62 protein-coding genes (1 of these 62 running past the window's edge) are annotated in these 57,671 nt (G+C 30.7%); 14 read left to right on the forward strand and 48 right to left on the reverse strand.

What is annotated here, in order from left to right:
- Nucleotides 1-22: 22 nt before the first annotated feature.
- The 29 genes from B3792_RS07960 to B3792_RS08100 form a co-directional block, all read right to left on the reverse strand.
- Nucleotides 23-661 (reverse strand): HAD family hydrolase, encoded by a 639-nt coding sequence (locus B3792_RS07960; protein ID WP_291069312.1) that lies wholly within the window; start codon nucleotides 659-661, stop codon nucleotides 23-25.
- A complete protein-coding gene (locus B3792_RS07965) occupies nucleotides 651-1,622 on the reverse strand; it encodes an ATP-grasp domain-containing protein (RefSeq protein WP_291069314.1) in 972 nt (323 codons plus the stop codon). The genes B3792_RS07960 and B3792_RS07965 overlap by 11 nt, the downstream gene beginning before the upstream one ends.
- Nucleotides 1,623-1,626: 4 nt before the next feature.
- Nucleotides 1,627-2,736, reverse strand: a complete 1,110-nt coding sequence (locus B3792_RS07970; protein ID WP_280045894.1) for a glycosyltransferase family 4 protein — start codon at nucleotides 2,734-2,736, stop codon at nucleotides 1,627-1,629.
- A 3-nt stretch (nucleotides 2,737-2,739) separates the two neighbouring features.
- Nucleotides 2,740-3,345 (reverse strand): sugar transferase, encoded by a 606-nt coding sequence (locus B3792_RS07975; protein WP_280045895.1) that lies wholly within the window; start codon nucleotides 3,343-3,345, stop codon nucleotides 2,740-2,742.
- Between the two features lie 46 nt (nucleotides 3,346-3,391).
- Nucleotides 3,392-3,751 (reverse strand): four helix bundle protein, encoded by a 360-nt coding sequence (locus B3792_RS07980; RefSeq protein ID WP_291069317.1) that lies wholly within the window; start codon nucleotides 3,749-3,751, stop codon nucleotides 3,392-3,394.
- A 75-nt stretch (nucleotides 3,752-3,826) separates the two neighbouring features.
- On the reverse strand, nucleotides 3,827-5,083 hold the full coding sequence (locus B3792_RS07985; RefSeq protein WP_291069319.1) for a glycosyltransferase family 4 protein: 1,257 nt from the start codon (nucleotides 5,081-5,083) through the stop codon (nucleotides 3,827-3,829).
- The gene (locus B3792_RS07990) at nucleotides 5,073-6,146 is read right to left on the reverse strand and encodes a glycosyltransferase family 4 protein (protein WP_291069321.1); all 1,074 of its coding nucleotides are present in this window, start codon (nucleotides 6,144-6,146) and stop codon (nucleotides 5,073-5,075) included. Before B3792_RS07990 ends, B3792_RS07985 begins: the two co-directional genes overlap by 11 nt.
- Nucleotides 6,146-7,015 carry a glycosyltransferase family 2 protein gene (locus B3792_RS07995; protein ID WP_280045899.1) on the reverse strand — a complete coding sequence of 290 codons (870 nt, stop codon included), beginning with the start codon at nucleotides 7,013-7,015 and terminating at the stop codon, nucleotides 6,146-6,148. The genes B3792_RS07990 and B3792_RS07995 overlap by 1 nt, the downstream gene beginning before the upstream one ends.
- 63 nt (nucleotides 7,016-7,078) lie before the next feature.
- Nucleotides 7,079-8,167, reverse strand: a complete 1,089-nt coding sequence (locus B3792_RS08000) for an EpsG family protein (RefSeq protein ID WP_280045900.1) — start codon at nucleotides 8,165-8,167, stop codon at nucleotides 7,079-7,081.
- A 3-nt stretch (nucleotides 8,168-8,170) separates the two neighbouring features.
- Nucleotides 8,171-9,163, reverse strand: a complete 993-nt coding sequence (locus B3792_RS08005; protein ID WP_280045901.1) for a glycosyltransferase family 2 protein — start codon at nucleotides 9,161-9,163, stop codon at nucleotides 8,171-8,173.
- Nucleotides 9,153-10,067 carry a glycosyltransferase family 2 protein gene (locus B3792_RS08010; protein ID WP_280045902.1) on the reverse strand — a complete coding sequence of 305 codons (915 nt, stop codon included), beginning with the start codon at nucleotides 10,065-10,067 and terminating at the stop codon, nucleotides 9,153-9,155. The genes B3792_RS08005 and B3792_RS08010 overlap by 11 nt, the downstream gene beginning before the upstream one ends.
- The gene (locus B3792_RS08015; protein WP_280045903.1) at nucleotides 10,068-10,697 is read right to left on the reverse strand and encodes a DUF1919 domain-containing protein; all 630 of its coding nucleotides are present in this window, start codon (nucleotides 10,695-10,697) and stop codon (nucleotides 10,068-10,070) included.
- Nucleotides 10,698-10,702: 5 nt separating this feature from the next.
- Nucleotides 10,703-11,140 carry a beta-1,6-N-acetylglucosaminyltransferase gene (locus B3792_RS08020; RefSeq protein WP_280045904.1) on the reverse strand — a complete coding sequence of 146 codons (438 nt, stop codon included), beginning with the start codon at nucleotides 11,138-11,140 and terminating at the stop codon, nucleotides 10,703-10,705.
- Nucleotides 11,133-11,834 (reverse strand): glycosyltransferase, encoded by a 702-nt coding sequence (locus tag B3792_RS08025; RefSeq protein ID WP_280045905.1) that lies wholly within the window; start codon nucleotides 11,832-11,834, stop codon nucleotides 11,133-11,135. Before B3792_RS08025 ends, B3792_RS08020 begins: the two co-directional genes overlap by 8 nt.
- Nucleotides 11,831-13,093, reverse strand: a complete 1,263-nt coding sequence (locus tag B3792_RS08030) for an oligosaccharide flippase family protein (RefSeq protein WP_280045906.1) — start codon at nucleotides 13,091-13,093, stop codon at nucleotides 11,831-11,833. Before B3792_RS08030 ends, B3792_RS08025 begins: the two co-directional genes overlap by 4 nt.
- A gap of 3 nt (nucleotides 13,094-13,096) precedes the next feature.
- Nucleotides 13,097-13,957, reverse strand: a complete 861-nt coding sequence (gene rfbA, locus B3792_RS08035; RefSeq protein WP_291069327.1) for a glucose-1-phosphate thymidylyltransferase RfbA — start codon at nucleotides 13,955-13,957, stop codon at nucleotides 13,097-13,099.
- 357 nt (nucleotides 13,958-14,314) lie between these two features.
- Complete coding sequence (locus tag B3792_RS08040) at nucleotides 14,315-14,677, reverse strand: four helix bundle protein (RefSeq protein WP_038335987.1); 363 nt, start codon at nucleotides 14,675-14,677, stop codon at nucleotides 14,315-14,317.
- Between the two features lie 200 nt (nucleotides 14,678-14,877).
- Complete coding sequence (rfbC, locus tag B3792_RS08045) at nucleotides 14,878-15,429, reverse strand: dTDP-4-dehydrorhamnose 3,5-epimerase (RefSeq protein WP_291069329.1); 552 nt, start codon at nucleotides 15,427-15,429, stop codon at nucleotides 14,878-14,880.
- Nucleotides 15,430-15,483: 54 nt separating this feature from the next.
- The gene (locus B3792_RS08050; protein ID WP_114998499.1) at nucleotides 15,484-15,834 is read right to left on the reverse strand and encodes a four helix bundle protein; all 351 of its coding nucleotides are present in this window, start codon (nucleotides 15,832-15,834) and stop codon (nucleotides 15,484-15,486) included.
- Nucleotides 15,835-15,969: 135 nt separating this feature from the next.
- Nucleotides 15,970-17,016, reverse strand: a complete 1,047-nt coding sequence (gene rfbB, locus B3792_RS08055) for a dTDP-glucose 4,6-dehydratase (protein ID WP_291069332.1) — start codon at nucleotides 17,014-17,016, stop codon at nucleotides 15,970-15,972.
- 6 nt (nucleotides 17,017-17,022) lie between these two features.
- Nucleotides 17,023-18,366 (reverse strand): nucleotide sugar dehydrogenase, encoded by a 1,344-nt coding sequence (locus B3792_RS08060; RefSeq protein WP_291069333.1) that lies wholly within the window; start codon nucleotides 18,364-18,366, stop codon nucleotides 17,023-17,025.
- Entirely contained in the window at nucleotides 18,363-19,379 is a 1,017-nt protein-coding gene (locus tag B3792_RS08065) for an NAD-dependent epimerase/dehydratase family protein (RefSeq protein ID WP_291069335.1), read from the reverse strand. Before B3792_RS08065 ends, B3792_RS08060 begins: the two co-directional genes overlap by 4 nt.
- The gene (locus B3792_RS08070) at nucleotides 19,379-19,798 is read right to left on the reverse strand and encodes an adenylyltransferase/cytidyltransferase family protein (RefSeq protein ID WP_291059886.1); all 420 of its coding nucleotides are present in this window, start codon (nucleotides 19,796-19,798) and stop codon (nucleotides 19,379-19,381) included. The genes B3792_RS08065 and B3792_RS08070 overlap by 1 nt, the downstream gene beginning before the upstream one ends.
- A 101-nt stretch (nucleotides 19,799-19,899) precedes the next feature.
- Nucleotides 19,900-20,892 carry a mannose-1-phosphate guanylyltransferase gene (locus tag B3792_RS08075; RefSeq protein WP_291069337.1) on the reverse strand — a complete coding sequence of 331 codons (993 nt, stop codon included), beginning with the start codon at nucleotides 20,890-20,892 and terminating at the stop codon, nucleotides 19,900-19,902.
- A 129-nt stretch (nucleotides 20,893-21,021) separates the two neighbouring features.
- Nucleotides 21,022-22,464, reverse strand: coding sequence for a pyruvate kinase (pyk, locus tag B3792_RS08080; RefSeq protein WP_280062260.1), 1,443 nt, complete (start codon nucleotides 22,462-22,464; stop codon nucleotides 21,022-21,024).
- 32 nt (nucleotides 22,465-22,496) lie between these two features.
- Nucleotides 22,497-22,955 (reverse strand): IPExxxVDY family protein, encoded by a 459-nt coding sequence (locus B3792_RS08085; protein ID WP_291069340.1) that lies wholly within the window; start codon nucleotides 22,953-22,955, stop codon nucleotides 22,497-22,499.
- Nucleotides 22,956-22,959: 4 nt separating this feature from the next.
- A complete protein-coding gene (gene rnc, locus B3792_RS08090; protein WP_038336000.1) occupies nucleotides 22,960-23,712 on the reverse strand; it encodes a ribonuclease III in 753 nt (250 codons plus the stop codon).
- The gene (gene fabF / locus B3792_RS08095) at nucleotides 23,712-24,965 is read right to left on the reverse strand and encodes a beta-ketoacyl-ACP synthase II (RefSeq protein WP_135835585.1); all 1,254 of its coding nucleotides are present in this window, start codon (nucleotides 24,963-24,965) and stop codon (nucleotides 23,712-23,714) included. Before fabF ends, rnc begins: the two co-directional genes overlap by 1 nt.
- Nucleotides 24,966-24,978: 13 nt before the next feature.
- Nucleotides 24,979-25,215 (reverse strand): acyl carrier protein, encoded by a 237-nt coding sequence (locus tag B3792_RS08100; protein ID WP_038336002.1) that lies wholly within the window; start codon nucleotides 25,213-25,215, stop codon nucleotides 24,979-24,981.
- A gap of 228 nt (nucleotides 25,216-25,443) precedes the next feature.
- Between B3792_RS08100 and pckA the strand changes: the two genes are divergently transcribed.
- A complete protein-coding gene (pckA, locus tag B3792_RS08105) occupies nucleotides 25,444-27,015 on the forward strand; it encodes a phosphoenolpyruvate carboxykinase (ATP) (protein WP_291069344.1) in 1,572 nt (523 codons plus the stop codon).
- A gap of 193 nt (nucleotides 27,016-27,208) precedes the next feature.
- Here pckA and B3792_RS08110 read toward each other — a convergent pair whose 3' ends face one another.
- The 6 genes from B3792_RS08110 to B3792_RS08135 form a co-directional block, all read right to left on the reverse strand.
- Nucleotides 27,209-27,916, reverse strand: a complete 708-nt coding sequence (locus B3792_RS08110) for a tRNA1(Val) (adenine(37)-N6)-methyltransferase (protein WP_291069346.1) — start codon at nucleotides 27,914-27,916, stop codon at nucleotides 27,209-27,211.
- Nucleotides 27,909-29,357 (reverse strand): ATP-binding protein, encoded by a 1,449-nt coding sequence (locus B3792_RS08115; RefSeq protein ID WP_291069348.1) that lies wholly within the window; start codon nucleotides 29,355-29,357, stop codon nucleotides 27,909-27,911. Before B3792_RS08115 ends, B3792_RS08110 begins: the two co-directional genes overlap by 8 nt.
- Before the next feature lies 1 nt (nucleotide 29,358).
- The gene (locus B3792_RS08120) at nucleotides 29,359-29,946 is read right to left on the reverse strand and encodes a riboflavin synthase (protein ID WP_180905568.1); all 588 of its coding nucleotides are present in this window, start codon (nucleotides 29,944-29,946) and stop codon (nucleotides 29,359-29,361) included.
- A gap of 102 nt (nucleotides 29,947-30,048) precedes the next feature.
- Nucleotides 30,049-31,896 (reverse strand): glutamine--fructose-6-phosphate transaminase (isomerizing), encoded by a 1,848-nt coding sequence (gene glmS, locus B3792_RS08125; protein ID WP_291069350.1) that lies wholly within the window; start codon nucleotides 31,894-31,896, stop codon nucleotides 30,049-30,051.
- 45 nt (nucleotides 31,897-31,941) lie between these two features.
- A complete protein-coding gene (locus B3792_RS08130; protein WP_291069352.1) occupies nucleotides 31,942-33,558 on the reverse strand; it encodes a DUF4270 family protein in 1,617 nt (538 codons plus the stop codon).
- A 15-nt stretch (nucleotides 33,559-33,573) separates the two neighbouring features.
- A complete protein-coding gene (locus tag B3792_RS08135) occupies nucleotides 33,574-34,386 on the reverse strand; it encodes a glycogen/starch synthase (protein ID WP_038336009.1) in 813 nt (270 codons plus the stop codon).
- A 118-nt stretch (nucleotides 34,387-34,504) separates the two neighbouring features.
- On the opposite strand from B3792_RS08135, the gene panC reads away from it, so the two are divergent.
- The 3 genes from panC (at nucleotide 34,505) to B3792_RS08150 (ending at nucleotide 36,823) form a co-directional block, all read left to right on the forward strand.
- Nucleotides 34,505-35,347 carry a pantoate--beta-alanine ligase gene (gene panC / locus B3792_RS08140; RefSeq protein WP_291069354.1) on the forward strand — a complete coding sequence of 281 codons (843 nt, stop codon included), beginning with the start codon at nucleotides 34,505-34,507 and terminating at the stop codon, nucleotides 35,345-35,347.
- 85 nt (nucleotides 35,348-35,432) lie between these two features.
- Nucleotides 35,433-35,780 carry an aspartate 1-decarboxylase gene (gene panD, locus B3792_RS08145; RefSeq protein WP_291069356.1) on the forward strand — a complete coding sequence of 116 codons (348 nt, stop codon included), beginning with the start codon at nucleotides 35,433-35,435 and terminating at the stop codon, nucleotides 35,778-35,780.
- A gap of 23 nt (nucleotides 35,781-35,803) precedes the next feature.
- Entirely contained in the window at nucleotides 35,804-36,823 is a 1,020-nt protein-coding gene (locus B3792_RS08150) for a lysylphosphatidylglycerol synthase transmembrane domain-containing protein (RefSeq protein WP_219034118.1), read from the forward strand.
- A gap of 157 nt (nucleotides 36,824-36,980) precedes the next feature.
- On the opposite strand, the gene B3792_RS08155 is transcribed toward B3792_RS08150, so the two are convergent.
- From B3792_RS08155 to B3792_RS08170, 4 genes are all read right to left on the reverse strand, one after another.
- Entirely contained in the window at nucleotides 36,981-37,757 is a 777-nt protein-coding gene (locus tag B3792_RS08155; protein WP_291069357.1) for a hypothetical protein, read from the reverse strand.
- A complete protein-coding gene (locus B3792_RS08160; RefSeq protein WP_291069358.1) occupies nucleotides 37,750-38,538 on the reverse strand; it encodes a hypothetical protein in 789 nt (262 codons plus the stop codon). Before B3792_RS08160 ends, B3792_RS08155 begins: the two co-directional genes overlap by 8 nt.
- Nucleotides 38,531-39,076 carry a hypothetical protein gene (locus tag B3792_RS08165; RefSeq protein WP_291066174.1) on the reverse strand — a complete coding sequence of 182 codons (546 nt, stop codon included), beginning with the start codon at nucleotides 39,074-39,076 and terminating at the stop codon, nucleotides 38,531-38,533. Before B3792_RS08165 ends, B3792_RS08160 begins: the two co-directional genes overlap by 8 nt.
- A gap of 99 nt (nucleotides 39,077-39,175) precedes the next feature.
- Entirely contained in the window at nucleotides 39,176-39,340 is a 165-nt protein-coding gene (locus B3792_RS08170) for a hypothetical protein (protein WP_291066173.1), read from the reverse strand.
- Between the two features lie 198 nt (nucleotides 39,341-39,538).
- On the opposite strand from B3792_RS08170, the gene radA reads away from it, so the two are divergent.
- The 4 genes from radA (at nucleotide 39,539) to B3792_RS08190 (ending at nucleotide 42,307) form a co-directional block, all read left to right on the forward strand.
- A complete protein-coding gene (gene radA / locus B3792_RS08175; RefSeq protein ID WP_125349136.1) occupies nucleotides 39,539-40,903 on the forward strand; it encodes a DNA repair protein RadA in 1,365 nt (454 codons plus the stop codon).
- 76 nt (nucleotides 40,904-40,979) lie between these two features.
- Nucleotides 40,980-41,357: a CD225/dispanin family protein gene (locus tag B3792_RS08180; RefSeq protein WP_291069359.1), complete on the forward strand. Its 378-nt coding sequence runs from the start codon at nucleotides 40,980-40,982 to the stop codon at nucleotides 41,355-41,357.
- Nucleotides 41,358-41,361: 4 nt separating this feature from the next.
- Nucleotides 41,362-41,772 carry a DUF2752 domain-containing protein gene (locus tag B3792_RS08185; RefSeq protein ID WP_291069360.1) on the forward strand — a complete coding sequence of 137 codons (411 nt, stop codon included), beginning with the start codon at nucleotides 41,362-41,364 and terminating at the stop codon, nucleotides 41,770-41,772.
- A gap of 4 nt (nucleotides 41,773-41,776) precedes the next feature.
- Nucleotides 41,777-42,307 (forward strand): hypothetical protein, encoded by a 531-nt coding sequence (locus tag B3792_RS08190; protein ID WP_291069361.1) that lies wholly within the window; start codon nucleotides 41,777-41,779, stop codon nucleotides 42,305-42,307.
- Between the two features lie 17 nt (nucleotides 42,308-42,324).
- On the opposite strand, the gene B3792_RS08195 is transcribed toward B3792_RS08190, so the two are convergent.
- Nucleotides 42,325-44,082, reverse strand: coding sequence for an Ig-like domain-containing protein (locus tag B3792_RS08195; protein ID WP_291069362.1), 1,758 nt, complete (start codon nucleotides 44,080-44,082; stop codon nucleotides 42,325-42,327).
- A gap of 27 nt (nucleotides 44,083-44,109) precedes the next feature.
- Nucleotides 44,110-44,775, reverse strand: coding sequence for a ComF family protein (locus tag B3792_RS08200; protein WP_125349131.1), 666 nt, complete (start codon nucleotides 44,773-44,775; stop codon nucleotides 44,110-44,112).
- A gap of 34 nt (nucleotides 44,776-44,809) precedes the next feature.
- On the opposite strand from B3792_RS08200, the gene queD reads away from it, so the two are divergent.
- On the forward strand, nucleotides 44,810-45,262 hold the full coding sequence (queD, locus tag B3792_RS08205; RefSeq protein ID WP_221854031.1) for a 6-carboxytetrahydropterin synthase QueD: 453 nt from the start codon (nucleotides 44,810-44,812) through the stop codon (nucleotides 45,260-45,262).
- A complete protein-coding gene (locus B3792_RS08210; protein ID WP_221854030.1) occupies nucleotides 45,238-46,065 on the forward strand; it encodes a UDP-2,3-diacylglucosamine diphosphatase in 828 nt (275 codons plus the stop codon). The genes queD and B3792_RS08210 overlap by 25 nt, the downstream gene beginning before the upstream one ends.
- Here the strand turns inward: B3792_RS08210 and B3792_RS08215 are convergent.
- The gene (locus tag B3792_RS08215; RefSeq protein WP_286495685.1) at nucleotides 46,000-46,944 is read right to left on the reverse strand and encodes a DUF6427 family protein; all 945 of its coding nucleotides are present in this window, start codon (nucleotides 46,942-46,944) and stop codon (nucleotides 46,000-46,002) included. The genes B3792_RS08210 and B3792_RS08215 overlap by 66 nt on opposite strands.
- A gap of 39 nt (nucleotides 46,945-46,983) precedes the next feature.
- Between B3792_RS08215 and B3792_RS08220 the strand changes: the two genes are divergently transcribed.
- The gene (locus B3792_RS08220) at nucleotides 46,984-47,172 is read left to right on the forward strand and encodes a hypothetical protein (RefSeq protein ID WP_125349128.1); all 189 of its coding nucleotides are present in this window, start codon (nucleotides 46,984-46,986) and stop codon (nucleotides 47,170-47,172) included.
- Between the two features lie 81 nt (nucleotides 47,173-47,253).
- On the opposite strand, the gene B3792_RS08225 is transcribed toward B3792_RS08220, so the two are convergent.
- The 6 genes from B3792_RS08225 to B3792_RS08250 form a co-directional block, all read right to left on the reverse strand.
- Entirely contained in the window at nucleotides 47,254-48,588 is a 1,335-nt protein-coding gene (locus B3792_RS08225) for an exopolysaccharide biosynthesis polyprenyl glycosylphosphotransferase (protein ID WP_291069363.1), read from the reverse strand.
- A gap of 73 nt (nucleotides 48,589-48,661) precedes the next feature.
- Nucleotides 48,662-49,750 (reverse strand): glycosyltransferase, encoded by a 1,089-nt coding sequence (locus B3792_RS08230; RefSeq protein WP_125349126.1) that lies wholly within the window; start codon nucleotides 49,748-49,750, stop codon nucleotides 48,662-48,664.
- 3 nt (nucleotides 49,751-49,753) lie between these two features.
- Nucleotides 49,754-51,028: an O-antigen ligase family protein gene (locus B3792_RS14085; RefSeq protein WP_312068454.1), complete on the reverse strand. Its 1,275-nt coding sequence runs from the start codon at nucleotides 51,026-51,028 to the stop codon at nucleotides 49,754-49,756.
- Entirely contained in the window at nucleotides 51,003-52,064 is a 1,062-nt protein-coding gene (locus tag B3792_RS08240; protein WP_291069364.1) for a hypothetical protein, read from the reverse strand. The genes B3792_RS14085 and B3792_RS08240 overlap by 26 nt, the downstream gene beginning before the upstream one ends.
- Nucleotide 52,065: 1 nt before the next feature.
- Nucleotides 52,066-53,412 (reverse strand): MATE family efflux transporter, encoded by a 1,347-nt coding sequence (locus tag B3792_RS08245; RefSeq protein ID WP_312068455.1) that lies wholly within the window; start codon nucleotides 53,410-53,412, stop codon nucleotides 52,066-52,068.
- Nucleotides 53,363-54,334 carry a hypothetical protein gene (locus B3792_RS08250; protein WP_125349122.1) on the reverse strand — a complete coding sequence of 324 codons (972 nt, stop codon included), beginning with the start codon at nucleotides 54,332-54,334 and terminating at the stop codon, nucleotides 53,363-53,365. The genes B3792_RS08245 and B3792_RS08250 overlap by 50 nt, the downstream gene beginning before the upstream one ends.
- A gap of 151 nt (nucleotides 54,335-54,485) precedes the next feature.
- Here B3792_RS08250 and B3792_RS08255 point away from each other — a divergent pair, with 151 nt between their 5' ends.
- The 3 genes in view from B3792_RS08255 to B3792_RS08265 are tightly spaced (at most 57 nt apart) and all read left to right on the forward strand, a layout consistent with a single transcriptional unit that may run on beyond the window.
- Nucleotides 54,486-55,082: a thymidine kinase gene (locus B3792_RS08255; RefSeq protein WP_038336222.1), complete on the forward strand. Its 597-nt coding sequence runs from the start codon at nucleotides 54,486-54,488 to the stop codon at nucleotides 55,080-55,082.
- Nucleotides 55,069-57,534 carry a bifunctional UDP-N-acetylmuramoyl-tripeptide:D-alanyl-D-alanine ligase/alanine racemase gene (locus tag B3792_RS08260; RefSeq protein ID WP_291051321.1) on the forward strand — a complete coding sequence of 822 codons (2,466 nt, stop codon included), beginning with the start codon at nucleotides 55,069-55,071 and terminating at the stop codon, nucleotides 57,532-57,534. The genes B3792_RS08255 and B3792_RS08260 overlap by 14 nt, the downstream gene beginning before the upstream one ends.
- Nucleotides 57,535-57,591: 57 nt before the next feature.
- Nucleotides 57,592-57,671, forward strand: the beginning of a protein-coding gene (locus tag B3792_RS08265) for a DUF7683 domain-containing protein (RefSeq protein ID WP_221854021.1). Its footprint extends 199 nt past the window's final position; the window shows 80 of its 279 coding nt (coding positions 1-80); it begins with the start codon at nucleotides 57,592-57,594; the stop codon falls past the right edge of the window.

Here is a 57,671-nt window from a genome sequence, read left to right on the forward strand (position 1 = left end):
CACACTTCGTGGGATAGTGTCATTATAATTTTAATAATTCACTTAAACTATTTATTTTAATTTTTGGTAAAAAATCTTCTTCTATATTAAAATTTTGTGAATGTATATTACTTCCTTGATCTAAGAGACAAATACTTGTCCAGCCCAATTTATTTGGACTAACAAAATCTTTTTTAGGATTATCTGCTATATAAAAATAATCATCGATATCATTTTCATGGAATATTTTAAAGTTACGCTCATCAGGCTTTGTTGAACCAAACTCTTCTGAAACAATTATTTTATCAAATAAATCTTCAATCCCTAATGCCTTTAGTTTATTTCGTTGTGTTATAGATCTACCATCTGTTATCAAACCTAATTTATAATCTTTAGCTTTTATTTCTTTCAAAAGGTTATCTGCTCCCTCATTTAAATCAATAGTTGGAAAATGATTTCTATATACTTCCAACAATAACTCTTTGGAGAATTCTGGATAGTTATCAATCAAAAAATTAAAAACATTCTCTCCTTTTTGATATTTTGATAACATTACATTATATAATTCTTCTTGATTTTCTTTCTCAACTAAAGTTGAGATTTCTTTATATGCAGATTTGAGAAAATCAATTTCGTACATTAATGTATCATCAAGATCAAAAATGATATATTTAACCTTCATAATTACGAACTAAAACTTCATCATCATAACGAAGCATTAATAAATTATTCTCCCAATTTTCAGTATAATCAATCATTTTTCCTAAAATATATTCTTCAATCAAATATTTAGGATAATTAGCTCCTGCTAAATAACTCAGTGGATAACCTCCTCCAAAACGAGGGTTTATCTCAATTCCAATGATACGTTTTGTTTCTTGATTAAAGAAAAATTGCATTGTTAAACATCCTATAGCACCCTCTATATGAGAAAGTCGCTCTTTAACATAAGAAACAATTTCATTTTTGTGTGTAACTCCTTTATTAACTTCACCCGCACGAACAAAAATACGTTTACGAGGAACTATACATTTTAAATTACCATTTTTATCATAGTAGGTATCTACCGTATATTCATCATGTTTAGCATGATCAATATATTCCATAAACATCAACTTCGGATTTTCGAAATGATAATCTGTTAATTGAGATTCATTTTCAATCAAGAAAGTATCTTTACTCAACGAACCATCATAAGGTTTGATAAATAATGGAAATGAAAGGTTATTTTTATCTAAATCTTGTGGGATATCAATATTATTTTTTACAAAAAATTCATTGATAATTCGTTTATCTCTACAGGCTTGTACAAAATCAAGAGATGAAACAATAGGAGTTATACCTTCATTCAAAAATAAGTCTTTACTTTCTGCCAAAACCAATAATTCCGTATCAATTGTAGGAACGATTATTTTTATTTCTAATTCTTTACAAATTTGAATAAGTTCAGAAATGTAGTTAGCATCTGTTACTCTTTTCACAGTTCTATAACCATCAGAAATATGACATGCCGGTGCTAAAACAGGATTTAAATCAACAGTATAAACCTTATTCGCTTTATTTAATTCTTTTATCTCAGTTTGAAAAGCTTTGACTAAGGAAACTCTTTGTCCTGCTGATGTTATAAGTATGTTATTATTCATTACATTATTTTAAATCAATTACCTTTTGGTAAACTTTTAAAGTATTATCGGCCATTATATCAGAGGTAAAATTATTAAGTGCGAACTTCTTACCATTTAAGGCAACCCTTTCTCGTAGTGATTCATCTTTGATTAAATGCTCTATAATAGATTTTAGTTCTTCTATATTTTCATTTTTAAAGATAAATCCAGTTTCCCCATGAGAAATTTGATCGTATGCACCTTCAGTATCTGATCGCACAACACAACAATTTGATAACATTGCTTCGATTACGACTAAACCAAATCCTTCTAATCTTGAAGGTAATACAAATATATCCATCATATCATAAAAAGGCTTTGGATCTTGATAAGGAACAATACATACTTTGTCGATTAAATCTGTATTGTTAATTTCATTTTCGAGCCACCCTTCCTCATCTGAACTTTTATAGGACCCAACAAATACTAAAAAGATATTTTCATTTAATTCATTTAATCTTTTAATAGAGTTTAATAAAATATCATGACCTTTTCGTTTCTCAATACTAGATACTATTCCAATAATAATCTTATTCTTAGGAATATTATATTTAGTTTTTAAATTATCAATATGAGCATCAGGAGAACTTATAGAATATCTTTCTGATACACCATGATATACCATTTCTATTTGTGAAGGTTTATAATTAAAATGATTAATGGCATAATTATATGTCTCTTTACTTATTGCAATAACTTTATCTGCATTTTTATATTCTAATTTTTTAGGTAAATCTGCAACATGAATAGTTGAAACAAATTTTTTCCCTAAAATCCATGGAATAAAAGATAAATAAGGTGACTGCGCATGTATGATATCTGATTTTATAAATAAAAGTTTTTTTAAAATAAATAACGTAGATAATATTTTATCTTTCATTCCTGATTTGTAAACTTTATCAAACCAAATTATATTTGCTCCTGAATTTTCAAATCTTTTCTCTAAATATTTTAAACCTTCATTATAATGTTCCGATCTACCGATTAAAACTGTAACATCATGACCTTTTTTAACGAATGCCTCTGTTAAATCAAGAGTATTCGTTGTTAATCCTGTTTCATTTATTTTTGTTAATAATTTTACAATTTTCATTTACTAATTTTTTCCGTTAAAAACTTCCATGGTTGCTTGACCGTCTTGAGAAATTCCTTCCGATCGAAACACCTTCTTGAAGGTACTAAAAAACACCTTAACATCTGTAGCAAATGATACATTCTCTACATACCATACATCCAATTCAAATTTCTTTTTCCACGAAATGGCATTTCTTCCATTGACTTGAGCCCAACCCGTAATACCAGGTCGTACTAAGTGACGTTTCTTCTGTTCTTCATTGTATAGAGGCAAATACTGTGGCAATAAGGGTCTTGGACCTATTAAAGACATATCTCCTTTTAAAACATTGATCAACTGAGGAATTTCATCCAATGACGTTTTACGAACAAATGCACCAATTGGTGTTAATCGTTCGGCATCCGACAACAAATTTCCTTGTGCATCTTTTTTATCGTTCATGGTTTTGAACTTGATGATTTTAAATATTCGTTCATTTCGTCCAGGACGTGCTTGAAAGAAAAAAGGCTTGCCTTGGTTGGCAAAGTACAAGCCAATCATCACTACGATAAATAGTGGCGATAAAATAATCAACCCAACAAAAGCGATGATGAAATCGAAAAGTCTTTTAAAAAAGTTTTTGTACATAATTTTAGGGATTAGGGACTAGGGATTAGAGACTAGAGATTAGGGACTAAAGCTTTGATTTTCTGTAATTAATTAGACCGTTTAACATTTTTCCTATTTCTTCTAGTTTTGATATTAATTGAATAAATTCTTCTTCGTTAATATAGATTAAATTTCGTGCAATAATAAGTTGAGTATCTAATTCTACAACGCTACCTAATGCAATATATAAAAACTGGACTAACTCTTTATTTCCTTGACGTGCACTACCTTCAGCAATATTACTTGGAATCGAAACAGCTGCCCTTCTCATTTGTGATGTCAAGCCATAAAGTTCTCCTTTAGGAAAATCTTGAGTTACCTTGTATAAATCAGTAACAAAATCGACTGATTTTTTCCAAACATCTAAGTCCTTATGCGTTTTCATATCTTTTATTTTAGGGACTAGGAACTAGAGATTAGAAAGTCTAGTTTCTGATCACTGATTTCTAGTTTCTAATATCTAATTCTTGATATCCAATTTTTTAATCAACATATTATATTCATCTAACAAGGCGTTCCATACAAGTGATTGTTCATAACGTGATTGTATCATTGGGCGAGCATTATTCTTTAAACTTAAGTAATAGTCTTTATCTTCCATCAACTTTTGCATAGCTACTGTAATTGCTTCTGCATTTTTTACAGGAATAATCGTACCATTTTCTCCTTCAACTATAATTTCGTTACACCCATTAATATTGCTTACAATACTTGGTAATTCCATTGCTCCTGCCTGCATTACTACATTCGGGAATCCTTCACGATAACTTGGAAATACTAACGCATTCGAAATTGCGAAATAAGGACGAACATCTTTTTGAAAACCAACCGAAATGATATTTTTATTTAGCTCTATTTCTTTTAACGTTTCCTCCTTTAAAGGATCAAGTTCTGTTTCTAATGGACCTACTAATAAGAGTTTAGGAACTTTACTAGGGACTGGAGACTGGGGACTAGGGACTAGAGACTGGGGACTAGAGACTAGGGGGTTGGGATTAGAGACTAGAGTGCTAGATTCCTGATTTCTAGTTTCTAGTTCCTTAAAAGCTGCCACCAGCTCATTAATTCCTTTATCTCCCACTAATCGTCCTACAAAAACAAACACAAAATCATTGGGTTGAATACCTAATTCTTCTTTCAAGTCAAGCAACTGTTCTGTTGAAAAATGTTCTTTAGAAAAAAAATCCAAATCAATACCGTTCACATTTCCATTTGCAATCACTTTAAGAGGTTTAGACGTAATTTTATAAGAAATCAAATCATTCTTTACTCCATTACCTTCTGGATAAATATGGGTTGCTGACAAACATAATAATTGATCCATTTTAATTAACAACTTTTGCATAGCACCTGTACGCGTAGGAAAAATTAGTCCTGTAAACGTATGCATTCGTATAGGCACACCTGCTAATTTTCCAGCTAGCATCGTCAACAAACCTGCTTTAGGTGTAATTGAATGAACTACGGCTGGTTTTTCATTCTTAAAAACAATAAAAAGCTTAATTAAAGAAACAAAGTCTTTAATAGGACTAATTCCTCTTTTCATCTCTACCGAATGAGTTGGAATACCTTCTCTATTTTGTATTTCTATTAAATCTTTACCTGCAGAGGAGACACCTATTATATGAAATGTTTGATTTAAAAATTTAAGTTGACCTTTTAAAAGAATGTTTAATGAAATAGGTACAGTAGAAGTACGAATAATTTTAGTTTTCATCATAAAGATTTATTAATTCATCAACCATTAAATTAATATCATATTTTTTAGATTTTTCTAAACAATTGTTTATTGTCTGTTGATATAAAAATGGATCATTTAATTTTAAGATTTTAGAAATTAAATCCTCTACATTGCTTGGTTCAAAAAGTAGACCTCCACCATCTACCACTTGTGCTAAACCATTTACGTCAGATGCAATTAAAGGAATTCCACTTGCCATAGCTTCTACAGCTACCAATCCAAAACCTTCCCAATGAGAACTTAATATAGCAATGTCACACATTTTCATCAGCGCATACACGTCATTACGTATTCCTAAAAATGTTACCCGATCTTGTAACTGTAATGTTTCAACTAGATCTTCTAAAATTGGTCGTCTAGCCCCATCACCTATTAATAGTAACTTATAATCCTCGGGTAATAATTTTAAAGCTTTAATAACAGAATCTTGATCTTTTTGTTCTCTAAAACCAGCAACCATGATTAAAATCTTATCATTTACTGAATAATTGAATAATTCACGATTGTATTTAATACTCGTATTTACATTATTCAAATTCACTCCATTTTCAATGACTAAAAGTTTATTATTGCTTAAATTCAGTTTTTCTTTTAACACAGATTTAACCTCTTCTGTAATACAAATTACGTTATCATAGCACGCATAAATTAACTTTTCTATTAATCGAAACTTCTTATTCTCCAAACGTCGATTCGATGTATTATGTTCCGTAAAAAATAATTTTACTTTTTTAAAACAAAACAAACGAGCAATAGCGGCAAAATATTGGGCAGGAAATAAATGCACATGAACAACATCATACTTATAAAAAAAAGGTATTAATTTTAAAATATAAATTGGGTTATAGTAAGATGTCCCCAATGTAAAAATGGTACAACAATTTAATGCTTCTAATTCTTTATATAAATGCGTTTTTTCTCCATTTAATAAGACCACATCAACCTGATTCCCTTTTGCAACTAAAAGTGGAACAGTCTCTACAATTAACTTTTCGGCACCACCTATAGCTAAGCTATCTATAATTTGCAAGATTCTCATTATTTATCTTTCAATAAAAAAATTAAACTTAAAGGAATACCAAAAACAGAATATATAAAATTCACATCTTTAAATTTTCTAAAAAATGATCTTTTAGAATATCTAGCAAACCTCCAATAATTAATATTTGCTCTTATTCTTTGAACAAAGGAAATAGGCATATTTTGCATTTCTTTATAAAAAAGTAGCGCACCTTCTGGAGATTGTTTACGAATTTCGAAATTTTTATCAGTAAGTCCTCCTTCTTGGTATTCTCCAATGTAAATAATTTCAGGCTTCCAAATCATTTTATACTTTAAACCAATACGGTTCCAAATTAATCCTTCTGTCAAAAATCTTTCATCACTGATTTTAGGAAAAGGGTACTTTTTTAAGACATCTGTACTCACAACCTCTGCCATGTCTCCCATAACTTTTCTTTTTAGTCTGAAATCGAAAACGTTTTCTGTAACCACCTTTGTGAAATTGAGTGATCCAATAGGTTTTTCAATAGAATATCCTCTTCGGTAGGAAATACCAGCCACATCATCTCCTATTGTTTTGAAGTTTTGATAATCTTTTAAAATTATTCCGACAGCTTCATCAATTAAATAATCATCGCTATCTACAATAAAAAACAATTCCCCCTTTGCTAAATTAACTCCCGTATTAATTGCAATATGTTTTCCTGCATTCGCTTGTTTAAAATAATTAATTTCTATATTATCCTCTTTTTTAAATGATTGCACAAGTTCTTGTGTGTTATCTATTGAACCATCATCAACAATAACCCATTCAAATCTTTTGTCAGATTGTTTTTTTAAACTTTTATAAAGTCTTGTTAATAATAAAGCTCTATTGTAGGTAGGGGTAAAAATTGTTAGTTTCATTTTAAATCAAAGCTATTGTTACTGTATTTTGCTGGACTAAAAAATTATATTAATATCACAAATTTATCTTAGTTTAAAAAAAAGAGAGATTAATGCAGTTAATAAAAATAATGTAGTAATATTCCATATTCCTACTTTTCTTCTAAATGATTTTAAAAAAGGAATTATTAATACAGGAATAATTATCCAACTCATTACTCCATATCTGTCACTATATACCTGACTAAACATTAAAAAGAAAAATGAAGACAACAAAATGTAAGTAAAAAAATAGGAAAGATTAGTTTCATAATCATCAAGAGATTTAAAATTAATCTTTCGAGAAACTTGCCAAAATATCACCATAAATAAAGTATTAAATAAATAAAAATCTGGTCTAAAACCTATTTTATAAATTATAGCACCATCTCCATTTCCAATTGCTCTTTCGCTAAAAACACTTCCTAAAAGAGGAATTTCCTTAAAAAAGTCAACAATATTTAAATTGGCAATTGCAATAATGGATGTTAATAAATAAATAAAAATATAAAAATTTAAATTTCTATAAAATACAGCTATTATAAAAAAAAGAACAGGAATGATAACAGAAATATGAAATAAACATCCTATAGTAAAAAGTAAGAACGCTTTTTTCCTTTCAGTTTCAAAAAAAGCTGTACCAATTAAAAAACAACTTAGTCCAATTCCTTGCCTAATAATGTTTCCGCCTAAGCTTTCAAAGAAAAAAGACATCACAAAAAAAGCGAAAAAAATAAAAGGATGCCTTAAATTTACTTTTTTTATAAATAACAATAAAGGACCTAAAAACAATACTACAATTGAGAAAAAGTAAAATCTATCATTATTAAAAATTTTTTTTGAAAGAAATGAATACAAATAAAAAAAGAAATCTTTGGATTGACTAAAGACAGAACGTAGGCTAGAAATCTCATTTCTGTATTGATTAATATAAACTTCAGTATCTGAGTATTTTAGAATAGGTCTATAAGTGAAGTATAAAGCATATATCATCCCGAAAATAATTACTAAAATCCATTCGAATTTATAATAAACTTTATTCTTAAATATATCTTCACATATTAATAATAAAGAAAACAATATTACTACGACCAAAAGACCTAATGATAAATTTTTGTAAATAATCTCTTCCATAATTTATTTTCTTTTAAATACAGAAAAATAAAACTTAAAAAGTTTAGAATTTAAAAATCTACCAAAAAGTTTCATTCTAAAATTCATATTTTCAAAATTATCAATTGGTAAAAAACCCTCCTCGAAATATTTGTTATAAAAAACACTTACTGTCTTAAATTTATATGGCCGTATAAACATACTGTAAAAAAAACCAATAACTGATTGATTTACAACCGTTCTAATTATTTTCAATCGATTACCATCTAAATTACGTGAAAATTCTTTAAGACTTTTGTGAACTATATAACTATCATTAGCTAACTTTAAAAGATGACTGTCTGAAATAAATCTTGAAGTAGAGTTTCCATTATCCACATAATTATAAAGAACTTTATCTATCTGCTTTACTTTATTGTAATAATAAAAATAACGCGTATTAAATTCTAAATCCTCAATATTTTTTATTCCTTTTATAAACCGTAAATTATATTGTTCTATAATACTACTTTTTAAAATTGTAGTCCATAAAAATGATGGGTTATGTCTTAATACAAACTCATAACCTTCAAAATATAAAGGAATTTCTCTTAAATGATTATACCTATTTTTTATTATTTTTTCATTATTTATCACATTATAATTAAATTTTAAGATATAATCAGAATCTGGCGATTCTAGATGATTCTCTATTGTAGATAATGAATCTTTTTCTATGTAATCATCTGCATCTATAAACCAAATATTTTCTCCTTTAGAATTATCTAACCCTTTATTTCTTGCCTCACTAGCCCCTCTATTTTCTTGAGAAATTAATTTCAGATTTTTATAATTAAATTCATTAATAAAATCGTGTATATGTTTTAAAGAATTATCTGTTGAACCGTCATTTATAAGAATTACCTCAAAAATCAAGTTATGCCCTCTATTTGAATATATTGATTTTAAGCAATTTACTATATATTTTTCTACATTATAAACTGGAATTATAATACTTAGTTCTATCTTATTTTCCATGTAATCCAAATTTATAGATGAAATATTTTATCTTTTGCTTTATTGAAAATTTATTAAAATTCTCACTTAAATATGTAGTATATTCATTGGGAAGCTGTTTGTAATTCATATTTTTCAAAACCTCTAAATAAGTATTTTGAATTTCTTTATCAATTAAAATAGCTACCTGATCAAGTCCTTTATTTTCAAAAAAGTCTTTCCTATTTTTTTTAGCATCAATTAAATGATTTTTACTCAATAAAAACTTATTTTTATCATTCATAATACTTCCTTCTCGCTGTCTATAATAATACAATTTACTATCAATGAAGTTTACTTTTTTACATTTATCTAATAGTTCATGGATTACAAATTCATCTTCATGAATCCTACCCTTTGGATATCTAACACTTTCCCATAGTTTCTTTTTATATAATTTATTCCAAGCTACTATTACTAGTGGATTTCTAAAATCAGTAATGTGTTCAAGCATAAAAATTTGGTCAAATTCTTTAACGTCCCCTTCAACACCAGCAATATTTAATTCACTCTCATCACTAAATTTCAATAAATCACAGAAAATCATATCAGCATCACCAATATTTTTGTGAAGAATTTCTATAAACTGTGGATGTACCAAATCATCACTATCTACAAAAGCTATATATTCTCCTTTTGATATATCTAAACCGGCGTTTCTTGCATCTGATAATCCTCCATTTTCTTTGCGAATTACTAAAATACGAGCATCCTGCTTTGCATAAGCATCGCAAATTTCGCCACAACGATCGGGAGAGCCGTCATCGACCAAAATAATCTCTAAATTCGGGTAAGTTTGTTGAATGATTGAATCTACACATTCTTGCAGATACTCCTCGACCTTGTAAATAGGGACAATAACAGATATTAGCGGATTTTCAGTCATCTATACTTTTTTAATTTCATTATCATTCAACCAATGGATAAGATCAACATATTTATTAGTAATATTATACAATAATATTCCATCTTGCACTGTTTTTCCATTTTCAGATTCATATATCTTAATATGATTTTCATTGTCGAATTCGTGAATAGAAAATGAAATTTTATTTTTATAAGGAAGTTGATGAAACTTATGAATGATTTCTTCTGTACAACCATCTCGATCATCAATCTTAAAGAAAAAATTATCACTGTTTTCTGAAAGTAATCGTTGAGTTCTTCTATTCCACTTATCCAATGCTTCCTCTTCACTTTGATAATGCATAAAATGGACTTCGATATCACCTAAAAGTCCAATAGGATAATGAACATTCTCTCTCCATTTGGACTTTTTACTAAACTTCAAGGGCAGATCTAAATAATAATTGAAATTCTCTAATAGTTTTATGTAATCTGGCGCATAAAAATAAAGTCCAATAAATGGTGTATTAAATGGCTTATCTAAGTCCTTATAAATTTCAGCACCCCAACAATTATTGCTGATGATAGAAAATGGTTTTTCATTATACTTTGTATCAGATAAATATTTAATTGGGGCTTTTTTTCGTTTAAAGTATTTAAAAATATTCATAAACCCTAATTTTTTAATTGTTCAACTAATGGTGCAAATTTACCTTTTAATAATTCGTTGTCGTAAACTGTGTAATTAGTAAGTGTAGTAAGTTGATTGAATGCGACCTTAGCTTCTTTTATATTATTAACAAACTTGATATATTCTAAATCCTTTATCCATTCGTAGGTTCCTAATACTTTATTATTATACTTACCATCGAAAGTGTTTTTTAATAAGTTCAATGTAGCTTTAACCTGAGAAAAATCTCCCCAAATACAATCTACCCTATCTTTAATAAAAAATACATTATCACTTTTAATAACTGAAGTAAACAAATTAAGATCAGATTTGATATCAATATGAATATAAAATACTACATCAGTATCTTGTAAACTATTTATCATTCTCAATAACTGATGTGGATATTGATGGGCCTGTATTAAATAAATTTTCTTAATCATTTTTTAAGCTTTTAAACAATACATCCCACTTATTCATTATCTTCTCCAATTGGTAATTTTTAGCTTTCAACTTTGCATTTATCCCCATCTCTATTCGTAAATCCTCATTTTCAATAAGCTTTAAGATATTATTTAAGTATGTTGTTTTATCATTCAAAGCAACTAAGAACCCTGTTTTTTTATTTTCTACTAATTCTGAAGGTCCGTATTTACAATCATAAGCAACTATAGGCAAACCAAGTTCCAATGCTTCCAACATTACTAGAGAAAACCCTTCAAATGTAGATGCCATCAGATAAATTGATGCGGTTTTGTAAAAATTAATCATATCATGAGAGGCGTCTTCAATGATCACATTGTTTTGTAAATGATATTTTGAGATTAAATCTAAATAGTTTTGCTTTTCGCTACCAGATCCTTTCAGCTTTAAAATCCAATCGGGATAACTTTTTACAACATCTTTCCACAAGTTTATAAGATGATCGAACTGTTTTTGAGGTTCAAATCTACCAACAGCAATTGCTACTTTAGATTGTAATGTAGAAACTTCGTCAAAAGCATCAAAAGTTTGAGGATTTGGTATAGAAATTACATTAGATGAATAATTACTCCATTCCTTTTTATCTCCTTTTGTTAGTACTATAAATTTTTCTACGCCGTATATTGGAACTAATATAGAGACTTTTGGTTTCATAATAATTTATTTCTTTTAGTAACATATATACAATAGATTATTTCAGTTATTCCAGATAAAGCCATTGTAGCACCAAAAACTAAAATATTTTGATATAACAATAAACCAATAGTTGTATATAAAGCAAAGCTAACTAAAGCTATTAATTGGTTTTTGGTAACCAAAAAATATTTATTGTTAGGAATAAAAACAAAACTAATATATGCTCCAACAACTAGCCAAGTCATTACAGTAACACTTAATAAAATTGATAACGGATAAGCTAATAACATATCTATCCCTCCCATAAATTGTACAATCCACTTTCCAAATAACCCAATAAAAACAATGACACTTAAAGAAATAAGTGTTTCTAGATTAATCAATTTTTTAATTTTATCTTTATCAATATTATTGATTAATTTTGGAAATATTGCTCCATTAATACTCATAAAAATGGTTCGAGGTACAATGATTATTTTACTGGCTAAATCATAAATTGCTACATCTTTCATTCCAAAAAAGGAACCTATGATAATTACGATACTTTGTTCTTTAAAAACACTTGCCGATGTGCTTAAAAAAAAGGGTAGAGCATCTTTAAACCAAACTTTAAGCTCTCTATAATTTACAAATGTAACTTTTAAATGCTGTTTAAATGTAATGATTAAATATGCGATTACTCCACCTAAAATACTACTTAACGAAACAATTAAAGCGTAAATATTTAAATCATCAGCATTCTTAATTATAAGAAAAATAGCAGGCAGAGATAAAAGTTTTAACCCTAACTGTATATAGGTTACTATTTTCATTTTTTGAATTGCCTGAAAATACCATTGTGGAAAAATTATAAATGAAATAATCTGCGTAAAACAAATTAATAACAATTGATAATTATTTCTAAATAATGGAATGAGAAAACATAAAAACATCAAAACTACACTTGCTAAAATAAATAAATAAAACTTAGCTGTTAAGACACAAGAAAGTGTTTTTTGCAATGATTTTTTATCATCAACATTTAATGCAATCGCTTTTGTTGCAGGTAGATCAAACCCAAAATTGACCAAAAATACAAAATAAGTAGTTATAGATGTTGCAAATACAAACAAACCATAACTTTCTAGGCCTAATGTTCTAATTAAAAAAGGATATATTAATAGATAGAAAAAAGAATTCAACACTTGTAAAATGGTCATAAAAAAATAGTTTTCAATTATTTCTTTATTATTCTTAGCAAGCATTATAATACTATTTATTTTAGCTTTTAAACCCATTTATTACTTACAAACTTTCATCAAATACTCTCCATACCCACTTTTGCGTAATGGTTCAGCAATCTCATTTAACTGTTCCTTGTTGATGTACCCCATACGATAAGCAACTTCTTCAATCGCACCAATTTTCAACCCTTGACGTTCTTCGATGACTTGAACAAACTGCCCGGCTTGCATCAACGAATTGATTGTTCCTGTATCTAACCAAGCGGTACCCCGGTTGAAGACACCTACTTTTAATTTCCCTCTTTTTAAATATTCGGCATTAATATCCGTAATCTCTAATTCACCTCGTGGAGAAGGTTGTATATTTTTTGCTATTTCAACCACATCATTATCATAGAAATATAATCCTGGAACCGCATAATTTGATTTTGGTTCTTTTGGTTTTTCTTCAATAGAGACAACTTCATTTTGCTCATTAAATTCAACCACACCATATCGTTCGGGATCGCTCACTTGGTAAGCAAAAACTACGCCACCATTTGGATCTGCAGAATCTTGTAATAATTTAGACATTCCAGAAGCATAAAAAATATTATCTCCTAAAATCAAAGCGACTTTATCAGTTCCAATGAATTCTTCGCCTAAAATAAAAGCTTGTGCTAAACCATCTGGACTCGGTTGTTCTTTATACGCAAATTTACATCCTATTTGAGAACCATCTCCTAATAATTTTTCAAAATGTGGCAAATCATGAGGAGTAGAAATAATCAATATTTCATTTATCCCTGCCAACATTAATGTCGACAACGGATAGTAAATCATTGGTTTGTCATAAACAGGCATCAATTGCTTGCTTACAGCCAATGTTAATGGATGTAATCTTGTTCCCGATCCTCCAGCTAAAATTATTCCTTTCATGTTTTTTTTTGTTGTTAAAACGGTTAGATGGTTAAAGGGTGAACTTGTGAACTTGTAAACGTGTGAACTTGTAACTCCTTCACTTTTTCACTTGTTCACTTGTTAACCTCTTCACTTCTTCACTTCTTCACTTGTTAACTTGTTCACTCCTTCACTTGTCAAATTGTGAACTTGTGAACTTGTAAACGTGTGAACTTGTGAACTTGTAACTCCTTCACCTCTTCACTTGTTAACTCTTTCACTTCTTCACTTGTCAAATTGTGAACTTGTCAAATTGTAAACGTGTGAACTTGTGAACTTGTAACTCCTTCACCTCTTCACTTGTTAACCTCTTTCACTTCTTCACTTCTTCACTTGTTAACCTTCTTCAATATCCCTTTTCAATGATTCGATTAATTTTAAGAGCATTCTTTTGATGTGTAAAAATTGTGTATCAAAATCATCTAAATTACTTATATAATTTAATCTTTTAGATATTTCTAATTGTGTTTCAATTTCATTCAATGAGCCTAAAGCGATGTACAAAAAATGAATAAATTCTTTTTTACTTTTTCTTCCAGCTCCTTCCGCAATATTAGAAGGGACAGATACTGATGCTCTTCTTAATTGGTTTGTCAAACCAAATTGCTCTTCTTTTGGGAAGCAATCTGTAATAGAATAAATATTTGTGACCAGATCTAATGATTTCTGATATACTAATAAATCCTTATGGCTCTTCATCTATTGTATTTTATGTGATTTTGTGAAACTTGTGAACTTGTAAACGTGTGATCATGTAAACTTGTAAACGTGTGAATTTGTAACTTCTTCACCTCTTCACTTGTTAACTTCTTCACTTGTCAAATTGTGAACTTGTAAACGTGTGAACGTGTGATCATGTAAACTTGTTAACTTGTTAACTCCTTCACCTCTTCACCTCTTCACTTTTTCACCTTAAACTCTCCAAACGACTGCGCTTCTTGATCTTTATCAGAGATAATCATTTTCTCTGAAGGAACTCCCCAATCAATTCCAATTTCTTTATCTAATGGATTCACTCCATCCTCAGAAGATTTATTATACCCGTTGTCACATTTATAAAAAAATGTAGCTGAATCAGAAATAACAGAAAATCCATGTAAAAATCCTCTCGGAATAAATAATTGTCTTTTATTATCTGCCGATAACTCAACTGCAACTGATTGACCATAGGTTTCAGAACCTGGACGAACATCAACTGCAACATCTATCACTGCTCCCTCTACAACACGAACTAACTTTGCTTGCGCATGTTCTCCCGCTTGCATATGTAAACCACGTACAACACCGTAAGATGAATTAGACTGATTATCTTGAACAAAAGTTGGTTTATAACCCAAAATTTCTTCTAATTTATTTTCATTATATGATTCAAAGAAATAACCTCTTGAATCTTCAAAAACTGTAGGTTCTAAAATAAAACAACCTTTTAATTTCGTTTCTGTTGCTTTCATTTAATTGTCAATATTGTTTTATAATGTTAATAAAGTTGATAAGGTTATAAAAGGTTAATCTATTCTCAATGATTTAATCAATTTAGAAAGCATACTTTTTATATAATTTATACTCTTTTGAAATTGTATTAAATTACCAATAAATCCTAATCGAAAAGCTATTTCCAATTGCGTTTCAAGTTCACTTACTGAACCTAGCGCAATATAAAGAAAACGTATAAACTCAGCTTGACTTTGTCGACCTGCTCCTTCTGCAATATTACTTGGGATAGAGACCGCACTCCGTTTCATTTGACTTGTCAATCCGTAAAGTTCTTCTTTAGGGAAAATTTTTACAGTTTCATAAATACAGACGACTAAATCCATAGATTCTTGCCAAACTTTTAATTCTTTATGACTAGCCATATTTTTTAAAGTTTTATATGTGTGGTGGTAAAAAAGGCTTAAGTTGAAATGAGAAAATAGAGAAATGGGGAGAACTAACTTTCTTAACTTTCTTAACTTTCTTAACCTTCTTAACTTTCTTAACCTTATTAACTATTAATTATACTGTTTTTCGTAATATTTTTGGTAATCGCCAGAGGTTACATTGTCTAGCCATTCTTTGTTGGATAAAAACCAATCAATTGTTAGACTCAAACCTTGCTCAAACGTCACACTTGGTTTCCAGCCTAATTCTTCGTTGATTTTTGTTGCATCGATGGCATAACGTAAATCGTGTCCTGGTCGATCTTTCACAAAGGTGATTAATTGTTCTAAAGTTCCTGCTTCTTTACCCAATTTTTCGTCCATTTGTTTACACAATTCTTTCACCAAATCGATGTTTTTCCATTCGTTGAAACCTCCTACATTGTAAGAACCTCTATTTTTTCCTTCGTGGAAAACTAAATCAATCGCCTTGGCATGATCAATTACAAACAACCAATCGCGCGTATATTTTCCATCTCCATAAATTGGAAGTGGATTATTATTTAAAATATTATGAATACATAATGGAATCAATTTTTCAGGAAAATGATTTGGTCCATAATTATTTGAACAGTTTGTCAAAACAATCGGTAAGCCGTATGTATCGTGGTATGCGCGCACAAAATGATCCGAAGATGCTTTGGATGCCGAATAAGGTGAATGTGGATCATAAGACGTTTCTTCTGTAAAAAACCCTTCGTCGCCTAATGCACCAAAAACCTCATCTGTCGAAACATGATGAAAACGTTTTCCTTCGAAATTATTGTTCCAAATTGTTTTTGCAGCATTCAAAAGATTAACCGTACCAATCACATTCGTCATCACAAAATCTAACGGATTTGTAATCGAACGATCGACATGAGATTCGGCAGCTAAATGGATTACTCCATCTGGTTGATGTTTTTCAAAAACCTCTAAAATATGTTTCGCATCCGTAATATCAGCTTTTACGAATTCGTAATTTGATTTACTTTCGATATCTTTCAAATTTTCTAAATTTCCTGCATAGGTCAACGCATCAAGGTTGATGATTTTCGTTTCAGGATAGTTTAAGACAAATTCTCTTACAACGTGAGAACCGATAAATCCAGCCCCACCTGTAATTAAAATAGTTTTCATAGTATTTTATAGTCGTTTATCAACTTCTTCTTTAGGCAAAGCTCCTTTTACATCATAAATCACTCCATTTTCTTTTAAATAATCAGTTAATTGAAGATTTAAAAATTCGTCGTGTGATACTGTTAGAATGATGGCGTCGAATTGGTGAACTGGTGAATTGGTGAACTGGAAAACCTGATCCCATGTATTACAAAAAGTTATTCCGTATTCATGGTTTACCTCATCTGGGTTAGCCCAAGGGTCTAACGTTGTCACCTCTATTCCATATTCTTCTAAAGCATGAATCACATCAATTGCTTTTGAATTTCGTATATCGGGGCAATTTTCTTTAAAGGTAATTCCTAAATTGAGAATTTTTGCGCCTTTTACTTTGATATCGTTGTGAATTAACAATTTAACAACCTGAGAAGCTACAAACGCTCCCATTGAATCGTTTAATCGTCTTGCTGCTAAAATTAATTCAGAATAATAACCAATTTCTTGTGCCTTTTGAGCCAAATAAAATGGATCAACACCAATACAATGTCCTCCAACCAAACCTGGTTTGAATGGTAAAAAATTCCATTTTGTTCCAGCTGCTTCTAAAACATCATTTGTATCAATATCCATTAGCGAGAAAATCTTCGATAATTCGTTAATAAACGCAATATTGATATCACGTTGCGAATTTTCGATGACTTTCGATGCTTCTGCAACCTTGATTGTCGGTGCTAAATGCGTTCCGGCAACAATTACGGATTGATATAAATCGTCAACAATTTTTCCAATTGCTGGCGTTGAACCTGATGTTACTTTTAAAATTTTCTCAACCGTGTGTTTTTTATCGCCTGGATTAATTCGCTCTGGTGAATATCCCGCATAAAAATCTTGGTTAAATTTCAATCCCGAAGAATGTTCCAATACTGGAATACATTCTTCTTCTGTAACACCTGGATAAACCGTTGATTCGTAAATAACAATATCATTTGGTTTCAACACTTTTCCTACTGTTTCTGAAGACTTTTTCAAAGGAGTCAAGTCTGGTCGATTATTCTTATCTACTGGCGTTGGAACGGTTACGACATAGATATTAGCGTCTTTGATATCGTCTAAATTAGCTGAACAGAATAAACCATGGGTTGGTTGAGCTGTTGAATCGTTTAATTGATTAATTGGATTCTCAGTAACTAAAACTGATTGCAATACTTCATCAGAAACCTCTAATGTTAAGTCGCGTCCTTGGTTTAATTCAGCAATACGTTTCTGATTGATATCAAACCCAACAACAGGGTATTTTGTTGCAAATAATCGAGCCAAAGGTAAACCTACGTAACCTAAACCGATAACTGCTATTTTATGTTGTTGATTCATTTATTATAATATTTTCTGTACCATTGTACAAAGTTATACACTCCTTTGTCAACCGGATAATGAGGATTATAACCAAATTTATCTTTCAACTCTTGGACATCTGCCCATGTTTGATTGACATCTCCTGCTTGCATCGGATACATTTCTAAAATAGCTTTTTCTCCTGTTGACTTTTCGATTTCTTTGATAAAATCCATTAATTGAACAGGTTTACTATTTCCTATATTGTATAATTGGTATTTTTCGTTTGTATTTTTATCTTCAAGTATTTTGTCTATTCCTTGAATAATATCATCAATGTAAGTGAAATCGCGTGACAAATCGCCGTGATTAAACACTTTTAAGGGTTGATGATTCAAAATAGCATCTGTAAACAAAAACATGGCCATATCTGGTCGTCCCCAAGGTCCATAAACGGTAAAAAATCGCAAACCTATGGTTTGGAAATCGTACAAATGGCTATACGCATGCGCCATAAGCTCGTTTGCTTTTTTGGTAGCCGCATATAAACTAATAGGATGATCAACGTTTTGATTTGTTGAAAAAGGAACATCTGAAGAGTTTCCGTAAATACTTGAACTACTTGCGTACAGTAATTTTTTGACGTTATAATTTCGGCAACATTCTAAAATATTTAGAAAACCAACCAAATTACTTTGTCCATAGGCATCAGGATTTTCGATACTATAACGAACACCAGCCTGAGCTGCCATATTAACAACCGCATCAAACGAATATGTTTTAAAAAGATGAGCCAATGACTCTTTATCTTCTAAATTCATGCGATAGAAAATCATCTTTTCTTCGTGTTTAGAAGAAAGAACTTTCTGCCCAAAATTTGAAGCAAATTCTTGATTGATTCCTAATTCTTTTAATCGATCATATTTTAACTGAACAGTGTAATAATCGTTAATGTTATCAATTCCAACAACTTTGATGTTTTTTTCGATTAATTTTTCAGCTAAATGGTAACCTATGAAACCAGCTACACCAGTTATGAATACTGTTTTCATTATTTCTCCTTTTCAGAAGTCGCAACTACTTTTCTTAATCCAGAACTAGAGAAGCGGTGTGTACGCTTGTTGTAGTAAATTTGAATATGATTATCTAAACAATATTGTTTTCCCGTAAAGTCGATATTTCGGTATTCTTCCCCTATAATTCTAATATTTACTGGTAAAGCACTTAACATATCAAACAAATCTTGTTCGGTTTCGTAAGGAATAATTTCGTCGACATAACGACAACCTTCTAATTGAATATAACGCTCTACGATGGATTGCGTAGGACTATTTTTTGAAGGGTCTACACTTGCAGGATCTGTATTAAGCCCTACAATTAAGTAGTCGCATTGTCTTTTAGCTTCTTCGAGCATCATCACATGACCTGCATGAAGCAAGTCAAATATACCGAATGTAATTCCCGTTGTCATTTTATAATACTATTGTTGGAGCGACAAATTTAGGGATTTATATTGAATTAATTGTAAGCTTTTATGACATAAAAAAAGCACTCAAATCGAGTGCTAGGTATTTAAATTAATTCAGAATTTCTTTTTTCTAAATGCGTATAAACGTTCTTTACTTCCTGCGAATATTCTTTTTGTAGAATTAAATTCGCTGTTGGGGTATTGACAAAAATGGTGTTTTGTAAACCAACAAAAGAAGTATAAACATCAGTTCCAATCACCATGTTTCCATTACGATCAACATAATGTCCGTTCATTACAAAATAATCATACAAGGATTCGAAAGAACCTAAATCATTCCAAACAAATTTAGCTGGAACGACTTTTATCTTCTTGCTTCGTTCCATTACGGCGTAATCGATACTATTTGACGGAATATTCATTGAAAGTTCTTCGTTCAATTCTCCGTTAATATTTTCTGCCCAAGCAATTTTTGAAGTTTCGTAAATTTCTTTCTCAAATTTCTTTAATTCTTTCAATAAAACTCTCGCTTTGAAACAAAACATTCCACTATTCCACAAAAAGTTTCCTTGCTCGATAAAATCTTGCGCAGTAATATGATTTGGTTTTTCACGGAAAGAAAGTACATTATCTCCTTTGTGCTCAATATAACCATAACCCGTTTCTGGACGAGTCGGATGAACACCAAATGTTACGATATAATCTTTTTCGGCTAACGCAATCGCTTTTTTCATTGCAACTTGATAAGCTTCCATATCTTCGATCAAATGATCAGATGGTGTAACAATTAGAATATCATCATCCTCAACTGCTAAAGCCGCAAATGCAATCGCAGCAGCTGTATTACGAGGAACAGCTTCTACAATTTTTGTGTATTCAACATCGAGCTTATCTAAAGCTTCTTGACTTAAATGGTCATTATCTTTATTCCCAATCACAATTAATTTATCGGCAATTGGACGATTACGTTGAATCGTTAACTCAAATAATGATTGCTCATTAAACAAAGGTAAATATTGTTTTGGATGACTTTTACGAGAAAGTGGCCATAAACGACTTCCTACTCCTCCAGATAATATCACGTTATAAATACACATAAATTCTTCTAATTCGAACTTGTAAAGTTATTAAAAACTACTATATCATAGCATTCTATTATGATTTTTCTTTTAAATACAAAAAAAGCGTTCAAAATTGAACGCTTTAAAGTATTATTATTGATTTTATTAAATCATCGAAATACGTAATGTATTTGTAATTCCTTTCTCAAATGCTGGCATTGCATTCAGATTGATGATATAATCACCATATTCTACGTAACCTGCATTCTTCGCTAAGATATTTACCTCAGTTACCGTTTGATCGGTAGAAGTATCGCGAGGATCGTAATTGATTGCTTTCACTCCCCATAACAAATTCAACATACGGTTAATACGTTTACTTGGGTTGAAAACTAAAATAAATGAATTTGGACGATGAGAAGAAATTTGGAAAGCGGTATAACCAGAATACGTTAAAGTTGCAATTGCTTTCGCTCCTGTATCTTCTGCCATTCTAGCTGCATTATAACAAACCATATCAGTTACGAAACGTTCGTTTTTGATCTTTGGTTTGTGCTCTGGTACATGCACGTGATCATCATCTTCAACAGTTTGAAGAATTTTTGTCATTTTCTCGATAACTTGTACAGGATATTGCCCTACAGAAGTTTCTCCAGATAACATCACTGCATCTGCTCCATCAAAAACTGCATTTGCAACGTCAGAAACCTCAGCACGAGTTGGTGTCAAACTAGAAATCATTGTTTCCATCATTTGCGTTGCAACAATAACCGGTTTACGAGCTAATTTTGCTTTGTCAATTAATTGTTTTTGCGCTTTTGGAACGATTTCAAACGGAACCTCAACTCCTAAATCTCCACGAGCAACCATTAATCCATCAGAAAATTCTAAAATATCATCGATATTTTCTAATGCTTCTGGTTTTTCAATTTTAGAGATAATTGGAATTTTTAATGTTCCATTTTCTTTGATAAATTCTGATAAATCTTTTACATCTTGTCCAGAACGAACGAAAGATAATGCAAACCAATCTACACGATTTTCGATTGCGAATTTTGCATCTTCTTTATCTTTTTCTGTTAAAGCTGGTAAAGAAATATTTGTATTTGGTAAGTTAACTCCTTTTTTAGAACGTAATGGACCACCTTGAATCGTTTCTGCTTTTACAGTATCCGTTCCGTTTGTCTCGATTACTTTGAAGATTAATTTTCCGTCATCAATCAAAATATTTTCTCCCACTTGCACGTCTTGCGCAAACTTTTTGTACGTCATAAAAACTTTCTCTTTCGTTCCTACAACATCTTCGTTTGTGAAAGTTAAAATATCTCCTGGATTGATGATAAAATCTTCGTGTTCCATTTTTCCAATACGCAATTTAGGTCCTTGTAAATCCGCTAAAATTGCTGTATTGTAGCCATGATCGTTATTTAATTGATGGATTGTTTCAATCTTACGTTTCACATCCGCATAATCTGCGTGCGAAAAGTTGATACGGAACACATCTGTTCCTTTTCTCATCATTTCTAATAAAATCTCTGGACTTTCTGTTGCCGGACCTAAAGTCGCGACAATTTTTGTCTTTTTAAGATATTGTCTATCGTAAATCATAATTTTTCCCTTTTTTTATGCACAATATTTTGTTAGAAAACCAATTGATCTGCATTGCTAATCAAATCGATATCTATTTTTTTGATCGTTTTTATAAAATCTTTTTCTACAAATGGTAGTTGAAGATATTGTAGTTCATCTTCCCAACCAGAGATTTTTACTACATAATTGCAATCCTTGTAATTTGGCACAAGAATAACGCTCTCTTTGAAAAGATTTGATAAATCTACTTCATTTTTTTTAAAATCGGATTGATTTGGAGTATTTTTAATGATATGATAATCTATTTTATTTGCTTCGTCTAACCATTGATAGGTTTCGAAAAAATAAGTATGCTCATCTAACAGAATATCCAAATCGTGAATACGCTCAAAACGCGTATCAAAAGTAGAGTTGAGATGGAAAATAAATTGTATAGAAGTGTTAAAACTAGAATTTACGCCTATGAGATGAAAATCTATCCAATCATCATATAACAGTAATTCTGCCATGTTTCTAAACTTTTTCTATTTTCTTTTGTAACGAATAGTACGCGCGTTTTGCTGCACTTTCCTCCGCTTTCTTTTTAGAAGTTCCTCTCCCTTTCGAGATGACTTTATCATTGAGACGGATTACTGACACAAAAACCTGCAAATCTTCTGCGTTTTGCTCCTCAAATGTATTGAATCTTATCGTATTTCTCGTTTTTTGACTCCATTCCAAAATCAACGATTTGTGACTTGTAATCGTGTGTTCCAAACGATCTAAATCCGCATAAGGGTCAATAATTTTGACTTGAATAAATTTTTGTACAGCATCTATGCCTCCATCAACATAAATTGCACCAACCAAAGCCTCCAACATATCACCATTTACGTCTTCACCTAAATTGTTGTGATTGTTCATTGGATCCAAATAATCTAACAAGCCAAGTTGTTTGGAAACGGCATTCAATTGTTTACGCGAAACAATTTTAGAACGCATTTTTGTCAAATAACCTTCTTGTTGATCTGGCGCTTTGTAGTATAAGTGCATTGCTGCAGAAGCACCAAGTAATGCATCTCCTAAAAACTCTAATCTTTCAAAGTTTATACTGTTTCCGTTTTCATCTTTTTTCTGTGCAGATCTGTGGGTAAATGCTTCTTTAAAAACCTCAACATTGCGAGGAGTATAACCCAAAATCGACTTCAAAAATTTCAAAAAAGGATCAGATGAATTTGAATCATCACGATGATTTTTAAAAGAAAATAATTTTTTTAAGAAAGACATTACTTATACTTCTTAAATATCACACAAGCATTGTGACCACCAAAACCAAAAGTATTACTCAATGCATAATCTACATTTTTCTCTTTTGCTTTGTTAAATGTATAATCGATTTTCGGATCAAGATTTTCATCATCCGTAAAATGATTAATTGTTGGTGGAACGATACTGTTATTGATTGCTCCAATAGCCGAAATCGCTTCAATAATCCCTGCACCACCTAATAAGTGACCAGTCATAGATTTTGTTGAATTGATTTGAATATTATAAGCATGTTCTCCAAATAATTTTTGAATAGCTTTAGATTCTGCAATATCTCCTAATCCAGTCGATGTACCATGCATATTAATATGATCTACATCTTCTACGTTGATATTTGCGTCTAATAAAGCTTCTCTCATCACATTAAGTGCGCCTAATCCTTCTGGATGTGGTGCTGTAATATGGTGAGCATCTGCTGTCATTCCTGTTCCTACTAATTCTGCATAAATTGTAGCTCCACGAGCAATTGCATGTTCGTATTCTTCTAAAATAATACTTCCAGCTCCTTCTCCCATTACAAAACCGTCGCGGTCTTTGTCGAATGGACGAGAAGCAGTTTGTGGATCATCATTTCGTGTAGATAACGCATGTAATGCATTGAAACCTCCAATACTTGCAGCTGTAATCGCAGCTTCTGACCCTCCTGCAACAATTGCATCAGCTTTTCCAAGTCTTAATAACATGTAAGCATCAATAATTGCGTTTGTAGAAGAGGCACATGCCGAAACAGTTGTATAATTAGGTCCCATAAGACCAAATTCCATTGAAATATGACCAGGCGTGATATCTGCAATCATCTTAGGGATAAAGAAAGGATTGAAACGTGGTGTTCCATTTCCTGTTGCGTAATTAGAAACTTCTTCTTCAAAAGTTTTAATTCCACCAATACCAGATCCCCATATAACGCCGATACGCTCTTTGTTTACATTTGCATCTTCTAAGATTCCACTGTGTTTTATTGCCTCTCTAGCTGCAATAATTCCCAATTGGGCACAACGGTCAATTTTTCTTGCCTCTTTACGATCAAAATGATCTTCAATATTGAAGTTCTTGATCTCACAAGCAAATTGTGTCTTAAAAAGAGTTGCGTCAAAAAGCGTAATAGGCGCAGCGCCACTTACACCATTCACTAATCCATTCCAATATTCTTGGTATGTATTTCCGATTGGTGTTAGCGCGCCTAAACCTGTTACTACTACTCTTTTTAATTCCATAAAATAGGAACTATTACTTGTTTAAGTCTTCGATGTATGTTACAGCTTGACCTACAGTAGAAATTTTTTCTGCTTGATCGTCTGGAATTTGGATATCAAATTCTTTTTCGAATTCCATGATTAATTCTACTGTGTCTAATGAATCAGCTCCTAAATCGTTAGTGAAACTTGCTTCTAGCGTAACTTCGCTTTCGTCAACTCCTAATTTATCTACGATAATCGCTTTCACTCTTGATGTAATGTCAGACATAATTTTCTAATTTTAATTGTTGTAAACTAGTGCAAAAATATAAAACTTATATTAAATACAAGCTTTTTTTTATATGCACGCATAAGAACTTGCAAATATAAGCTGAATAAATATTCACGAAAACGTTTAAGTGAATGACATAAGTCAAATTTTTCACGCTTTTTTTTATTGTAACTTTGTGCAAAGTTTTTACCTTTAATATTTTAAAATACTATAAAAATCACAAAAATGAGCATAGAATTGGCATCTTACGGAATAAAAAATTCCAAAATTAACTATCAATTATCTCCTGAAGAGCTTACGGAGAAAATGGTAGAGCTAGGACAAGGAGAAATTACATCTTCTGGAGCAGTAAATATGTTAACAGGAGAATTTACAGGTCGTTCACCTAAAGACCGTTTTATTGTAAAAGATGATATTACTGCAGAAAACGTTTGGTGGGATAGAAACATCAATATTCCTTTCGATTCTGATAAATTTGATGCTTTGTATGATAAAGTTGTTGAGCATTTAAGCAACCGCGAAATTTATGTACGTGATGCTTTTGCTTGTGCTGATGATTCTTACAAAACAAAAATTAGAGCAATTACAGAAACTCCTGCGGCTAATTTATTTATCTATAACATGTTTATTCGTCCAACGGAAGAAGAATTAAAAAACTTTGGTGATTCTGAATGGACAATTATCAATGCGCCAACTTTTATAGCTGATGCAGATGAAGATGGAACAAGACAACACAATTTCTCTATCTTAAACTTTAAACGTAAAATCGTTTTAAACGGAGGAACTGGTTATACAGGAGAAATGAAAAAAGGTATTTTCTCTGCCTTAAACTTCATCATGCCAGTATTCAGAAATACTTTACCAATGCACTGTTCTGCAAACTCTGGTGAAAATGGAGATACAGCAATGTTCTTTGGTTTATCTGGAACAGGAAAAACAACTTTATCAGCAGACAAAAACAGACGTTTGATTGGTGATGACGAACACGGATGGACAGAAGACAATACGGTTTTCAATTTTGAAGGTGGTTGTTACGCAAAAGTTATCAACTTATCTCCAGAAGGTGAGCCAGAAATTTTTGCAGCAATCAAAGACGGAGCTTTATTAGAAAACTGTAAATTAATTCCAGGAACTAACGAGGTTGATTTTACAGATACATCTATCACAGAAAACACACGTGTTTCTTATCCAATTGATTATATCGAAAATATTGCAGTTCCTTCTGTAGGAAAGAATCCTAAAAATATTTTCTTCTTATCGTTTGATGCTTACGGAGTTTTCCCTCCAATTGCAAAATTAAACCCAGATCAAGCGGCTTACTTATTTATCTCAGGATATACATCTAAAGTTGCTGGTACAGAAGCTGGTGTTACAGAGCCTCAAACTACATTTTCTACATGTTTTGGTGCGCCATTCATGCCGTTACATCCAACTAAATATGCTGAAATGTTGAGCGATAAAGTTGAGAAAACTGGTGTAAATGTTTGGTTAATCAATACAGGTTGGAATGGTAAAAAAGAGCGTATGTCTTTAAAAGATACACGTGCAGTTATCAATGCAGCTTTAAACGGAGATTTGAACAATACAGAATTCAAAAAAGATCCTTATTTCGGATTTGAAGTTCCAGTTGCAATCGAAGGTGTTGCTTCAGAAAAATTAAGTCCAGCGACTTCTTTTGATTCTACAGCAGCATACGAAGCAAATGCGAAAGAATTAGCAGATAAATTCAAAGCGAACTTCAAGAAATTTGAAGAGTTTGCAACTGCTGATTTATTAGCTGGTGGACCAACGATTTAAGATTAAGATGGAGGTTAAGATTAAGTTTTTAACTCATTTTGAAAATCAGAAATAAATACAAAACCGAGCAAATTGCTCGGTTTTTTTTTATGTTTTTAAACGTTGAATAATTCACCACATAGATACAGAGAAATACATTTCTATTTTATATAAAATCAGCCGTTTACTCATCGTTTTTTATCTTTGATTAAAATTACATTTTCAAGTAAAAGTCTTTTGTTAAATCGATATAATCTTCTGTGTATTGATGACGATCGACTTCGATAATTAATTCTTTTTCTTCTACTTCTTTTTCATGAAAACTAAATTCTAATAACACACGTTTTGTTAACGTTGTCGAATTCCCTTTGATATAAACGACACGAGATAGTTTTAAAGCATTTTGAGCAGCTATCGTACAAAAACCATCCATTTGATCGTATGGAATTATAAAACTCGCTAATCCGTCTTTATGTAGTAATTCAGCAGTTTTTTTTATTAATTCTTCGAAAGTCAATGTTTCTTGCTGGCGTGCTTGTTTACGCGCGTCAAAATCAACCGTATCATTCACCACAAAAAAAGGTGGATTACTGACAATCAAATCATATTTTTTATTGGTTGAATAATCTTGAAGCGATGAATTAAAAATGGTTAATCGATCTGAAAAAGGTGCATTATTGAAATTCTCTTTTGCTTGTAAAAAAGCAGCGTTATCAATTTCTATTGCATCAATCATCGAATGAGGAAAACGTTGCGCTAACATCAACGAAATTAATCCAGTTCCTGTACCAATATCTAAAATAGTATTTCCATTTTTTAAATCAGCCCAAGCACCAAGTAAAACACCATCTGTGCCTACTTTCATTGCGGTTTTGTCTTGAAAAATTTCGAATTGTTTGAATCGAAAAGGTTTTCTATTCATTGTAAGGAATCAAAATATAGAATGTTGTACCAACAAAAATTTCGGTTTCGAAACGAATGGTTCCGTCGTAATCATCAATAATTTTTTTCACCATTGGCAAACCAATTCCCATTCCACTATTCTTTGTTGTAAACTTTGGAACAAAAATAGAATCTTGCGATTCTACAGGAATTCCATTCCCATTATCTTGAATGGTGATATGAAGAAAATCTTTAACTAACGCCACATCTACTCTCACTTTTGCTGTACGAGATTGTGGAATAGATTGAAACGCATTCTTAGTAATATTGGTAATAATTCGATTCATATATTGTTTATCAAAACGCATCATGATGATGTTAGGCGAATAATTAAATTCTATAAATTCCATCGGAAATACAAAAAGGGTATTTTTGATAACATCAACCACATCTATTTTTTCGTCTTTACGAGAAGGCATTTTAGCAAAATCTGAAAAAGCTTCGGCTATCGCAGAGATGGTATCAATTTGTTGCAATAAAATAGTAGTTGTTCGCATCGTCTTTTCTTCAAGATTCGGATCATTGATATCAAATTTTCGCATATAATTTTGAATCATTAATCGCATTGGTGTTAATGGATTTTTGATTTCATGCGCCACTTGTTTTGCAAAATCTCTCCAGGCTTCTTCACGTTCTTGTTTAGCCAACAAATCTGATTGTTCCCGCAATCGGTACAACATATCATTATAAGAATCTACCAGAACCTTTATTTCATCGTTACCATCGTAACGAATCGGCATATTGTTTACAATAACTTCTGTTTCGCGAATACGATCTGCAAACGACCAAAGTTTATTAAGCGTACGTTTAGTAACAAAATAGACCGCAAATGTTCCAAACAAAAGAATAACTCCAAAAGCCAATCCATAACTACCAATTAATGTAAACATGTCTTGTTGTAAAAAATCTTGGTTAGATTGATAAGGTAGACAGAGAACAGCAATATTTTCGTTGTAATAATTTTTGATATGACTATAAGACGAATAAACATTGTTATCGTAAGCCGTATCTTTATTGGTTACAATAAAATCATTTGATTTTTGTAGTTGGTCTAATATTTTCTGAGGTAAAACATCATAAGTCGTTGAAACTGGCTGTGTGGTTAAAATTTTATTACCACGCAAATCATAAATTACAATATCGGTTTTATTGATATCAGCAATGCGAAGAAAACCATCTTCTAAAATGTCATGAATATTATCTTTGCTTGCTATCCCAGGGTAATTATCCATTTCATAATCTATCGCAGATTCTACCGCTCTAACTTTTCGTTTGAGAATATCTTCGTGATATTGTTTAGTTTGTGCATTGAAATGATTGGCAGTAATCAGCAAGATAGCTCCTGCTGTAAATAACAAAATCGTTACCATATAAATGATAATACGAACGGGTAGCGATAGGTTATTTTTTTTTCTAATCATTTTATTTTTGGAATAATCTTTTGACGTATTTTCCTAAGATATCAAATTCTAAATTCATTGTATCGCCAACTTTCACTTGATTAAGGTTTGTAAACTCCCAAGTATATGGAATAATTGCAACCGAAAACTGCCCTACTTTACTGTCAACAACTGTTAAACTAATTCCGTTAAGACAAATCGAACCTTTTTCTACTGTAACATTTCCAGACGATGCTTCATCATATTCTACTGTAACAAAAAAGCTACCATTTTGGTTTTCTATCGAAACAATTTTTCCGGTTTGATCTACATGACCCTGCACAATGTGACCATCGATACGACCATTGAATTGCAAACATCGTTCTAAATTGATTAAATCACCGTTTTTTAATGTGTTAAAATTTGTTTTTTGTAGCGTTTCCTCTATAGCAGTGACTTTGTAAAGCCCATCTTTGAAATCAACAACTGTTAAACAAACTCCATTATGTGCAACACTTTGATCAATTTTTAATTCATCACAAAAATCAGCCTCAATCCATAAATGTAAATTAGATTGATCTTTCTCCGCTTTAATAAGCTTTCCTACTCCTTCTACGATTCCTGTAAACATGATGTTATTTTTTGTGAAATTAATAATTAATTTAAACTTATAAATGAAAAAGGGATGATTTTAAAACATCATCCCTTAAATATATTAACTCTGTAATAATTTTTACTCTACAGTAACAGATTTTGCCAAGTTACGAGGCTGATCTACATTCTTACCTAATTTAACGGCAATCCAATATGATAATAATTGTAATGGAATAGCTGTTAAGATTGGAGAGAATTCTTCTGCTGTTTCTGGGATTACCACGTAATCATCTGCCATAGCAGTTACTTGCTCGTCACCATCATTAACGATTGCAATTACTTTAGCGCTACGAGATTTAATTTCTTGAATATTAGAAACTACTTTTTCGTAATAACCTTTTTTCGTTGCAATAACAATAACTGGCATATTTTCGTCCAATAAGGCGATTGGTCCGTGCTTCATTTCTGCTGCTGGATAACCTTCTGCGTGGATATATGAAATTTCTTTCAATTTTAATGCTCCTTCTAAAGCCGATGGATAGTTATATCCACGTCCTAAATAAATTGCATTTCTGTTGTCTTTGTATTTTTCTGCGATTTGATCAACAACACCTTCACAGTTGTCTAAAATTTGTTGAACTAAATCTGGAATACGCTCTAATTCGCGTGTTAACAACGTGAATTTTTCTGTTGATAATTCTCCATTGTGTTTACCTAATTTTAAGGCAATCAATGCTAAAATTGTTAACTGAGCTGTAAATGCTTTTGTTGATGCAACACCAATTTCTGGTCCTGCGTGTGTATAAGCACCTGCATCTGTAATACGAGCAATAGAAGAACCTACAACATTATTAATTCCGAAGATAAATGCTCCAGCCTCTTTTGCTAATTTAAGTGCTGCCAATGTATCTGCTGTTTCTCCAGATTGAGAAATTGCAATCACGACATCGTGTTTATTGATGATTGGATTACGGTAACGGAACTCTGATGCATATTCTACTTCTACAGGAATACGAGCGAAATCTTCGATCATATATTCTGCAACTAAACCTGCATGATAAGAAGTTCCACATGCAACAATGATGATACGTTTTGCATTCAAGAATTTTTCTTGATGATCCCAAATACCAGCCATTTTGATAACGCCTTCGTCTACTAATAAACGTCCACGCATTGTATCACGAATAGAACGAGGTTGTTCGTTGATTTCTTTTAACATGAAATGCTCGTAACCACCTTTTTCAATCGCTTCGATATTTAATTGTAACTCTTGAACATCTAAAGAAACCGCTTCGTTATTTTGGATTGTGCGTACATCAACTTCTTTACCTAAAGTAATTGTGGCCATGTCACCATCTTCCAAATAAACCGCATCTTTTGTAAACTCGATAAACGGAGAAGCATCAGAAGCAACGAAAAATTCGTTCTCTCCAATACCAATTGCTAATGGAGAACCTAAACGTCCTACAACAATTGTATTTGCTTCTTCTTTGTCTAAAACTGCAATCGCATATGCTCCAATCACTTCATTCAAAGCTAAACGAACTGCGTCAGTTAAATTTAAGTTTTGTTCTTCTTGAAATAATTGAATAAAGTTTACTAAAACTTCTGTATCCGTATCACTATGAAAAACGTAACCTTTGTCTTTTAATAATTGTTTGATTGATTCATAATTTTCGATAATTCCGTTATGAACCAATACCAAACGTCCATTATTAGACATATGTGGATGAGAGTTTACATCATTTGGAACACCATGTGTTGCCCAACGAGTATGCCCAATCCCTAAATGAGGTGTTTTATCTAAACTTGCAGATTTATCTTCTAAGTCTGAAACTTTTCCTTTTGTTTTTACCAATTCAAAATCGGTACCAGTAGAAAGAACTAATCCAGCACTATCATATCCACGATATTCTAGTCGTTTTAGTCCATTAATTATTATTGGGTACGCTTCGCGATGTCCAATATATCCTACAATTCCACACATAATATTTATAGTATTTTAAGTTAAATGCGTTAAATATAATACGCCCTATTTTTGAGAGTAATATACCAATAATTTCAATTTTTTATCCGCTACTTCCGAATTATTTCCATGTAAAACAACTCTGTAAGGATTATAAGCTCTATTATTTTGAAAAGGATGTGTACTATTAATCGTAGATGCATCGCTAACAGATGTTATAAAATTACCCATTGTAATAAACATCGTTTGATCTTTATACTCATTTCCTTTCTCTAACATGCTTTTTAGATGTTTCGTGATATCAATTGTATAATAATCAGTATCTCCTTTTACAATAGGATTAAAGTGAACTGATGTAGGATATGAATTATAGAATTCTAAAACGTCTGCATACAATTCATTTATAACTTTATCATCTTTTTTGTAGTTATTCCAAGCAACTAAATAAGGCGGTTTTGGAAAACTAGTTGAACCATCAATATAGAATTTTAATTTTGCTCCAAGAATCACAATATTACTTTTTGTCATCTCAGATTTTAATTCATCTAATTGCGTTTGATTGAATTTTAATTTTGCATAATTTCCACTCATTCCGCTTAAATACAATCTTGCATCACCATTCACTTCATCAGGTTTGATTGTAGAATAAGTAGACCCTATTGTATTATTTACGATTTGAGAAGCAATAATATTGGCATTATTTGCAGTACCAGAATTCCACTGATTTGTCATATCAAAAGCATAAGTAACACTTACACGCTCTTTATAATCCTTTTCATCTGGTTTTTTTTCTGTAGGATTCTTTTTAGAATAATACATATTCAAGTCAATCTTGTTTGGATTAAAATTGACAATAAATCCATTTGATTCTTCTACAGAAAACTCTAAACCTTTGATATTTTCACGAATAAATGTTGCGTAATCAGAAAGCAATCCTGTTTTTGCATTTTTAATAATTTTTTCGTCAAAATAATCTGGATCTAAAGAAACTTTGTAACCAGGAACAACCTCAGAAATATTAGAAGTTCCAGTTTTTAGTTTAACAACTTTTCCTGTTACTGTTTTTCCGATTGTAGCTTTTCCGATTACTCTTGAATTAACAGAAATTGGAGATTCAAGGCCACTTAATGTTGAAAAATATTTCGTGTCTTTATATAAAACTGTATGAATGTCTTTAATTTTCAACGTCATTGTTAAATCCTTATTCCCATACAAAGAGTCAACTGCATACTTTGTTGTAATTTGGATTGTATCTGTATCTTTTGGTTTCTCTCCTGGTTTAGAAAGATTGATTGTATCTTTAGAAATTGGATCTTTAGTCGTGCTGTAATAAACTGGAATTACCAAATTCACAGAATCTACTTTAGGTTCTGTTCCAAAATCCTGATCACCAGCATTTGAAGACGAAGGTCTAATTTGTGTATAAAACTTAGAAGATGTAGAACCAAAAATTGGTTCGTTGTACACACCAAAAGCTCCATTTTGAAGTACAAATTTATCTGTACGAAGCGTATCAAAATTTGCATTAAAAGCAATAACATCTAAGGATTTTACATTTCCTTCTGCCTCACCTCCAATCACATTGTTATCTAATCCTAGTGTTTCATTCTCACACGAAACAATTGCTCCCATTCCAATCATCATTGCAACAGACACAGAAAGGACATTCAAAAATTTTTTCATTAATCTAAACAGATTTTAATTAGAGTTCATTACTTCCTCAAGATAAAAGTTATTGTAAACTTCTTTTGCTTGTTCTTTAGAACAATAGTCTAATAGAGGAATATTTTGTTGGTTGATATAGTTTTTCACATCTTCTGGAATCATCTCTTCTCCTTTCGCAACTGCATCTGCATATTGTAAAGAAGCTTGAATCATACCCAAATGTGTAGGTTTTTCTAAATATGTTTGTACATCAGCTTCTACTTTATCAAAAGCTAATTTTTTAACTAATTCGTTATCTAATTCTCCTTCAAATCCGTTGTCAAATAAAGAAACAACAACTTTCGCATCTTGAAAGAAAGGATCGTCAGAATAATATTTTTTTAGATACAATGGTACTAAACTAGACATCCAACCCATTACGTGAACAACATCTGGTTTCCAGTTTAATTTTTTTACTGTCTCTAAAACTCCTTTTGCGAAGAAAATAGAACGCTCGTCGTTATCAGAAAATAATCCATTATCTTCTCCATAAACTTCTTTACGTTTGAAATATTCTTCGTTATCGATAAAATACACTTGTAGTCTTTCTCCTGGAACAGAAGCGACTTTAATGATTAATGGCTGATCCAAATCATTAATAATCATGTTCATACCTGAAAGTCGTATTACTTCGTGTAATTGGTGTCTTCTTTCGTTAATTGCTCCAAATCTTGGCATAAAGATTCTTACATCTGCGCCACTACTTTGCATGATTTTTGGCAAATCTAATGCTTGTGAAGACATCGGATTTTCAGGAAAGTAAGGTACCATTTCTGTTGTTACATACAATATGCGCTTTCCTTCCATAATTTCTACTCTCTTTTCCTAATGAATAATAAGGCACAAATTTACAAAAAAATGTTGATATATTATTTGCTTATAGTAGCTTTGCGAGATATTAGTTTTTTTTTAACAAATCAGTGTTATGGTTATATTTAACGAAAAGGAAAAATTAACTCCCGCAATCGTCGAGTTAAAAAACCAAAACAAAACCATTGGCTTTATCCCTACAATGGGCGCTTTACACGAAGGTCACATGTCTTTGGTCAAAGCTTCTAAAGCTCAAAACGACTACACAATCGTCAGCATTTTTGTCAATCCGACACAATTTAATAATCCAGAAGATTTAGCAAAATATCCTCGAACTGAGGAAAATGATAAAGAATTGTTAATGAAAAATGGCTGCGATTTTGTCTATATGCCTACTGTTGAGGATCTATATGAAGCAAATGAAGGTGCAAAACACTACGATTTTGGTACAATAGACCAAGTGATGGAAGGCGCTTCTCGCCCTGGACATTTTGATGGAGTGGCTACAATTGTTTGCAAATTATTCAAAGCAGTTCAGCCAACAAGAGCATATTTTGGAGAAAAAGATTTTCAGCAAATTCGTATAATTCAAGAAATGGTAAAACAAGAGAATTTAGATGTCGAGATTGTTCCAATGCCAATTCACAGAGCAGATTCTGGTTTAGCATTTAGCTCAAGAAATGCACGTTTATCAACACAACAAACTTCTGATGCACCTCAAATTTATTCAATTTTATCACAAGCAGTAAAGCTAAAAAATGAAGGAAAAGATGTTGCTGAAGTAAAAGCTTTCGTCGAAAATGAATTCAAAAATTCACCTTTCGAATTAGAATATTTTGAAATCACAGATGAAGAAACCTTGTTGTCAATCGAACATTTTTCTGATGCAAAACATATTCGTGGATTTGTCGTTGCTTATGCAGGCGATGTACGATTAATCGATAATATTCAGTTTTAATAAAATAGATCAAATCCTTCACTCCAATCGAAAAATATTGGAACGGGTTTTGAAATTTATAAGTTCAGTGTAACTTTGCAAAATTATGATGATAGAAGTATTTCACTCTAAAATACATAGAGTTAAGGTAACAGACGCAAAATTAAACTACATCGGAAGTATTACAATCGATGAAGATTTGATAGACGCTGCAAACATGGTGGTTGGTCAAAAAATTCAAATTGTGGTTCAAGAAAACGGAGAACGTTTTGAAACTTACATTATTAAAGGAAAACGTGGAAGCGGAGAAATTTGTTTGAACGGACCAGCGGCACGTAAAGTACAAGTAGGTGATACTGTCATTTTAATCACGTATGCGATGATGGAATTTGAGGAAGCCAATACCTACGAACCAACAATTGTTTTCCCTAACGAGAACAATCGTTTAGATTAAGAAATTAATTTTCAATAATTTATATGAAGAGTAAGATCAAACAATCGCTCTTCTTAATCACTGCTTCATTGTTAGCCGTATTTTTTGTCGTGGTAACAGTGAAGCAAATTGATTTCGAACGAGTTGCAAAAGTTTTAAAACAAACCAATTATTTTTGGATTTTTGCATCTATGGCAATCAGTATTCTCACATATTGGATACGCGCCGCTCGTTGGAATCTTCTTCTAAAGCCAATGGGCTACAACACACAAACCTCATCTGGTTTTTGGGCAATTGCATTTGCATATTTTATGAATTTGACCATTCCTCGAAGTGGCGAAGTGGCTCGTGCAACAAGTTTCTATAAAATGGAAAAAGTCCCGTTTGAGAAATCTTTCGGAACAGTAGTTTTAGAGCGTGTAATTGACGTTTTATTTTTGGGATTATTTTTCGGTTTAACACTTATTTTCAATTATGAAACATTCATCAAATTTGTAGAATTAGGAAACAAAGAAAAAGTACATCAACCAACAGCTGAACCTTCTTTCTTAAAATACTACATCACAATTGGAGTTCTTGTTTTAGGTATTGGATTAATCGCTATTTTCTGGAAAAAAATTAGTCAATTAAAGTTTTTTGAAAAAATCAAAACCTTTCTATTTGGACTTTGGGAAGGTATAAAATCAATCTCGAAATTAGAAAAAAGAGGCTTATTCATTTTTTATTCTTTCGCACTTTGGATTTGTTATTTTTTAATGACTTTTCTTGTTTTCTTCGCTTTTCCAGACACCAAAAATTTTAGTATACCAGAAGGTTTATTCCTATTGATTGCAGGATCTCTAGGAATGATTTTACCTGTTTCGGGCGGTTTGGCTTATCCATATATTATGTCGATTGCATTTTCGGCTGTTTATCTTGCGAAAGGTGGTGATCAGCATGAAGGACGAGCAATTGGTGATTATTTTGGGTTAATTCTTTATATAGCTCAAGTTGTATCGATGATTAGTTTTGGATTGATTGCTATTTACAAAATCGCACGAATTCGACGAGATTCTACACAATAATCTCATACCTCCAAAACTACGATTCCAAAGCTTTACCATTTTATTGATTTCCCAAGGATTTATTCTATAACTTATTTTCATAATTAGAAAGAAAATAATATTAACAAACAATACAAAAAGTACTTCCATAGCTAATAAGTTTTATTAAATATACATTTTATTTCTTTATCATTTCCAAATATTTAGGCGCTTGTTCTTCTAAAATTTCTGTAATCTTATCGTATTTATTTTCTTTTACGAGTTTCTCTAATTCAAAATTCGCATAGCAATAACGCACATAATCAGTGACTTTATTTTCGGGAATATTCAATGTTTCGATGAAATAATTTATGGTGAAATAATTCTCTAAATCTATGATTTTATCTACCTTTTTGAAATATTCATTTTGTTTTTTATCTTTCTTCTTTTGTCCAGAAATAGTTGCTATCCAATTCGACGGATCCAACAATCCATTATTATTAATTGTAGAAGTCATGTTAGGATTTATCTTTCGGAAACGCAAATTTGGATCAAAACCCAAATTCAAATTATCATACAATTCATCTACTTTTCCATGTTCTAACTTGATGTTATTCTTAAAATTTCTATCCAACGTATTAATTCGCGCTTCAGCAAGTTCAATCGTTTCAATATTCAAATGAATCGTCAGCATTCCTTTTGCTAAAATATCCGATGTAATTTTGATTTTTCGTTCGATATAAAAATCATGTGAAAAAATCAATTCATCTCCAACAGACGCTTTAATTGAAAACATTCCGCTCGCATTTGTAAACGTTTTCGCATTCGTCGATTCGTTTGTCACCAAAATATTGTCTACCGCATCTTGCCCAGCAACACCATCATCAATCACTACTTTTCCATTAATCAAGGTTGTTTGCGCAAATGTAAAAACGCTCAACAAATTCAATAATATAATGTAATTTATTCTACTCATTTTTCTTCATTTTTGCTAAATAAATCGGCGCTTGTTCTTCAATTATAAAAAGAATTTCATCAAAATTATTATCTCGCAACAATTTCGGAAAATCAAAATTTGAATAACAATAATCTAAAAACTCGTTTATTTTTCCTTCTGGAATTTTCAAATCATTCACAAAATAATACGTCGTAAAAAATTTATGCAACGCCAATAATTGATCTTCTTTCACAACTTTTATTGGACCTGGATTTTTCACTCGCTTTTTTGGGTTTTTGAACACATTTAACAATCCAAGTAAATTAACTCCTCCAACCTGTTTAATCGTTCTATTGACTCTTTCTTCATCATGTTTAAGATTCAGTTCCGCTTTAAATTCTAGAGAAGTAAAACCCGCTTCATCATTCAATTTTTCTTGAAATGATTTCTCTTTTCCCAAATTTTTGAGCGAATTTTTATCTAATTTCGAGATATTTGCTTCTTTCAATTCTATCACTTCAATATTTACATGAATCGTCACAAAACCTTTCGTAATCATAGTTTCCGAAACTTTCAATTTTCTTTCTTCAATTCCCGTATGTTTGATTAACAATTCATCATTCAAATTCACATTTATCGAAAATAAGCCAACATTATTTGCTTTGGTTCTAACTTTAGTCGTTAAATTTTCAATCGAAGTTCCTTCCAAATCAATGACTTCTTCTGCATCATCCACAATAATTTTTCCTGTAATTAAAGTGCTTTGTGCTTGAAGATAACTTGATGAAATGATTAATAAAAAGAATAAAAATTTACTCATGTTCGATTGTTTTTTGGTTGATAGTAGAAAGATAATTTGGTGCTTGTTCTTCGAAAATTAAAGTGATTTTATCATAATTATTTGCTTTAAAAAGTGGTTCTAACTTAAACTCAACAAAGCAATAATGAATAAAATCAAGAATATTTCCTTTTGGAATTTTCAAATCATGCTCAAAATAATATTCGGTGAAATAATCTTTGAGCTGAATGATTTTATCATATTTATCAAGGTTTTTCTTTTTCAGAAAATGTTTATACGTCTGCACTTCTTTGTCCGAATATTGCTCTATCAAACCCATCACATTTTCATAACGAATGGGAACTCTTAATTTTCGAAGATATTCCGAAGCAAAATAGGCTTTCACCATATCATTTTTAAACTCTTCATTAATACCTAAACTTTTATTGATTTTTTCGCTTTGCGTTTCTTCTTTGCTAATATTTTCTTTCCAATTCTTTTTAAGCGGTTTTATTTTCGTTTCGGATAATTCTATCACTTCAACATTTAGATGAACGTCTATAAAACCCTTTCTAATCATTGATTCAGAAATCTTAAGCTGACGTTCTTCAATTCCAATTTGTTTGAAAAGTAAAACATCGTTTGGCTGAACTCGAATCGAAAAAAGACCTTTTTCATTTTATTTTGTTCGTGCATTTGACGTTAAATTTTCGATTACAAAATCATCAAGATTAACGATTTCATCCGCATTATCTACCATAATTTTCCCCGAAATTAAAGTCGATTGTGCATTGGCAGAAATACAAAAAATATAAAAAAAGCTAAGAAGTAAAGTTCTTTTCATTGGCATTTTAAAACATGATTAAAAATAATCGAGAAAATGATTGAAAATCAATATTTAACTCAACTTTATCTAAAGTTGATAATTTGTTAAAAAAGTAAATTATTATTAACGTTTTTTAGTTGTTGTATTAAAATTTTTCACACTTATAACTCCATATCTTGTCGCGATAAAACATTATTTTTGTCTAAATTTGAAACTATGGCTAAAACAAAAACTACATATTTCTGCCAAAACTGTGGCACGCAAACCGCGCAATGGATGGGACAATGCAAAAGTTGTGGCGAATGGAATACCATTGTTGAAGAAATTGTAGACAAAGGCGACGAAAAAAAATCGTGGAAAGATAAATCGGACAAAAAAGAAAAAACTTTTGCCCTGAATATTCGCGAAATAAATCCATTAGGAGAAATAAGAATTTCAACGAAAAACCAAGAATTAGACAGGGTTTTAGGTGGTGGAATTGTTCCTGGATCAGTGATTTTGGTTGGTGGAGAACCTGGTGTTGGAAAATCGACATTGATGTTGCAAGTTGCCTTAAAGTTAGATACGATTAAAATCTTATATGTATCTGGAGAAGAATCTGTTTCGCAAGTAAAACTTCGTGCCGAACGAATCGGAATTGAATCGGATCAATGTTTTATTTTACCCGAAACTAATACGCAAAAAATATTTGCGCATGCCAAAGAAATTCAACCTCAACTGATTGTTGTCGATTCTGTACAAACGCTTCAAACCACTTATGTAGAATCATCTCCAGGAAGTATTTCGCAAATTCGAGAAACAACTTTTGAGCTGATTCAATACGCAAAAGAAACCAACACACCGATTATTTTAATTGGTCATATTACGAAAGAAGGTGTAATTGCTGGACCAAAAATTTTGGAACATATGGTAGATGTTGTGTTGCAATTTGAAGGCGATCGCAACCATATTTACCGAATTTTACGTGCAAACAAAAACCGTTTTGGCTCGACTGCAGAAATCGGAATTTATGAAATGCAAGGAGCTGGTTTGCGTGAAGTCACAAATCCGTCAGAAGTATTAATTACCAAAAAAGATGAATTACTAAGCGGAAATGCAATTGCAGCAACTTTGGAAGGTGTTCGCCCGATGTTGATTGAAATTCAAGCTTTGGTTTCTACGGCAGTTTATGGAACTCCACAACGTACTGCTACTGGTTTTGATGCCAAACGATTGAATATGTTGTTGGCTGTTTTGGAAAAGCGAGCAGGTTTCCGATTGAATATGAAAGATGTTTTCTTAAATATTACAGGCGGAATTCGAGTAGATGATCCTGCGATTGATTTAGCTGTTATTGCAGCAATTCTTTCATCAAGCGAAGATTCTGCTGTTCCAGATAATTGTTGTTTTGCAGGAGAAGTTGGTTTGAGTGGAGAAATAAGAGCTGTAAATCGTGTTGAACAACGCATTACCGAAGCTGAAAAATTAGGTTTTGATGCAATTTTTGTTTCAAAATACAATAAAATAAAAGACACCGATTTTGGAATTCGAATCGTTAGAATTTCTAAAGTTGAAGATTTATATCGCATGTTATTTCAATAGAATATTAAATATTTTAAAAACACTTGATTTATACATTATTTTTTCTATTTTTATTCGAAACTAAAAAAACATTATTATGGATTATTCTAGCCAATCTAATCAAGATTTTAATCAACCACAACAATCTTCTTTTGAAGAAATTAAACCAAAACCAGAAAACAACCTTGTCTTGGCCATCATCGGAACTATTTTAGGGCTTTGTTCTCCTTGTTGCATCGGTACTATTGTGGGTATTATTGCAATTGTTTTTGCAAATCAAGTGAATACAAAACACAATATTGGTGATTATACAGGTGCTGAACAAGCAGCTAAAAATTCTAAATTATTAGCTTACGTTGCAATTGGTTTAGGCGTAATCGGTGTTATTATTAATGTTGTGATGTTAATTACAGGAGGTATGGATGCTTATATGGAGCAATATAAAAGTATTTTAGAAAGCTCTAACGGAAATTAATCATATGATAAAACGGATTTTGGTTTATGGACTAGCAACGCTTTTACCCATTTTGGTAATTGTCTATTTTTATAGTTATTACAGCAACCAAAGTCCGTTTTCTATCAAATGTATGTTTCATGAAATAACAGGTTTGTGGTGTCCTGGCTGTGGTGGTCAGCGCGCTTTTTCCTTGCTTGTTCACGGACATCTTTTACAATCCTTACGTTACAATCTTATTTTGCCTTTTGCACTTTACATTTGTGTACAATTGTATTATGCTATTGTTGGAAATATTTTTTTAGGCAAACCAATGTCAGGCAAATTACATCTCCCTGCAAGTTTTGCGCGAAATTTCTTAATCTTCCTTTTGATTTATTCTATTTTAAGAAATATTCCTATTTCTCCATTTATATATTTGGCACCAGAAAGTTAAAAATATGGGATTAGATACTGTTGAATTAATCATGGAATTTGAAAATCATTTCAATATTTGTTTTAAAGATGAAGATATTCAAAAAGTAAGTCGAGTTGAAGAAGTTTCAAACCTAATTTGTCAAATGATTGATGTTACTTCCGAAAACAAAGAAGAACTTGATTCACTTTACGTATCGTTTCAAAATTACTTTGGACATCATATTCAACTAACGGATAAAATATCAAATTACTTACAAGTAAATAACTACCAAAATTTAAGTAATTTTTTAAATCTAAAAATTAAAAATTTCACGAATCTATTAAAATATGTTTTCTTAGATTATCATTTTATAAAATGGGAAAATCTTACTGTTGAAGAATTTATCAATGCAATTTTAATTACAAATTGTAAACATCTTCTTAATAACAATTCACCTAAAACTCAATATCAAGTATATTTAATTATAGGAAGTATTATTTTGGACAGAATAGGCTGTCCTGTTTATGATATACAACCATACGCAAGTATTACAAAAGATTTACGTATTGATTAAATAAAAAAATCAGAGAACTATTCCTCTGATTTCTTATTTGTTGTTCGTGGATTTTGGCGCTCCTCGCCTTCTTTCAATTCTCCTCGACGTATTCTATTTTTGTCCGAATCTTTGTCATCATTTGGTAAAGAAACGGGTTGATTTGCCTCTCCTAAAACCCATGTTTCGGTCGCATCCCACATCGCTCTAATTTTGATTGGCTCTGGATACAAATAAATTGGTTCGGGTTGTTTACCTGATAAATAATCGCCTGTATCCCATTTTCCATTTTCGTTTTCATCAACCAATAAGCGGAACAAATATTCTCCTGGCTCAATAAAGTTGAACTCAAAATAGTTTTTATTTGCTGGATTATAGATTTCTTCAATCACTGTAAAATCTTTATCAGTCTTTAAAAACTGTAAAATAAATGGTTTGGATGGTGTATTTTGAAGCGTTAATTTCAAATGTCCGAAATCGCCTCGTGTTCCCATTTTTATAGGATATGCAAGTGTATCATTCTTCTCTCCCAACACGTCTGTCAATGCATTTGGATAGATGTTAACTTCAAATTTTTCATCTAAATTTTTCTCAAAAGCAAAATTCAAATTCTGAGCATTCACTGTATCAATCGAAACTTTGAATGGTATTGAAACCGTATCCTTAAATACATAAATTTTAGATAAATCTAATGATTTTATTGGTGCATTTGTCTGAATTTTAAACGGTTTATTTGGTGCTAATTTTTGATCATTTATTGCTTTAAATTCTAATTTTCGTTCTGTATTCGATTTTGAGTATAATGCACTTACTTCATCAATTTGATCTTTATGTTGAACCTTGAAATTCAATTTTGCGCTTTTTCCTACAATTGTATCCACTTTTGGATTAAACCAAAAATTAATCGAATCTTGTTTTGGAAACTTCTGAATATAAGCCGTTTTAAATTCTTTCCCAACCGGCGTTATCGTAACATCATCCGTTGCACCTGTCGTTTTAAAAACAATTAAACCTTCTTGTTTAAAACTCGCTTCAGGTTTACGATAAGCTGGTTTTTGATTGAATAAATTCAAGTTGATTTGTTGATTTGCATTCAGCTCAATTGGTTCGTTATGAAAAGCCAAACGCTCTTTCCCATAATCGTACATCACATTTTCTACCATATCCTCAAAAGCAATTAATTTATATTTGCCCGAAGCCAAATAATTTAATTGATATTCTCCTTTATCATTGGCTCTCGCAATGTAATATGGTTTCTTTTGCAGAATGATACTGTCTTTGTATGCACTATCAACTTTATATAGCCCGACCAATATCTTTTCTGGCCCTTTGAAATCATAGGACGAATTTACACGACCTGTTACCTTCAACGAATCAATAAAACTACCTGTCGAAAAAACATATTGAAAATTTGACAACTTATTATTTTCGTTAAAATCTTGAATCGCATCACCAAAATTGAAACTATACGTCGTATTTGGTAACAATGGTTCTTGAAATTTAATCGAAATATATTTCTTCGCTAAAGCTTGCGGCGTCACAATTGGGGGAATCTGAAACGATGGCGAAACAACCACATTTTTGCTGTATTCTTTCAGAAGAATGTACTCATCAAAGTTGATTGTAGCCTCTTGCAAATTAAGATCTACATTCGTAGCCAATGTATCTGGATCAGCTTTTAGGAAAACTGGCGGAGTTTCATCTTTAGGTCCTCCCGTTGGTGAACCTTGTCTTGCACAAGAAATAACCGTCAAAATGGTTAACATCAAAAGCGAAAAACGTGTCGTCTTATTCATGGGCGCAAGTTAAGAAAAAGCTTGTTATTAAGCACAAGCAATGGTAATTACACTTATCTTAAAATTTTCTGAAAGATTAAACTTTTTTATTGCCGATGCAATTGTTGCACCAGTTGTTAAGACATCATCAATCAAAATATAATGTCCAGGTTTAAGATTTGGATTGATTTCAAACGCATCTTTCAAGTTATCCAATCGGTGTTTTTTGTCTTCATTTACTTGAGATGAATTGTATTTAGTTCGGATTAATCCATCCGAAAAATAATTTATCTGGTTGATTTCTGCCAACGTTCGTGCAAAATTTTCTACTTGATTGTAGCCTCTTGTTTTCAATCGTTTTGAATGCAATGGAATCGGAATAATTCCGTCATAATGACTCAAATCAAACTTAATCATCTGCGCTAAATCAATTCCAATTTCTGGGCGATTTCTATATTTCATTTCATGTAAAATAGCTTGCGTGGTGTTATGATGTTTAAATTCTAACAAAGAAAAAGCGTTTTCAACTTCGCAAAAATTTCTCAATTTATCATAAGCTCGATTATTTTGATCGAAATTAAAATGTGTGAAAACGAGTTTTGTTGAACACGAAACACACAGAAATTGCGAAGGTTGAATGACGTCTTGGCAATCCAAACACCGCATCGGAAAAAATAAATCAACCAAAGAATTTACGATTGTTTTGATTTCCATTACCTTTGCAAATTAAAGTTTAGTACTAAATTTAATGAAAATCATTCGACTTACAAAAGCTTTTACGTTCGAAACTGCACATGCATTGCATGGTTATGACGGAAAGTGTAAAAATATACATGGGCATTCGTACAAATTATTTGTAACTGTGAAAGGAACACCTTCTGAAGACACAACCGATGTGAAACTTGGAATGGTGATGGATTTTGGGGATTTGAAAAAAATTGTGAACAAAGAAATTGTTGATCTTTTTGATCACGCTATTTTATTGAACGAAAATTCACCTCACAAAATATTAGGTGAAAAATTATTAGCAGAAGGACACAATGTTGTTTTTACAGATTATCAACCGTCTGCTGAAAACATGATTTTGTGGATTGTGGATAAAATCAAACCTCTTTTACCAGCGAATATCGATTTGGTTGCTTTGAAATTACACGAAACTGAAAATTCTTATGCAGAATGGTTAGCGGAGGACAACCAATAAACATTCAGTTAGAACCTGGTAAAAAAGCCTATTTTTCTTCGGATCATCATTTTGGTGCTCCGAATGAAAAAGATAGTTTGGTGCGCGAAAAATTGTTTGTAAAATGGCTTGACGAAATAAAAGACGATTGTGGTGTTTTGTTTTTGATTGGCGATTTATTCGATTTTTGGTTCGAATATAAACATGTTGTTCCAAAAGGATTTGTGCGTGTTTTAGGAAAATTAGCCGAAATTTCTGATCGCGGAATTCCAATTTATTTCTTTGTTGGAAACCATGATTTATGGATGAAAGATTATTTGGAAGAACAAATAAACGCAATTGTTTTTCGAGATAAGCAGGATTTTATCATCAATGGAAAAGAATTTTTTATTGTACATGGAGATGGAAAAGGACCTGGTGATAAAGGCTACAAACGCATGAAAAAGGTTTTTACAAACAAAGTTTGTCAATTCCTTTTTTATCTACTTCATCCCGATTTGGCAATGTGGTTGGGAATTACAGCTTCGCGAAAAAATAAAATGATTTCAGGAGACGAAGATGTTAATTTCTTAGGCGTTGACAACGAATGGTTAATCATGTATAGCCGCAAGCAATTGCATCGAAAATACTTCGATTATCTAGTTTACGGACATCGACATTTACCAATGGAAATTGCTATAGGCAAAGCACGTCACATCAATCTTGGCGATTGGATTAACTACTTTACTTATGGTGTTTTTGATGGAAAAGAATTCGAATTAAAAACTTACCTCCGTAATCAAGGAGAAGAATCTCGGGATTCTATCATAAAAATTATAAATTAGCAAGCAAATCATAAAAACCCAAAGAAATGCCTCTTTTAGCCATTCTATTTTGGGTTTGCTTTCGCTAAAATATCTTGTTAACATTAACATAATGCTAAAACCTAAGAAGGCAAGATAAGCATCGTTATTTCCTCCGTAAAGAATATACGTAATCAGCATTGTTCCAAACATAAAATGCATCAACAAAAAGATACGTTTCTTTTGTGCTGTCAATTTATTCACATTCTTGAAATGATTGATAATTGAATAAATTAGAATAATTGCAATTGGAACTAAAAACAATTGTTTCCATTCGAAATGTACCATTGTAAACATTAATTGTTCTTTATAAAAATCGAACATAAAGTAATAATCGAGCAGAAAACTAACTTGAGCAACGATTAATATTGGCAAAAGAAATCCTAAAAAACCAAGAATAGGAATTTTTGGCTCTACCACTCTTAAAGTCAAGAAGTAAGTAAAAACTACAATTCCTAAAAAAATAAGTGGTGGACTTAATAAAATTGCAAAACTTATAAAAACGCCAATATCAAAAGCGTTATATGTATCATTTTTTTCGGACTCAAAATAGAGTAATTTAATCGTAACATAAGTAACAAGTAACAAACTACCAGCAATGCGATAATCGGATAAACCAGTTACAAAAGGCATTATCCATAAAATATAAATGAAAGTCGGATAAGAAGATCTGCTAATTAAATCATTTGTATTATCAGTATATCCAACTAAAGCTATAGTTAAAAACGTTAGGATTACGCCTAATTTTTCTAAATTACTCAGATCAATACTGTTAAAATTAGTAACTCCAAGTAACGTAAACAACACAATGATAAAAATCTGTATAAAAAAATTCCTTTTGTCAAGTAGATTAACCAACATTTTATTAACTTTGATGCAAATTAAGCAATAAACTAGAATATGGGAGTTATAACTGATTTATTTTTTGCGATTGGTGATATTTTCAAATGGACTTTTGAAAACTTATTATCTCCAATTGGTGTTATCTTTGGATGGTTATTTACATTCATCGGATGCGCATTGATGGGATGGTGGTTATATAAAATCGCTAGCTTTGGAACCGAAAATGAAAAAAGATACGAAAGATAATTTATCTTATATTGTATAAAATATATTTTCGAATTAATTCGAGAAACCTCTTATAAATTTTATAAGAGGTTTTTTTATCTTTTATATAGCATTTTTATCTCCTTTTATTATTAAACCTATCGTTTGATAAATAATCTGTAAATCTAAAAGAAGTGACCAATTACGTACGTAAAAGATATCCGTTCGTATACGATCTTCCATATCTTTATCACAATCTATAGCTCCACGATAACCTTTTACTTGTGCTAAACCTGTAATACCTGGTTTGACATAATTTCTAAGATTATATTTTCTTATAATTTCACTGTAATGTATATCTTGTGATATCATGTGTGGCCGTGGACCTACAATAGACATATCTCCGTTCAGTACATTAAAAAATTGCGGCAATTCATCTAAACTTGCTTTACGAAGAAACTTTCCAATTTTTGTAATTCTATTATCGTTAACTACTGTAGCTTTAATGGAATTTGTTCCATCATTACGCATTGTTCTAAATTTATAGCAGTCAAACTCTACTCCATTGATTCCTCTTCTCTTTTGTTTAAAAAATATTGGCCCTTTCGAATCTAACCTAATTAAAATTGCAATTATCGGAAACAACCAACTCATTATAAAAATTAAAACAAAACAAGAAATGATAACATCAAATAAGGATTTGATCAATTTATTTTCCGCTTTTTCTAGAGGAAATTTTTTAAATCTAAAAATTGGTAAAGTATCAATGTATACAACATCTAAACTTATTAATTCCGTGTTCAACGAATAAGGTATATAGCTTACTTTTATATGATGATCTTCGCAAAAGTTAACAATACTTTGTTCTTGTAATGATATAGGTAATCCTAATTGAGATATAAATATTTCTTTAACTTTATTTGATAATAAAACTGTTTCTAATGAATCATTATCAATAATATTATTTGTTTTGATAATTCTATAGCCATAATGTTTTCTATTCTCTATAATCGATTTAAAACGTGGAGTATTACTATTCTCTCCCAAAACAATAACATTCTTCACATCATTCCCTCTTTGAAAATTGTATCTACTCATAAAAAACACTAGTAATCGTGTAAAGATTAGATAAACAAATAAAATGGTAACAAAATAAACAATTAATTGATTCGCTAATAGCTCCTCTTTTTTTATTCCAGAAATTGTAAAAATAATCAAAGAAAAGAAAAATGTTTGCAACACTATTTTTCGAAGAATTTCTCTAAGAAAATTGACTCTTTTTATAGAATAGAGTTTTACATAATCTGCAATAACAAACCAAGCGATTAATAATAGTAAAATTGCTTTGTAATGAGCATCGAGTAATTCAGAAAAATAAGGAAGTCTAGCTAACTTAGTATGATAAAAATATTGGTATTGATTACAAATAAAAAAAAGTAAACCAAAAATAATAATCAATGCATCTAAAATATAGAATCCTATTTTTATTGAAAAATTAAATTTATTAAGATTACCCATTATAAAATTTACGTTATACTTTTTTTATTTTTGATTCTACGAAATCTCTCATTTTTTTCTCGAAAACTTCATGAGAAAAACTTAATGCATGATTCCTTATTAAAGTCTGATCAAATTGAAGTTCTTCGAACTCATTTATTGCAAAATTTAAACTTTCTTCAGTTTGTTCATCAAAAAAAACACCTGTTTGTTTATCTATTACAGTTTCCACAACACCTCCTTTCGCAAAAGCAATAACTGGTGTACCACAAGCTTGCGCTTCTAATGGAGCTATTCCAAACCCCTCTATACCAACTTGTATAAAAGCTTTTGCCTTACAGATATATTCGCCTACTAACTTCGACTCTAAAAAACCAAAAAAATGGATATTATCTGAGGTCGATAGCTTTACTAGGTCATCTAACTTTTCTCCATCTCCAATAACTATTAACTTCTTTTTGTTTTGATTAAATGCTTTTATAACAACATCAAATCTTTTTATTGAAGCCATTCTACCTACAATAACGTAATAATCTGACTTATGTTTTACAAGTTCAAAATTTTCGAAATTAACGGGTGGATAAATTACAATAGACTCTCTATTATATGTTTTTTTTACCCATTGTTGAACAAACTTAGAGTTAGAAATTATATAATCAGGTTTCTGAGCTTGTTTAATATCAATTTTTCTAAGAATTAATAATAATGGATAGAATAGATATTTACTTTTACCAAAGTATAGGTCTATTTCGTCCCAGATATAATTTGAATTTCTCGCCTGAAAATAACTTATATGAATTTGGTCTTTTCGAGATTTTGTAACGCCTTTCGCTATAGAATGAGAAGAAGAAATAAAATAATCAACTTCTGGAGAAACTTTCATTCGGTTTATTACCCAAAAGAAAATGAAGTAAAGAAATCTAAATTTATTTTTTAAAATTCTAAGAAAAGTATCGTGAACCTGTATGTTTTTTTGAGGAAAAATTTCCAAAAACTCCTCCTTTTTCATAATATTAGTCAAAGTATACACTTCGTCAAAAAGAAAAATTTGATTAAGCTTTGCGATTACTCTTTCTGCACCTCCGTATTTATCAAGCCAATCAATAATTATAGCTTTTTTCATTTATTATTTTTTAAAGGTTGAAATACTACTAAACAATGAATAAAATAATCCGCTAAAAACAATTCCATCAAATCGAATTAAAAAATCATCCGTTAAATTCGAAATAAAGAACAACGTTCCAAAACAAATAAATAGTGATTTGAAATTAAGTAAATCTATGCTTTTATAAAACGGAAAAAATATATAAATACAACAAACTATAAAGCCTATAACTCCAAATTTTATTGAGAAATCTAAGAATTGATTATGAACTGGAAATTCGTACTTAGCTAAGAAATGTTGATTTGTCTTTTTATAATAATCAAAAAGTTCTTTTTTACCCATCTCTGCTCCTGTTCCAAAAGGTAAATTTTCTTTTGCGACTTCTACAGATGCTTTCCAAATAGAGACTCTTGTCACCAAAGCATTAAACACTACAATTTCTGGATTTTTAATTTCATCTAGCTTTCCAACTTTATCCATATGTATAAAAGTAACCGAAGAGTATTTCTCGTACATATAAGGATTAAGTTTAACAAAACCTCCTATTATTGTGGTAGTTATCATTAACCCTGCGAATAAACCAATCATTGTTTTCTTTAATGAAAATATAGAAATAAGTTCTCTTACCAAAATAATAACAACGCAAATAATAACAGCTAATAACGTGACACGAGTATTGACAATTAGGACTAAACAAAAGGAAAGGAAAAATAGAATGATGTTAAAAAACATTCTATAAAATTGTTTATTTACAATTGATTGAATCAAAAAATAAAAATGAACTACACTCAAAAAGCCAACTTGTAAATTGAGTAAAGGAGCGTGAGAACCTAATGAAATTGCAAATTGATAACCAATTTCTATCAAATCAATTCCATTAATATATTTCGTTATTTTCTCAGGAAAAATTAAAACAAATCTTACTAAAAACCCTAATAATATAACGAGAAACCAGATCCTATATTGATTTAGAATAAAATTGATATTCAAGTTTTTATTCGTTAAAACAAAAATTGGAAAAATAATTAATGTCAATAATTTTTCTACAGATTTGAATCCTCCTGAAATTGTATCATTATTGAAAAAAAACAGTAAACTAATTAATAACGGAGAACTTATGATTAGAATATCTTTAAAATGTTTTTTTTCAATGCTAACAAACTTGTAATGAAATAAATTAAACACTAAAAAAAATATAATAATAGGTGTACAAATACTCCTAAAAACGATTGTACATGCAATTAGTAGAATCAATAACTGATTAATTTGATTATACTTTTTCAGAGAAACTATCATAGTAGAAAACGTAATAAAACAATGGTAAAATTCCAATTTTGTGTCTAACTGCTGAACCTAAATCTGGCTCAAAAACACTTTGGATTGCCAAATAAGAAAACAGAAAATAAAATATCCATAATATTCTATTTTTCTTTACCGGATCTTTTATAGCCCACGAAAAACGAACTATAAAAATTATTGTAAATAAAATCTGCCAAATAATAAATAGAAAAATTCGAGGTGATAATAAATGCTTATATTCTACAATTGGGAAATTAACTGATAAAAAACTATAAAAAGTATTCACTAACTCTGCTAATAATCCTGTAGGTTCTAATGGAGGAATTATCATAGAGTTTGCATCTTCAGAGCCTTGTCTAACTTCATTTACAGAATTTCTTGCTAAATCAGAAAAAAATTCTCCCTTTGCTAAATAATGTAACGCTGAAAATAGAATTATTACTAATACACTTATTATTATTATTCCGAATGTCCTGTTTGTATACTTTATTTTCGAAATAAAGTATAATAAAATAGATATAACAGGTATTAATGCAAAATAAGACCTGAAGAATATTCCAAATATTATTAATATTAAAAAAGAATATAAAAGTGATAAATCAAACCCTATTTTTTTAGATTGAAATAAGAAAACAATTTGTGAAATAAATAGAAATGTAATAAACTCTTTTGAAGGCATTGAGATAAAAATTCCTATCATCAAAAAAGCTAAGTAAACAATTATATTTTTTATAGTAAGGATATGAAAATCCTTTGGTACACCTATTTTGAATAAAATAATATAATATAAAAACAACTGAAAAACACCTACTACATTAAAAGGTAATTTACCTAACTGAGTATATTTATAAAAAGACATTGTAAGCGGATAACTTCCTTTGAAACCTGCTTCATTATAAAAATCAAAAACAATTGTATTAGCATCTATAAAGAACTTCTGTGGCAATACTTTCTCTCCTATCAATGCGATAAGAATTGACAATAAAAAAAGAAGTATAAATGTTAACTTATTTTTTTGTAGAGTAACTCTCATTTCAATTGATATAAATTTTTATTTTATCCTTTTGGTAAATATATATAACAGCACATAAGTTCCAAAAAAGAATTGTTAAAACATACGTTATAGACGCTCCTATTATTCCAAATTTAGGAATCAAAATTAAATTCAAGGAAAGATTAATTAGCAAAGCAATCAATAGAAAACTACGAAAAACTTTTGGTCTTCCTGTCATATTCAAGTAAGCAGCCGAACTTCCTAAACTTGAAATTAAAATTTGTCCAATAACAAGAATTAATAAAGCTGTTTTCGCTGCAATATATTCTGCTCCAAATATTGGTAAAATGTAATCAGAAAATAAAATAATTATTAAGCCTATTGTTACACTTAACAGAAAAATAAATCGACTCGAATGTCTTAAAACCTTCTTTAACTCGTCTAACTCATTCTTCAAATAAAGTTCAGCTATCTGTGGCGAAAGATTAACATTGATGCTTAAAATTACCATACTCAAAATTGCCATTATTTTTATTCCCAAAGCGTATAAAGCCACATCTGAACTCGAAAAATAGTTTCTCAAAATAATAATATCAATTGTAGAAAATAAATAAACTGCAAAGCTACTTATTCCCATTGGCAAAGAATAATCTATTATTTCGCGATAAGTTATTGATGAATAATTATGTTTTGATTTCGGAATTTTACTCAAAAGGACTAATACAAAAACTGAAGTAATAAGACCTAGAATTACAAAACCTAAAATATAATAAAAGACAATACTTTCCTCTTTTTCACTTCCATATAAAATGATTGCGCCAAAGATAACAGGAAAGAACTTGAATGTATTTCGAAATAATTCAGACCAAACAATTTGGTCAAGAGCTCTCAAAACCTCCGTATTAAAAAGAGTCCAAACATTAAAAAATAAAAACAATATACTATAAGATGTTATTTTATATGAGTTTTCCGAACCAAAAAAAGAATTAATAAAAGTTGAATCAAAAAAAATAAAAAAAATAAGTCCTATTATTAAACAAAAAAGAAAACTTAGAATTGATATTTTATAATACAATTTTTTTAGTTCATAAAATCTTTCTTCGCTTTTCAATCTTCCTGCGAAATATAAAATAGAGATATCTGTGCCGAACAAACAAATACTTCCTGATACGAGTAAAAACATACGAGTAAACTCGTAATCGCCCACCACAGAAGAATCAAAATTTCGATTAAAAAAAATAGTAAAACCAAATAACGTCAATACACCAATTCCTCTTAAAAAAAGTGTGATTAAACCTTGTTTAATTTCCTTGTTTTTGATAATATTTTTGCTCTTTTCAAGCATTTGTAATTTTTGTCTTTTGGTATAGATTATTGTACTTCGCATACAAATATTTGATATAAGACAAAAACAAGTAGAAACCAATCAAAAAAAGTGGTAAAATAACTACCATTTTTTCATATATCTTTTGGTGTATTTTATTGTTAAAAGATGTATTAACAGGATAAATAGTAGATTTATACTCAATTAACTTAGTATTAATATCAACTAATTTTTTCATATAATAATCTTTCATCTCAATTACATTAGATAATTGATCATAACTATTAATATTCAAATCTTTACCAACAACAGAAACACTTCCATTTCCTAAATTTTCTAGAATCTTATTAATTTGTTCAATACTCTTTTCTGCTTGTTGTTTAGCATTAGTTTGATTTTTAATTGCGAAAGCAGACCTTTGTTTATAATATGGTTTAGAATTAATAGTATTTAATAAAAAATCAATGATTTTTTGAGAATTCACCGATGAATTTGTTTTCAACGTGATTAAATGATATTTATAATTCTTTTTAAACTCTTCATTTTTCAAAATTTTAGATAAATCTTGTCCATTTGATGTTAATACTTTAAAAATTTCCAAATTATCCTTATCTGTAAGAATACTATTTATATTTTCTATAGATTCTATTCTTAAATCTACAACATCATTCAAAAAGTCATATTTAGATTTGTTCGAATTTAAGTTCGATTTAAAATTTTCTACTTCTGCATAAAGTAAATCAACACTTTCAAAATTAGGAACAACAACAACTTCTGTTTTAAAATTATTTTTTGATTTTTTATCAAAATAAACCCCAAGAGATATACCTAAAATGAACAAGATAATTACTATTATTTTGTTTCGAATAATAAAGTTGATTAATCGTAGGATTAAAAAACCTATTGATAGAAAAAAACCTTTAATTTTCTTCGCTAAAAAAACCAAATCAATTTCTTGATTATTATTTTCTTGTTGAGTTTCCATAAAATAAATAAGTGTTGTTGTTATAACATTAAAGTTTAGAACGCATTTATTTAACTTTTCTTATATCTCTATCTTCATTTAATTTTTTACTTCATTCAACTAATTTATTCCGTAAATTTGTTCTCATATTTTAATCTAAATTATTTGAACTATGTTCCTCGAAAATACCTTTAATCATAACAAAAAAAGTGGATGGATAGAAGTCATCTGTGGCTCAATGTTTTCTGGTAAAACCGAAGAACTTATACGCCGTCTAAAACGTGCCGAATTTGCCAAACAACGTGTCGAAATCTTCAAACCTACGATAGATACGCGTTATGCGGACCGCGAAGTCGTTTCACACAATCAAAATTCTATTACATCAACGCCAGTTGAGTATTCTTCAGCAATTTTATTATTGGCTGATGATTGCGATGTGGTAGGGATTGATGAAGCACAATTTTTTGATGAAGGAATTGTAGACGTAGCCAATCAATTGGCAAACGAAGGCAAACGCGTTATTGTTGCTGGTTTGGACATGGATTTCAAAGGTCGTCCTTTTGGTCCAATGCCCAATTTAATGGCGACTGCCGAGTATGTAACAAAAGTGCATGCAATCTGCGTTCGTACAGGAAATTTAGCCAATTATTCGCACCGAAAAATTGACAGTGATCGTCTTGTAGAACTTGGCGAAGTACTAGAATATGAACCATTAAGCCGAGTTGCTTTCTGGGAAGAACATAACAAACATAAAGTTGAAAACTTATAATCTAAATCAAATTGCAAGTATCATCAACGGTACTTTGATTGGAAATGGAGACGAAATCATCAATCAAATTTTCTTTGATTCGCGCATGATTGTCAATCCAATTCACGGAATTTTCTTTGCTTTTCACGGAAACCAAAAAGACGGACATTTGTTTTTGCAAGATGCTTATCAAAGAGGAATTCGAAATTTTGTCGTAGAAAAAGCGTTGACAAATTTGCCTCATGCAAATTTTATCGAGGTTGAAAATCCGCTACTTGCTTTGCAAAATTGGGCAAAAATTCATCGCAAACAATTTCATTTTCCTGTGATCGGAATTACCGGTTCCAATGGAAAAACGATTGTCAAAGAGTGGTTGAATCAATTGTTATGGAAAAAATTCTCGATTGTTCGTAGTCCAAAAAGTTACAATTCTCAATTTGGAGCAGCACTTTCTGTTTTGCAAATGGAAGAGAAAAACGATTTGGGTATTTTCGAAGCTGGAATTTCGATGCCAAATGAAATGCAAAATCTCGAAGAAATTATTCAACCAACAATAGGTGTGTTGACAAAAATCGGAGAAGCGCATTTAGAGAATTTTAAAAATCAAGATGAATTGATTCAGGAAAAACTGAAACTATTTTCTCATGTTGATAAATTAGTTTTCAATATCGAAAACGAAAAAGTTCATCAAGCTATTCTTGAAAACGCTCATTTAGCAAAAACAGATAAATATACTTACGGTTACTCCAATTCTGCCACTGTACAGATCAAGCAAATACAAAGTAATCAGACTAATACGCAAATTTCTATTTTACATAATCAACAAGAATTCACCTATTCGATTCCTTTTATCGATGATGCTTCGATTAAAAATAGTTTAATTTGCTTAACGACTTTAATTAGTTTAAATATTGATTATAAACAACTTAAAAACGAATTTAGTCAACTTCTACCAATCGAAATGCGTTTGGAAATTAAAGAAGCGATTAATCATTCAATTTTAATTAATGATACATTCAATTCTGATCTAAATTCATTAAAAATTGGTCTAAATGTGTTAAATCAACAACCACGCGACAAAAAATCGTTGGTGTTGACGGATATTTTACAAAGTAACTTATCTGACCACGATTTATATCAACAAGCAGCCAATTTAGTCAACCCTTATCATTTTGATGAGATAGTTTTAATTGGAGAAAAAATTTCTCAGTTCAAACATTTATTTGAATCCTATGTTCGTTCATTCAATTCGACTGAAGAATTCTTAGAGCAGTTCCGTCATCAAAACGTCGACAACGAAGCTATTTTATTAAAAGGCGCTCGTCCGTTCAAATTAGAAAAAATTTCGAGTGAATTAGAAACACGTTCCAACGATTCTGTTCTTGAAATTAATTTGCAACACCTGATCGAAAATATAAATGTGTACCGCTCATTGCTAAAACCTACCACAAAATTGATGTGCATGGTAAAAGCGAATAGTTATGGAACAGGAAGTTTTGAGGTAGCAAATACCTTACAAAATAACGGTGTCGATTTCTTAGGCGTTGCGATTGCAGATGAAGGAAAAGAATTGCGCGAAGCTGGAATTACCATTCCAATTATCGTCATGAACCCGGAACAAAGTAGTTACTCTACTGTTATCGATTATCAATTGGAACCAGAGATCTATAGTTTACGTGTTTTGAAATTATTCATTCAGAAACTACAAGAAAAACAAATTTCTTCACCTTATCCAATTCACCTAAAAATGGAAACAGGTATGAATCGTCTTGGTTTTCACGAAGATGATTTCGAAGAATTAATTGCAATTCTAAAAGATAATTCACATGTTTATGTTCGCTCAATTTTCACGCATTTAGCAACTGCAGATATGCCAGAGGAAGAAGAATATGCGAAATATCAATTAGAACGTTTTGATAATAGTTATGCGGCAATTACAACTGCTTTAAACATAAAACCAATCAAACATGCGTTAAATTCTCCTGGAATTGTAGCGTATGGAGAACATCAATATGACATGGTTCGTTTAGGAATCGGAATGTATGGCTACTCTGAATATACCGATTTTATGGAGAAATATTTGAAACCTGTTGTGCGTTTCAAAACGGTAATTTCTCAGATTTCAGAGATTGAAAAAGGCGAAACTGTAAGCTATGGTCGTCGTTTTACAGCGGAGCGTCATACCAAAATTGCAACCTTGCCTGTTGGTTATGCAGACGGAATTCGTCGTTCACTTGGTTACGGAAAAGGAAAAGTAGGTATCAACGGGCATTTGGCTACAATTACCGGAACCATTTGTATGGATATGATGATGGTTGATGTTACCGATATTCCATGTAAAGAAGGTGACGAAGTGACTATTTTTGGAAACTCGCCAACTTTAGCTAACGTTACCGAATGGTTAGGAACAATTCCTTATGAAGTCTTAACTTCGGTTTCCCAACGTATAAAACGCGTTTATTACAAAGAATAATTTATTGAAAAGAGTTACTGAATAGTAGCTCTTTTTTTGTAATTTTAAAAAAAATAAATGGATAAAATAATTAGATTAATTGAAGAGTATAATAATTCTGACGATTCTCTGAACAATGAATTCGAATTAGAAATAAC

It is taken from the genome of Empedobacter sp. UBA5924, from assembly GCF_002431085.1.
GTDB classification, from domain to species: domain Bacteria; phylum Bacteroidota; class Bacteroidia; order Flavobacteriales; family Weeksellaceae; genus Empedobacter; species Empedobacter falsenii_B.

What these genes read in the sequence shown, in the direction of transcription:
- B3792_RS07960 (WP_291069312.1), bottom strand. Translation starts at nt 661, where the DNA reads ATGAAGGTTAAATATATCATTTTTGATCTTGATGATACATTAATGTAC.
- B3792_RS07965 (WP_291069314.1), bottom strand. Translation starts at nt 1,622, where the DNA reads ATGAATAATAACATACTTATAACATCAGCAGGACAAAGAGTTTCCTTA.
- B3792_RS07970 (WP_280045894.1), bottom strand. Translation starts at nt 2,736, where the DNA reads ATGAAAATTGTAAAATTATTAACAAAAATAAATGAAACAGGATTAACA.
- B3792_RS07975 (WP_280045895.1), bottom strand. Translation starts at nt 3,345, where the DNA reads ATGTACAAAAACTTTTTTAAAAGACTTTTCGATTTCATCATCGCTTTT.
- B3792_RS07980 (WP_291069317.1), bottom strand. Translation starts at nt 3,751, where the DNA reads ATGAAAACGCATAAGGACTTAGATGTTTGGAAAAAATCAGTCGATTTT.
- B3792_RS07985 (WP_291069319.1), bottom strand. Translation starts at nt 5,083, where the DNA reads ATGAAAACTAAAATTATTCGTACTTCTACTGTACCTATTTCATTAAAC.
- B3792_RS07990 (WP_291069321.1), bottom strand. Translation starts at nt 6,146, where the DNA reads ATGAGAATCTTGCAAATTATAGATAGCTTAGCTATAGGTGGTGCCGAA.
- B3792_RS07995 (WP_280045899.1), bottom strand. Translation starts at nt 7,015, where the DNA reads ATGAAACTAACAATTTTTACCCCTACCTACAATAGAGCTTTATTATTA.
- B3792_RS08000 (WP_280045900.1), bottom strand. Translation starts at nt 8,167, where the DNA reads ATGGAAGAGATTATTTACAAAAATTTATCATTAGGTCTTTTGGTCGTA.
- B3792_RS08005 (WP_280045901.1), bottom strand. Translation starts at nt 9,163, where the DNA reads ATGGAAAATAAGATAGAACTAAGTATTATAATTCCAGTTTATAATGTA.
- B3792_RS08010 (WP_280045902.1), bottom strand. Translation starts at nt 10,067, where the DNA reads ATGACTGAAAATCCGCTAATATCTGTTATTGTCCCTATTTACAAGGTC.
- B3792_RS08015 (WP_280045903.1), bottom strand. Translation starts at nt 10,697, where the DNA reads ATGAATATTTTTAAATACTTTAAACGAAAAAAAGCCCCAATTAAATAT.
- B3792_RS08020 (WP_280045904.1), bottom strand. Translation starts at nt 11,140, where the DNA reads ATGATTAAGAAAATTTATTTAATACAGGCCCATCAATATCCACATCAG.
- B3792_RS08025 (WP_280045905.1), bottom strand. Translation starts at nt 11,834, where the DNA reads ATGAAACCAAAAGTCTCTATATTAGTTCCAATATACGGCGTAGAAAAA.
- B3792_RS08030 (WP_280045906.1), bottom strand. Translation starts at nt 13,093, where the DNA reads ATGGGTTTAAAAGCTAAAATAAATAGTATTATAATGCTTGCTAAGAAT.
- rfbA (WP_291069327.1), bottom strand. Translation starts at nt 13,957, where the DNA reads ATGAAAGGAATAATTTTAGCTGGAGGATCGGGAACAAGATTACATCCA.
- B3792_RS08040 (WP_038335987.1), bottom strand. Translation starts at nt 14,677, where the DNA reads ATGAAGAGCCATAAGGATTTATTAGTATATCAGAAATCATTAGATCTG.
- rfbC (WP_291069329.1), bottom strand. Translation starts at nt 15,429, where the DNA reads ATGAAAGCAACAGAAACGAAATTAAAAGGTTGTTTTATTTTAGAACCT.
- B3792_RS08050 (WP_114998499.1), bottom strand. Translation starts at nt 15,834, where the DNA reads ATGGCTAGTCATAAAGAATTAAAAGTTTGGCAAGAATCTATGGATTTA.
- rfbB (WP_291069332.1), bottom strand. Translation starts at nt 17,016, where the DNA reads ATGAAAACTATTTTAATTACAGGTGGGGCTGGATTTATCGGTTCTCAC.
- B3792_RS08060 (WP_291069333.1), bottom strand. Translation starts at nt 18,366, where the DNA reads ATGAATCAACAACATAAAATAGCAGTTATCGGTTTAGGTTACGTAGGT.
- B3792_RS08065 (WP_291069335.1), bottom strand. Translation starts at nt 19,379, where the DNA reads ATGAAAACAGTATTCATAACTGGTGTAGCTGGTTTCATAGGTTACCAT.
- B3792_RS08070 (WP_291059886.1), bottom strand. Translation starts at nt 19,798, where the DNA reads ATGACAACGGGAATTACATTCGGTATATTTGACTTGCTTCATGCAGGT.
- B3792_RS08075 (WP_291069337.1), bottom strand. Translation starts at nt 20,892, where the DNA reads ATGTGTATTTATAACGTGATATTATCTGGAGGAGTAGGAAGTCGTTTA.
- pyk (WP_280062260.1), bottom strand. Translation starts at nt 22,464, where the DNA reads ATGATTTACGATAGACAATATCTTAAAAAGACAAAAATTGTCGCGACT.
- B3792_RS08085 (WP_291069340.1), bottom strand. Translation starts at nt 22,955, where the DNA reads ATGGCAGAATTACTGTTATATGATGATTGGATAGATTTTCATCTCATA.
- rnc (WP_038336000.1), bottom strand. Translation starts at nt 23,712, where the DNA reads ATGTCTTTCTTAAAAAAATTATTTTCTTTTAAAAATCATCGTGATGAT.
- fabF (WP_135835585.1), bottom strand. Translation starts at nt 24,965, where the DNA reads ATGGAATTAAAAAGAGTAGTAGTAACAGGTTTAGGCGCGCTAACACCA.
- B3792_RS08100 (WP_038336002.1), bottom strand. Translation starts at nt 25,215, where the DNA reads ATGTCTGACATTACATCAAGAGTGAAAGCGATTATCGTAGATAAATTA.
- pckA (WP_291069344.1), top strand. Translation starts at nt 25,444, where the DNA reads ATGAGCATAGAATTGGCATCTTACGGAATAAAAAATTCCAAAATTAAC.
- B3792_RS08110 (WP_291069346.1), bottom strand. Translation starts at nt 27,916, where the DNA reads ATGAATAGAAAACCTTTTCGATTCAAACAATTCGAAATTTTTCAAGAC.
- B3792_RS08115 (WP_291069348.1), bottom strand. Translation starts at nt 29,357, where the DNA reads ATGATTAGAAAAAAAAATAACCTATCGCTACCCGTTCGTATTATCATT.
- B3792_RS08120 (WP_180905568.1), bottom strand. Translation starts at nt 29,946, where the DNA reads ATGTTTACAGGAATCGTAGAAGGAGTAGGAAAGCTTATTAAAGCGGAG.
- glmS (WP_291069350.1), bottom strand. Translation starts at nt 31,896, where the DNA reads ATGTGTGGAATTGTAGGATATATTGGACATCGCGAAGCGTACCCAATA.
- B3792_RS08130 (WP_291069352.1), bottom strand. Translation starts at nt 33,558, where the DNA reads ATGAAAAAATTTTTGAATGTCCTTTCTGTGTCTGTTGCAATGATGATT.
- B3792_RS08135 (WP_038336009.1), bottom strand. Translation starts at nt 34,386, where the DNA reads ATGGAAGGAAAGCGCATATTGTATGTAACAACAGAAATGGTACCTTAC.
- panC (WP_291069354.1), top strand. Translation starts at nt 34,505, where the DNA reads ATGGTTATATTTAACGAAAAGGAAAAATTAACTCCCGCAATCGTCGAG.
- panD (WP_291069356.1), top strand. Translation starts at nt 35,433, where the DNA reads ATGATGATAGAAGTATTTCACTCTAAAATACATAGAGTTAAGGTAACA.
- B3792_RS08150 (WP_219034118.1), top strand. Translation starts at nt 35,804, where the DNA reads ATGAAGAGTAAGATCAAACAATCGCTCTTCTTAATCACTGCTTCATTG.
- B3792_RS08155 (WP_291069357.1), bottom strand. Translation starts at nt 37,757, where the DNA reads ATGAGTAGAATAAATTACATTATATTATTGAATTTGTTGAGCGTTTTT.
- B3792_RS08160 (WP_291069358.1), bottom strand. Translation starts at nt 38,538, where the DNA reads ATGAGTAAATTTTTATTCTTTTTATTAATCATTTCATCAAGTTATCTT.
- B3792_RS08165 (WP_291066174.1), bottom strand. Translation starts at nt 39,076, where the DNA reads ATGATTAGAAAGGGTTTTATAGACGTTCATCTAAATGTTGAAGTGATA.
- B3792_RS08170 (WP_291066173.1), bottom strand. Translation starts at nt 39,340, where the DNA reads ATGAAAAGAACTTTACTTCTTAGCTTTTTTTATATTTTTTGTATTTCT.
- radA (WP_125349136.1), top strand. Translation starts at nt 39,539, where the DNA reads ATGGCTAAAACAAAAACTACATATTTCTGCCAAAACTGTGGCACGCAA.
- B3792_RS08180 (WP_291069359.1), top strand. Translation starts at nt 40,980, where the DNA reads ATGGATTATTCTAGCCAATCTAATCAAGATTTTAATCAACCACAACAA.
- B3792_RS08185 (WP_291069360.1), top strand. Translation starts at nt 41,362, where the DNA reads ATGATAAAACGGATTTTGGTTTATGGACTAGCAACGCTTTTACCCATT.
- B3792_RS08190 (WP_291069361.1), top strand. Translation starts at nt 41,777, where the DNA reads ATGGGATTAGATACTGTTGAATTAATCATGGAATTTGAAAATCATTTC.
- B3792_RS08195 (WP_291069362.1), bottom strand. Translation starts at nt 44,082, where the DNA reads ATGAATAAGACGACACGTTTTTCGCTTTTGATGTTAACCATTTTGACG.
- B3792_RS08200 (WP_125349131.1), bottom strand. Translation starts at nt 44,775, where the DNA reads ATGGAAATCAAAACAATCGTAAATTCTTTGGTTGATTTATTTTTTCCG.
- queD (WP_221854031.1), top strand. Translation starts at nt 44,810, where the DNA reads ATGAAAATCATTCGACTTACAAAAGCTTTTACGTTCGAAACTGCACAT.
- B3792_RS08210 (WP_221854030.1), top strand. Translation starts at nt 45,238, where the DNA reads ATGGTTAGCGGAGGACAACCAATAAACATTCAGTTAGAACCTGGTAAA.
- B3792_RS08215 (WP_286495685.1), bottom strand. Translation starts at nt 46,944, where the DNA reads ATGTTGGTTAATCTACTTGACAAAAGGAATTTTTTTATACAGATTTTT.
- B3792_RS08220 (WP_125349128.1), top strand. Translation starts at nt 46,984, where the DNA reads ATGGGAGTTATAACTGATTTATTTTTTGCGATTGGTGATATTTTCAAA.
- B3792_RS08230 (WP_125349126.1), bottom strand. Translation starts at nt 49,750, where the DNA reads ATGAAAAAAGCTATAATTATTGATTGGCTTGATAAATACGGAGGTGCA.
- B3792_RS14085 (WP_312068454.1), bottom strand. Translation starts at nt 51,028, where the DNA reads ATGATAGTTTCTCTGAAAAAGTATAATCAAATTAATCAGTTATTGATT.
- B3792_RS08240 (WP_291069364.1), bottom strand. Translation starts at nt 52,064, where the DNA reads ATGAGAGTTACTCTACAAAAAAATAAGTTAACATTTATACTTCTTTTT.
- B3792_RS08245 (WP_312068455.1), bottom strand. Translation starts at nt 53,412, where the DNA reads ATGCGAAGTACAATAATCTATACCAAAAGACAAAAATTACAAATGCTT.
- B3792_RS08250 (WP_125349122.1), bottom strand. Translation starts at nt 54,334, where the DNA reads ATGGAAACTCAACAAGAAAATAATAATCAAGAAATTGATTTGGTTTTT.
- B3792_RS08255 (WP_038336222.1), top strand. Translation starts at nt 54,486, where the DNA reads ATGTTCCTCGAAAATACCTTTAATCATAACAAAAAAAGTGGATGGATA.